48 protein-coding genes, 1 pseudogene and 1 riboswitch (2 of these 50 running past the window's edge) are annotated in these 57078 nt (G+C 67.9%); of the genes and pseudogenes, 37 read left to right on the top strand and 12 right to left on the bottom strand.

Going from position 1 to position 57078, the window contains the following annotated elements; genetic code table 11:
* Window positions 1–1011, top strand: partial view of a DUF445 domain-containing protein gene (locus HWX76_RS03010; RefSeq protein ID WP_069618588.1) — the 3' portion only. The gene continues 276 nt to the left of window position 1, outside the view; only the last 1011 of its 1287 coding nucleotides appear in the window; its start codon lies off the left edge, out of view; its stop codon occupies window positions 1009–1011.
* A gap of 53 nt (window positions 1012–1064) precedes the next feature.
* Here HWX76_RS03010 and HWX76_RS03005 read toward each other — a convergent pair whose 3' ends face one another.
* Together HWX76_RS03005 and HWX76_RS03000 are read right to left on the bottom strand one after the other, a co-directional pair.
* The gene (locus HWX76_RS03005; protein WP_050017389.1) at window positions 1065–1364 is read right to left on the bottom strand and encodes an addiction module antidote protein; all 300 of its coding nucleotides are present in this window, start codon (window positions 1362–1364) and stop codon (window positions 1065–1067) included.
* Between the two features lie 3 nt (window positions 1365–1367).
* Window positions 1368–1706, bottom strand: a complete 339-nt coding sequence (locus HWX76_RS03000; RefSeq protein ID WP_050017388.1) for a type II toxin-antitoxin system RelE/ParE family toxin — start codon at window positions 1704–1706, stop codon at window positions 1368–1370.
* A gap of 383 nt (window positions 1707–2089) precedes the next feature.
* On the opposite strand from HWX76_RS03000, the gene HWX76_RS02995 reads away from it, so the two are divergent.
* From HWX76_RS02995 to HWX76_RS02965, 7 genes are all read left to right on the top strand, one after another.
* Window positions 2090–3730 carry an acetolactate synthase large subunit gene (locus tag HWX76_RS02995; RefSeq protein WP_124631273.1) on the top strand — a complete coding sequence of 547 codons (1641 nt, stop codon included), beginning with the start codon at window positions 2090–2092 and terminating at the stop codon, window positions 3728–3730.
* Between the two features lie 28 nt (window positions 3731–3758).
* Complete coding sequence (locus HWX76_RS02990) at window positions 3759–5192, top strand: aldehyde dehydrogenase family protein (RefSeq protein WP_124681325.1); 1434 nt, start codon at window positions 3759–3761, stop codon at window positions 5190–5192.
* Window positions 5193–5424: 232 nt separating this feature from the next.
* A complete protein-coding gene (locus HWX76_RS02985; RefSeq protein WP_050017385.1) occupies window positions 5425–7008 on the top strand; it encodes a Na+/H+ antiporter in 1584 nt (527 codons plus the stop codon).
* Window positions 7009–7480: 472 nt separating this feature from the next.
* Window positions 7481–8614 (top strand): hybrid sensor histidine kinase/response regulator, encoded by a 1134-nt coding sequence (locus tag HWX76_RS02980; RefSeq protein ID WP_176015450.1) that lies wholly within the window; start codon window positions 7481–7483, stop codon window positions 8612–8614.
* Window positions 8615–8738: 124 nt separating this feature from the next.
* A complete protein-coding gene (locus HWX76_RS02975; protein WP_050017383.1) occupies window positions 8739–10415 on the top strand; it encodes a methyl-accepting chemotaxis protein in 1677 nt (558 codons plus the stop codon).
* Window positions 10412–10924, top strand: coding sequence for a chemotaxis protein CheW (locus HWX76_RS02970; RefSeq protein ID WP_089489112.1), 513 nt, complete (start codon window positions 10412–10414; stop codon window positions 10922–10924). Before HWX76_RS02975 ends, HWX76_RS02970 begins: the two co-directional genes overlap by 4 nt.
* Window positions 10921–12336 (top strand): CheR family methyltransferase, encoded by a 1416-nt coding sequence (locus HWX76_RS02965; protein WP_176015449.1) that lies wholly within the window; start codon window positions 10921–10923, stop codon window positions 12334–12336. Before HWX76_RS02970 ends, HWX76_RS02965 begins: the two co-directional genes overlap by 4 nt.
* 64 nt (window positions 12337–12400) lie before the next feature.
* On the opposite strand, the gene HWX76_RS02960 is transcribed toward HWX76_RS02965, so the two are convergent.
* Entirely contained in the window at window positions 12401–13453 is a 1053-nt protein-coding gene (locus tag HWX76_RS02960) for an RNA-guided endonuclease TnpB family protein (protein WP_089489114.1), read from the bottom strand.
* A 92-nt stretch (window positions 13454–13545) separates the two neighbouring features.
* Between HWX76_RS02960 and HWX76_RS02955 the strand changes: the two genes are divergently transcribed.
* The 5 genes from HWX76_RS02955 to HWX76_RS02935 all read left to right on the top strand — a co-directional run bounded on the left by HWX76_RS02955 (window position 13546) and on the right by HWX76_RS02935 (window position 19749).
* Window positions 13546–14256, top strand: coding sequence for a chemotaxis protein CheW (locus HWX76_RS02955; protein ID WP_176015520.1), 711 nt, complete (start codon window positions 13546–13548; stop codon window positions 14254–14256).
* Entirely contained in the window at window positions 14253–16568 is a 2316-nt protein-coding gene (locus HWX76_RS02950) for a hybrid sensor histidine kinase/response regulator (protein ID WP_176015448.1), read from the top strand. The genes HWX76_RS02955 and HWX76_RS02950 overlap by 4 nt, the downstream gene beginning before the upstream one ends.
* The gene (locus tag HWX76_RS02945; protein ID WP_050017378.1) at window positions 16565–17584 is read left to right on the top strand and encodes a chemotaxis response regulator protein-glutamate methylesterase; all 1020 of its coding nucleotides are present in this window, start codon (window positions 16565–16567) and stop codon (window positions 17582–17584) included. Before HWX76_RS02950 ends, HWX76_RS02945 begins: the two co-directional genes overlap by 4 nt.
* A 78-nt stretch (window positions 17585–17662) precedes the next feature.
* Window positions 17663–17766: riboswitch (Fluoride riboswitch) on the top strand.
* Window positions 17767–17845: 79 nt separating this feature from the next.
* The gene (locus tag HWX76_RS02940) at window positions 17846–19087 is read left to right on the top strand and encodes a voltage-gated chloride channel family protein (protein ID WP_176015447.1); all 1242 of its coding nucleotides are present in this window, start codon (window positions 17846–17848) and stop codon (window positions 19085–19087) included.
* Between the two features lie 77 nt (window positions 19088–19164).
* Complete coding sequence (locus HWX76_RS02935; protein WP_176015446.1) at window positions 19165–19749, top strand: hypothetical protein; 585 nt, start codon at window positions 19165–19167, stop codon at window positions 19747–19749.
* 18 nt (window positions 19750–19767) lie between these two features.
* Here HWX76_RS02935 and HWX76_RS02930 read toward each other — a convergent pair whose 3' ends face one another.
* Both HWX76_RS02930 and HWX76_RS02925 read right to left on the bottom strand, forming a co-directional pair.
* Window positions 19768–20481: a riboflavin synthase subunit alpha gene (locus tag HWX76_RS02930; RefSeq protein WP_124593271.1), complete on the bottom strand. Its 714-nt coding sequence runs from the start codon at window positions 20479–20481 to the stop codon at window positions 19768–19770.
* 211 nt (window positions 20482–20692) lie between these two features.
* Window positions 20693–22555: an ABC transporter ATP-binding protein gene (locus tag HWX76_RS02925; protein WP_050017375.1), complete on the bottom strand. Its 1863-nt coding sequence runs from the start codon at window positions 22553–22555 to the stop codon at window positions 20693–20695.
* Between the two features lie 489 nt (window positions 22556–23044).
* On the opposite strand from HWX76_RS02925, the gene HWX76_RS02920 reads away from it, so the two are divergent.
* Entirely contained in the window at window positions 23045–23926 is an 882-nt protein-coding gene (locus HWX76_RS02920) for a Dyp-type peroxidase (RefSeq protein ID WP_050017374.1), read from the top strand.
* Window positions 23927–24031: 105 nt separating this feature from the next.
* Here the strand turns inward: HWX76_RS02920 and HWX76_RS02915 are convergent, their stop codons facing one another.
* Window positions 24032–24433: an OsmC family protein gene (locus HWX76_RS02915; RefSeq protein ID WP_069618571.1), complete on the bottom strand. Its 402-nt coding sequence runs from the start codon at window positions 24431–24433 to the stop codon at window positions 24032–24034.
* Window positions 24434–24980: 547 nt separating this feature from the next.
* Between HWX76_RS02915 and HWX76_RS02910 the strand changes: the two genes are divergently transcribed.
* The 6 genes and pseudogenes from HWX76_RS02910 to HWX76_RS36620 form a co-directional block, all read left to right on the top strand.
* Window positions 24981–26045, top strand: coding sequence for a helix-turn-helix domain-containing protein (locus tag HWX76_RS02910; protein WP_176015445.1), 1065 nt, complete (start codon window positions 24981–24983; stop codon window positions 26043–26045).
* Window positions 25994–27310: an Nramp family divalent metal transporter gene (locus HWX76_RS02905; protein ID WP_176015444.1), complete on the top strand. Its 1317-nt coding sequence runs from the start codon at window positions 25994–25996 to the stop codon at window positions 27308–27310. The genes HWX76_RS02910 and HWX76_RS02905 overlap by 52 nt, the downstream gene beginning before the upstream one ends.
* Window positions 27311–27390: 80 nt before the next feature.
* Complete coding sequence (locus HWX76_RS02900; protein ID WP_050017370.1) at window positions 27391–27981, top strand: phosphatase PAP2 family protein; 591 nt, start codon at window positions 27391–27393, stop codon at window positions 27979–27981.
* A gap of 512 nt (window positions 27982–28493) precedes the next feature.
* Window positions 28494–29282, top strand: a complete 789-nt coding sequence (locus HWX76_RS02895; RefSeq protein ID WP_050017369.1) for an SDR family oxidoreductase — start codon at window positions 28494–28496, stop codon at window positions 29280–29282.
* Between the two features lie 37 nt (window positions 29283–29319).
* The gene (locus HWX76_RS02890) at window positions 29320–30336 is read left to right on the top strand and encodes an NADP-dependent oxidoreductase (RefSeq protein WP_050017368.1); all 1017 of its coding nucleotides are present in this window, start codon (window positions 29320–29322) and stop codon (window positions 30334–30336) included.
* Between the two features lie 84 nt (window positions 30337–30420).
* Window positions 30421–30534 (top strand): annotated as a pseudogene (locus HWX76_RS36620) (thioesterase); the annotation flags it as partial.
* Window positions 30535–30577: 43 nt separating this feature from the next.
* Here the strand turns inward: HWX76_RS36620 and HWX76_RS02885 are convergent.
* The 4 genes from HWX76_RS02885 to HWX76_RS02870 all read right to left on the bottom strand — a co-directional run bounded on the left by HWX76_RS02885 (window position 30578) and on the right by HWX76_RS02870 (window position 35067).
* Window positions 30578–31630 (bottom strand): AI-2E family transporter, encoded by a 1053-nt coding sequence (locus HWX76_RS02885; RefSeq protein ID WP_050017367.1) that lies wholly within the window; start codon window positions 31628–31630, stop codon window positions 30578–30580.
* Window positions 31631–31862: 232 nt separating this feature from the next.
* On the bottom strand, window positions 31863–32447 hold the full coding sequence (locus tag HWX76_RS02880) for a YSC84-related protein (RefSeq protein ID WP_050017366.1): 585 nt from the start codon (window positions 32445–32447) through the stop codon (window positions 31863–31865).
* 64 nt (window positions 32448–32511) lie between these two features.
* Window positions 32512–32898 carry a DUF883 family protein gene (locus HWX76_RS02875; protein ID WP_050017365.1) on the bottom strand — a complete coding sequence of 129 codons (387 nt, stop codon included), beginning with the start codon at window positions 32896–32898 and terminating at the stop codon, window positions 32512–32514.
* Window positions 32899–33183: 285 nt separating this feature from the next.
* Complete coding sequence (locus HWX76_RS02870) at window positions 33184–35067, bottom strand: ExeM/NucH family extracellular endonuclease (protein WP_176015443.1); 1884 nt, start codon at window positions 35065–35067, stop codon at window positions 33184–33186.
* A gap of 206 nt (window positions 35068–35273) precedes the next feature.
* Between HWX76_RS02870 and HWX76_RS02865 the strand changes: the two genes are divergently transcribed.
* The 6 genes from HWX76_RS02865 (at window position 35274) to HWX76_RS02840 (ending at window position 40027) form a co-directional block, all read left to right on the top strand.
* Complete coding sequence (locus HWX76_RS02865; protein ID WP_124593267.1) at window positions 35274–35627, top strand: YciI family protein; 354 nt, start codon at window positions 35274–35276, stop codon at window positions 35625–35627.
* 125 nt (window positions 35628–35752) lie between these two features.
* Window positions 35753–36172 (top strand): YciI family protein, encoded by a 420-nt coding sequence (locus HWX76_RS02860; RefSeq protein ID WP_011548204.1) that lies wholly within the window; start codon window positions 35753–35755, stop codon window positions 36170–36172.
* 26 nt (window positions 36173–36198) lie between these two features.
* The gene (locus HWX76_RS02855; protein ID WP_176015442.1) at window positions 36199–36615 is read left to right on the top strand and encodes a VOC family protein; all 417 of its coding nucleotides are present in this window, start codon (window positions 36199–36201) and stop codon (window positions 36613–36615) included.
* Window positions 36612–37880, top strand: coding sequence for an RNA polymerase sigma factor (locus HWX76_RS02850; protein WP_176015441.1), 1269 nt, complete (start codon window positions 36612–36614; stop codon window positions 37878–37880). Before HWX76_RS02855 ends, HWX76_RS02850 begins: the two co-directional genes overlap by 4 nt.
* A gap of 264 nt (window positions 37881–38144) precedes the next feature.
* Window positions 38145–38567 (top strand): rubrerythrin family protein, encoded by a 423-nt coding sequence (locus tag HWX76_RS02845; protein WP_006479492.1) that lies wholly within the window; start codon window positions 38145–38147, stop codon window positions 38565–38567.
* A 122-nt stretch (window positions 38568–38689) separates the two neighbouring features.
* Window positions 38690–40027 carry a heterodisulfide reductase-related iron-sulfur binding cluster gene (locus HWX76_RS02840; RefSeq protein ID WP_176015440.1) on the top strand — a complete coding sequence of 446 codons (1338 nt, stop codon included), beginning with the start codon at window positions 38690–38692 and terminating at the stop codon, window positions 40025–40027.
* A 14-nt stretch (window positions 40028–40041) separates the two neighbouring features.
* Here the strand turns inward: HWX76_RS02840 and HWX76_RS02835 are convergent, their stop codons facing one another.
* Window positions 40042–41124, bottom strand: a complete 1083-nt coding sequence (locus tag HWX76_RS02835; RefSeq protein ID WP_176015439.1) for an RNA-guided endonuclease TnpB family protein — start codon at window positions 41122–41124, stop codon at window positions 40042–40044.
* Between the two features lie 89 nt (window positions 41125–41213).
* Here HWX76_RS02835 and HWX76_RS02830 point away from each other — a divergent pair, with 89 nt between their 5' ends.
* Window positions 41214–41795, top strand: a complete 582-nt coding sequence (locus HWX76_RS02830) for a DUF3501 family protein (RefSeq protein ID WP_176015519.1) — start codon at window positions 41214–41216, stop codon at window positions 41793–41795.
* A 725-nt stretch (window positions 41796–42520) separates the two neighbouring features.
* Window positions 42521–43462: a transposase gene (locus HWX76_RS02825; protein WP_050017951.1), complete on the top strand. Its 942-nt coding sequence runs from the start codon at window positions 42521–42523 to the stop codon at window positions 43460–43462.
* 117 nt (window positions 43463–43579) lie between these two features.
* Here HWX76_RS02825 and HWX76_RS02820 read toward each other — a convergent pair whose 3' ends face one another.
* A complete protein-coding gene (locus HWX76_RS02820; RefSeq protein ID WP_124651261.1) occupies window positions 43580–45121 on the bottom strand; it encodes a mannose-1-phosphate guanylyltransferase/mannose-6-phosphate isomerase in 1542 nt (513 codons plus the stop codon).
* Window positions 45122–45552: 431 nt separating this feature from the next.
* Here HWX76_RS02820 and HWX76_RS02815 point away from each other — a divergent pair, with 431 nt between their 5' ends.
* From HWX76_RS02815 to HWX76_RS02775, 9 genes are all read left to right on the top strand, one after another.
* The gene (locus HWX76_RS02815; RefSeq protein ID WP_124553953.1) at window positions 45553–46926 is read left to right on the top strand and encodes an undecaprenyl-phosphate glucose phosphotransferase; all 1374 of its coding nucleotides are present in this window, start codon (window positions 45553–45555) and stop codon (window positions 46924–46926) included.
* A 74-nt stretch (window positions 46927–47000) separates the two neighbouring features.
* The gene (locus tag HWX76_RS02810; RefSeq protein WP_124553954.1) at window positions 47001–48413 is read left to right on the top strand and encodes a UDP-glucose/GDP-mannose dehydrogenase family protein; all 1413 of its coding nucleotides are present in this window, start codon (window positions 47001–47003) and stop codon (window positions 48411–48413) included.
* A 30-nt stretch (window positions 48414–48443) separates the two neighbouring features.
* A complete protein-coding gene (locus tag HWX76_RS02805) occupies window positions 48444–48887 on the top strand; it encodes a low molecular weight protein-tyrosine-phosphatase (RefSeq protein ID WP_006482944.1) in 444 nt (147 codons plus the stop codon).
* A complete protein-coding gene (locus tag HWX76_RS02800; protein WP_050017954.1) occupies window positions 48881–50059 on the top strand; it encodes a polysaccharide biosynthesis/export family protein in 1179 nt (392 codons plus the stop codon). The genes HWX76_RS02805 and HWX76_RS02800 overlap by 7 nt, the downstream gene beginning before the upstream one ends.
* 51 nt (window positions 50060–50110) lie before the next feature.
* Window positions 50111–52336 (top strand): polysaccharide biosynthesis tyrosine autokinase, encoded by a 2226-nt coding sequence (locus tag HWX76_RS02795; protein WP_050017955.1) that lies wholly within the window; start codon window positions 50111–50113, stop codon window positions 52334–52336.
* 62 nt (window positions 52337–52398) lie between these two features.
* The gene (locus HWX76_RS02790; protein WP_089489122.1) at window positions 52399–53358 is read left to right on the top strand and encodes a glycosyltransferase family 2 protein; all 960 of its coding nucleotides are present in this window, start codon (window positions 52399–52401) and stop codon (window positions 53356–53358) included.
* A 43-nt stretch (window positions 53359–53401) separates the two neighbouring features.
* Window positions 53402–54547 carry a glycosyltransferase family 4 protein gene (locus HWX76_RS02785; RefSeq protein WP_050017957.1) on the top strand — a complete coding sequence of 382 codons (1146 nt, stop codon included), beginning with the start codon at window positions 53402–53404 and terminating at the stop codon, window positions 54545–54547.
* A gap of 10 nt (window positions 54548–54557) precedes the next feature.
* The gene (locus tag HWX76_RS02780) at window positions 54558–56024 is read left to right on the top strand and encodes a glucose-6-phosphate isomerase (RefSeq protein ID WP_050017958.1); all 1467 of its coding nucleotides are present in this window, start codon (window positions 54558–54560) and stop codon (window positions 56022–56024) included.
* Window positions 56021–57078, top strand: partial view of a glycosyltransferase family 4 protein gene (locus tag HWX76_RS02775; protein WP_050017959.1) — the 5' portion only. The gene runs 127 nt beyond the window's last position; the window shows 1058 of its 1185 coding nt (coding positions 1–1058); its start codon is at window positions 56021–56023; its stop codon lies off the right edge, out of view. The genes HWX76_RS02780 and HWX76_RS02775 overlap by 4 nt, the downstream gene beginning before the upstream one ends.

The raw sequence follows: 57078 nt of genomic DNA, 5'->3' as shown, positions 1-57078 counted from the left end.
TTCGTGCGCGAGAAATTCCTCGGCCCCGACGCGCTCGCCGCGCAGATCCGCCAGCACGATCCCGCGCAGAAGCTCGGTGCATGGCTCGGCGAGCCGGCGAACACCGACGCGCTCGGCGGCTACGTGACGAAGCTGATGAGCTTCGCGCTCGACATGACCGACGACGCGCGGATCCAGTCGTTCGTCCACGATGCGTTCCGCGCGGTGATCGACCGGGTCGACCTGTCGCAATCGGCCGGCGCGATCCTCGACACGCTGACGAAGGACGGCCGCCACCAGGCGCTGCTCGACGACGCGATCGAACAGGTGGTCGACGTGCTCGACAAGGAAGAAAACCGCGAGGTGATCGCGGGTTTCATCGTCGAATGGCTGAAGACGCAATATCCGAAGGTCGAGAAGATCATGCCGACGCAGTGGTTCGGCGAAAACGGCGCGCGGATGCTCGCGAGCGCGGTGAGCCGCGTGCTCGAGGGCGTCGCGGCCGACCCCGAGCACGAGCTGCGGCAACGCTTCGACCGGACGGTCGTGCGGCTGACCGAGCGGCTGAAGCACGACCCCGCGTTCATCGAGAAGGGCGAGGAGATCAAGCGCTATATTCGCGACGGCGATGCGTTCAACGACTACGTGCGCGATTTGTGGGACCAGTTGCGCGCGTGGCTGAAGGCCGATCTCGCGCGCCCCGATTCGGCGCTGCACCGGCAGGCCGCGACGCTCGGCGGCTGGCTCGGCGCACGGCTCGCCGAGAGCCCGGCGCTGCGCGCGTCGCTGAACGAGCACGTCGAGAAGGCCGTGCACGAGATGGCGCCCGATTTCGCCGATTTCCTGATGCGTCACATTCGCGACACGGTGCGCAACTGGGATGCGCGCGAGATGTCGCGACAGATCGAGCTGAACATCGGCAAGGACTTGCAATACATCCGCATCAACGGCACGCTGGTCGGCGGGCTGATCGGGCTCGGGTTGTATCTGGTGTCGCTCGCGCCGCGCTGGGCGGCCGGGTGGCTGCACTGACGCGGGCACGCGCGTTGCGCCCGCGCCGCGATGCGCTGCGGTGCGTCGCCGGGTTACGCGGCCGCCTTTGCGCCGTGCAATTGCAGGCCGAGCGCCTTGATGACTTTCAGGATCGTGCCGAAGCTCGGATTGCCGTCGTGCGACAGCGCCTTGTACAGCCCTTCGCGCGACAGGCCCGCATCGCGCGCGACTTGCGACATGCCGCGTGCGCGGGCGATCACGCCGAGCGCATGCGCGATGAAGGCCGGATCGTCGCCGCCCTCCTGCAGGCACGCGTCGAAGTACTCGGCCATGTCGTCTTCGGTTTTCAGGTGTTCGGCCGAATCCCACGGCCGCGTGTTGATCTTGTCCATCGTTCACTCCATGTCGAGGTGCGCGAGCATTGCGTGCGCGGCGCGTATGTCGGCCCGTTGCGTCGATTTATCGCCGCCGCAGAGCAGGATCACCCATATCGTTCCGCGCCTCGCGTAATAGATGCGATAGCCGGGGCCGTGGTCGATACGCATTTCGACGACGGGGGAGCCCGCGGATTTCCAGTCGCCCGGATTGCCCATCGACAGGCGGTCGATGCGCGCCTGGATGCGGCGCCGGGCAAGGCGATCGGGCAGGCCGGCAAACCAGGCGTCGAAGACGTCGGTGGTCCGGATGCTGTACGTAGGCGCACTGTAGGGCACGGATTGCAGGATGTCAACCATGGTTCACATGTTCGATGAATGGAATCGGTTGCGCCTACCGTAGCGCCGCGCGCGTCGTTTGAGGTCGAATTGGCCGTCAGGCCGATCCCGTCGCGAGGCCGCAGCCGGCCATCCGGCCGAAGCCGGAATTCCGCGAATCCGTCTACAATCAAAAGCGTCTTTGCCGCCCGTGCGCGCCCGCCGCGTGCGGGCGAGTCCGTTCGTCCTCCGGCATCCGGAGGCGCCGCCGCGCGTCACGCATCGAGCATCGAGCATCGTGTGTTGCGCGGCGAGCAGTGCCGTGGTTTGTGTCCAGTAGGTAAGGCGTCCGCGTGCCGTAGGCCGGCGCGCGTCCTGAACGCCGCGTGTCCGTAGGCCGGGCAGGCGGCATAACCGAGAGTCCCATGAAAGCATCGGATCTGTTCGTGAAGGCGCTGGAAGCCGAAGGCGTCGAGTACGTGTTCGGCATTCCCGGCGAGGAAAACCTCGATCTGCTCGAATCGCTGCGGCGATCGAAGATCAAGCTCGTGCTGACCCGGCACGAGCAGGCGGCCGGGTTCATGGCCGCCACCTACGGCCGCCTCACGGGCCGCACCGGCGTGTGTCTTGCCACACTCGGCCCGGGCGCGACGAACTTCGTGACGGCCGCCGCGTATGCGCAGCTCGGCGGGATGCCGATGCTGATGATCACCGGGCAGAAGCCGATCAAGTCCAGCAAGCAGGGCCACTTCCAGATCGTCGACGTGGTCGACATGATGCAGCCGCTCACGAAGTTCACGCGGCAGATCGTGTCGATCGGCAACATCCCGTCGGCCGTGCGCGAGGCGTTCCGCCGCGCAGAGGAAGAGCGCCCGGGCGCCGCGCACCTCGAACTGCCGGAAGACATCGCGCACGAGGAGGGCGACGGCAAGCCGATCCCGCGCAGCTACAGCCGGCGGCCGGTGGCTGAGGAGAAGGCGGTCGCGCATGCGGTCGACGCGATCCAGGCCGCGCGTCATCCGCTGTTGATGATCGGCGCGGGCGGCAACCGCAAGACCACCTGCAAGATGCTGCTCGAATTCGTCGACAGGACGGGCATCCCGTTCTTCACGACGCAGATGGGCAAGGGCGTGATCGACGAGACGCACCCGCTGTGGCTCGGCAACGCGACGCTGTCCGACGGCGACTTCGTGCACCGCGCGATCGAGCACGCGGATTGCATCATCAACGTCGGCCACGACGTGATCGAGAAGCCGCCGTTCTTCATGCGCACCGACGACAAGACCGTGATCCACGTGAACTTCCTCGGCGCGCAGGTCGATCCCGTCTATTTTCCGCAGATCGAGGTGGTCGGCGACATCGCGAACGCGGTGTGGCAGATGAAGGAAGCGGTGACGCCGCAATCGCACTGGGATTTCGAGCGCTTCAGGATGATCAAGGCGCATTTCGACGCGCATCTGCAGAAAGGGCAGCACGACCCGCGCTTTCCGATGTATCCGGTGCGGATCGTCAACGACCTGTACAACGCGTTGCCGGTGGACGGCATCGTCTGCCTCGACAACGGGATGTACAAGATCTGGTTCGCGCGCTACTGGCGTGCGCACGAGCCTAACTCGCTGCTGCTCGACAACGCGCTCGCGTCGATGGGCGCGGGCCTGCCGTCGGCGATCGCGACGAAGATCGTGCATCCGCAGCGCAAGGTGATCGCCGTGTGCGGCGACGGCGGCTTCATGATGAATTCGCAGGAGCTCGAAACGGCCGTGCGGCTGAAGCTCGACATCGTCGTGATGATCGTGCGCGACGACGCGTTCGGGATGATCCGCTGGAAGCAGGAGAACATGAATTTCCCCGATTTCGCGATGACGCTGCAAAACCCCGATTTCGTGTCGTACGCGCAAAGCTACGGCGCGCACGGGCACCGCGTCGAGTCGGCCGACGATCTCGAGCCGCTGCTGCGCGAGTGCTTCTCGTCGCCGGGCGTGCACGTGATCGACGTGCCGATCGACTATTCGGACAACGAGCGCGTGTTGAACCGCGAGATCAAGCGCCTGTCGGCGCAACTTTGAATTCCCGTTCACAGGAAGGAGTCGTTCCATGTTGAAGGAAACCTATCCGTACTACCTCGCCAACGAAGCCGTCTACGCGAACACCGATCTGGAGGTGACCGACAAGTTCAGCGGCAAGGTCGCCACGCGCGTCGCGCTGGCCGACGCGAAGGCGATCGATGCTGCGATCGCAGCGGCCGTCGACGCGACGAAGCCGATGCGCGAGATGCCGGCCTACAAGCGGCAGGCCGTGCTCGATCATTGCGTCGCGCGCTTTCGCGAACGTTTCGACGAGCTGGCCGAGGCGCTGTGCATCGAGGCCGGCAAGCCGATCAACGATTCGAAGGGCGAAGTCACGCGGCTGATCGATACGTTTCGCGTCGCGTCCGAGGAATCGGTGCGCATCGACGGCGAGATCGTCAACCTCGAGATCTCCGCGCGTGCGCAGGGCTATACGGGCTACACGAAGCGCGTGCCGGTCGGCCCGTGCTCGTTCATCTCGCCGTTCAACTTCCCGCTGAACCTCGCCGCGCACAAGGTCGCGCCCGCGCTCGCGGCCGGCTGCCCGTTCGTGCTGAAGCCCGCGAGCCGCACGCCGATCGGCGCGCTGATCATCGGCGAGGTGCTCGCGGAAACCGACCTGCCGAAGGGCGCGTTCTCGGTGCTGCCCGCGCATCGCGACGGCGCCGACCTGTTTACGACCGACGAGCGCTTCAAGCTGCTGTCGTTCACCGGTTCGCCGGCCGTCGGCTGGGCGCTGAAGGAGAAGGCCGGCAAGAAGAAAGTCGTGCTGGAACTGGGCGGCAACGCGGCGGCGATCGTCGATGCGGACCAGCGCGACCGGCTCGACTACGTGGTCGAGCGGCTCGCGTTCGGCGCGTACTACCAGTCGGGCCAGAGCTGCATCGGCGTGCAGCGGATTCTCGTGCATGCCGACCTGTACGACGCGCTGCGCGAGAAGCTGATCGCGAAGACGCGTTCGCTGAAGATGGGCGATCCGAAGGATCCGTCGACGTTCGTCGGCCCGATGATCTCCGAATCCGAATCGCACCGGCTGTCGGGCTGGATGGACGCGGCCGTCGCGGCGGGCGCGAAGATCGTCGCGGGCGGCAAGGTCGACGGCGCGATGTTCGAGGCGACGCTGCTGGAAAACGTCGGGCGCGAGCAGGACCTGTACCGGAAGGAGGCGTTCGGCCCGGTCGCGATCCTCGAGAAGTTCGACCGCTTCGACGACGCGCTCGCGCGCGTGAACGACAGCGACTTCGGGCTGCAGGCCGGCGTGTTCACCGATTCGCTCACGCATGCGCACCGCGCATGGGACGAGCTGGAGGTCGGCGGTGTCGTGATCAACGACGTGCCGTCGTTCCGCGTCGACAACATGCCGTACGGCGGCGTGAAGGATTCCGGTCTCGGCCGCGAAGGCATTCGCTATGCGATCGAGGACATGACCGAGCCGCGGCTGATGGTCGTGCGGCGCCGGTAACGCGCGGCAGGCAGCGCGGCGCCGCGGCGGCACGCGGGCGGGCGGGCGATCGGGCCGCCCGCGTGCCGTTTTCATGGCGGCGCGCGCAGCGGCACGGCGCCGCGCGTGTCCCGCGCGGCGGCCGCTCGCAACAGGCTCGACTACGGGCCTTCCCTCGTGATGTAATCGCGCGAAACTGCCGACCGGGGTACGACGCCGGAACGCGCAAATTCATTCTTCACGAGGTCGATTCATGTCCCCCGTCTCGGCATTCAAGCTGGTTCTATTGTCATTCCTCGCGATCGTCGCGCTCGAATGCATCGCCAAGCGGTTGAGGCTGCCGCCCGCCGCCGCGCTGCTGATCGGCGGCATCGGCATCGCGTTCATCCCCGGCCTGCCGCCGATCAACCTCGATCCCGAGCTGGTGTTGCTGGTGTTCCTGCCGCCGCTGCTGATGGACGGCGCGTACTTCTCCGTGTGGGAAGAGTTCAAGCGCAACGTCGGCGGCATCCTGATGCTGGCGATCGGCGCGGTCGTGTTCACGACGTTCGCGGTCGGCTTCGCCGTGCACTGGGTGGTGCCGGCGCTGCCGTGGGCCGCGTGCTTCGCGCTCGGCGCGATCGTGTCGCCGCCCGATGCGGTCGCCGCGAAGGCCGTGCTCGAACGGGTCGCGCTGCCGCGCCGGCTGATGGTCCTGCTCGAAGGCGAGAGCCTGCTGAACGACGCTGCCGGCCTCGTGCTGTTCCGCTTCGCGGTCGCGGCCGCGCTCACCGGCGCGTTCAGCCTCGAGCATGCGGTCGTGCGTTTCGCGGAACTCGGGCTCGGCGGCGTGGTGGTCGGCTTCGTGGTCGGCAAGCTTGTGGTTTGGTTCCTGAAGCTGCTCGACGACGACTATCTCGTGATCACTGTCGCGGTGATCGCCGGCTGGATCGCGTACATCGCGGGCGAAATGGTCGAGGTGTCGGGCGTGATCGCGACCGTCACGGCTGGCATGATCGTCGGCTGGCATCAGCACGAGGTGTTCTCGGCGGCCGTGCGTACGCGCGGCACCGCGTTCTGGCAGGTCATCGTGTTCCTGCTCGAGGCGATGGTGTTCGTGCTGATCGGGCTGTCGCTGCGCGGCGCGATCCACCGGCTCGGCGGCTTCGAGCAGGTGCTCGCGACGATGGTGCCGCCCGTGCTCGCGGTGCTGGCGGCGGTGATCCTGTCGCGCTTCGTGTGGATCTACGCGGTCGAGGCGCTGAAGTGGCCGGTGCGTGGCCTCGTGCGGCGCGGCGACGCGCCCGACTGGAAGGCCGCGACGATCATGAGCTGGGCCGGGATGCGCGGCGTGGTGACGCTGGCGATCGCGCTGTCGCTGCCCGAGGCGCTACCCGGCCGCGACGTGATCCTGGTTGCGTCGTTCGCGGTGATCCTCGTGACCGTGCTGCTGCAGGGCACGACGATCGGGCCGCTGATCCGGCTGCTGCGCCTGCCGCAGCGCGACGAGCGCGCCGCGCACCACCTGACCGAGCCGCAGACGTGGGCGTACGTCGAGGCCGCGCAGCTCGCGGCGATCCAGCCGCTCGTGCGCGACGCGCACGGCGTCGTGATCCATCCGCGTCTGCTCGAGCAGTACACGTATCGCGCCGAGCTGACCGAACGGTCGAAGAACGAGCCCGCGTATCCGGCGGAAGTGCGCACCGCGCACTACGACGTGGTGCTGGCCGCGATCCGGGCCGGGCGCGCCGAACTGTTGCGCCTGCATCGGTCGGGGCGCATCCACGACGAGATGCTGCACACGCTCGAACGCGACCTCGACCTGCAGGAAGTGTCCGCGCAGCACGCGCGCGGGTAGGCGGGCGCACGGGCCGGCGTCCTGTCGGCCCTCACACGGCGGGGTCGCGCGCGCGTCGCGCGATTTTTTCTTCTTCCGCCTGCCGTTTGTGACTGTTTTAATCCGGCCCCAATACACACCCTGATACGGCCCGCCACCAGCCTTGCAGCGCATGCAAACCTCATGGCGCCGGTCTCGCAAACGTTATCGTCTTTCGAATCCGGAAATGATCTGATTTATCTGATTCCGTCTCTTTCTGCATATTTGGCAAAACTAAACCGGAAGGAGATAGATGCTGTGTTCTAATTTCATTTAGAATCAGCCGGTTATGTTTATTGAGAGAAAGAATGCGGAGGTAATGCGGGCCGTCGACGGGGAAACAGGCGGCGTCCAAAGCCCCGCAAGGAAGTGCCGACAGGCCAAATCGGCGGAATCAGGCGGGTTTTTCCAACTGCCAATATAAGATAGCGTCCAAGTCGGATAAACAACTCCTATGAAAGAATCGATTGGAGATTCGGCGTTTGAAACTGTATTTATGAAAGAATCGAGCAGTGATAATGCCTTGGATTGCCTCGAATCGGGCTTATCGGTCCTCCTGGTCGACGACCAGCCGTTCGTCGGCGAGGTGATCCGCCGCGCGCTGCGCAGCGAGCACGACATCGACCTGCACGTGTGCACCGACGCGCACCGGGCGATGGCGGTCGCGCGCGACGTGAAGCCGACGGTCATCCTGCAGGATCTCGTGATGCCGGAGATCGACGGCCTCGATCTCGTGCGCGCGTGGCGCGCGGACCCCCGCACCGCGCGCGTGCCGATCATCGTGCTGTCCGCGAAGGAGGAGCCGATCGTCAAGCGCGAGGCGTTCATCGCCGGCGCGAACGACTATCTGGTGAAGCTCCCCGACGCGATGGAGCTGACCGCGCGCATCCGCTATCACTCGAATTCGTACCTGATGTCGCGGCAGCGCGACGAGGCGCTCGATTTCCTGTCGCACGACATGCGTTCGCCGCAGACGTCGATCCTTGCGCTGCTCGACGTCTACCGGGCCGAGCACGGCGACATGCCGGCGATCATGGAGCGCATCGCCGGCCATGCACGGCGCGCGCTCGCGCTCGCCGACGGCTTCATCCACCTGACCCGCGCGCAGTCCGAGCGCCGCGCGCACGAGGTCGTGAGTCTCAACGAGATCGTGCTCGACGCCGTCGACCAGCTGTGGGAGAAGGCGGCCGGGCTCGGCTGCCGGGTGAGCGCGTGCGTGCCCGATACCGAATGCGTGACGATGGGCGACCGCATGATGCTGACGCGCGCGGTCGCGAACCTGATCGACAACGGGCTGAAGTATGGGCCGGCCGGGATGGACGTACATTGCACGCTGAGCGGCGAGGACGGCGTCTGGCTGATCGGCGTCGAGGATGCCGGCGCCGGCATCGCGCCGGAGCAGCGCACGGCCGCGACCGAGTCGTTCGTGCAGCTCGAATCCGCGCACGGCGCGGCGCGCAGCGGTTTCGGCCTCGGTCTCGCATTCGTCCGCGCGACGGCGGCGCGGCATCGTGGCCAGATCCTGATGCGCAATACGGCGCGCGGCTTCATGGTCGCGCTTCGGCTGCCGGCGCAAGCGGAGCGATGATGTCGCGGCGCGGCCTGCCGGCGCCGCGCCGCCCGCGGGACCCCGATGCGCTCGTGGCGCGCCGACCGGCGCGCCAGGCGGGCGCGGATTTTTCAACGCTGAATTTAGAAAGCCCATAACGAACATGGCCACCTTGACGCCCCGCGCGACCAATGAAAGCCTGCATCCGACGATCGGCGCCGCCCGGCTGACGCTCGGCAATCGCATCCTGCTCAGCTTCGGCGTGCTGTTCGTGCTGATGCTGGTGACCGCCGGCGTGTCGTACGAGCGACTGCGCGCGATCAACGCCGAAGCCGTCAGCATCGAGCGCGACTCGCTGCCCGGCGTCTACCTTGCATCGTCGCTGCGCGGCGCGGTCAACGAGTCGTTCACGCTGCTGCAGCGCGGCATCTTCGTCGACACCGAGCCCGACGCCGCGCAGCGCGATCTCGCGAAGATCGCCGACGCGCTGAAGGAAATCGAGTCGATGTCGGTGGACTACCAGAACACGACGTTCCGCGACGACGACCGGCAGCGCTTCATGGCGTTCCGCGGCGCCTACGATCACTACGTGCCGTTGCTGAACGAAGCAGTGCAGAACAGCCGCGCATCGCACGCCGAGGCGGTCGCCGCGTACGCGAAAGCGTTGCCTGCATGGACCGAGGTCGTGCGCAACGCGAACGTGCTGGTGCAGGAGAACCGCAAGTTCGCGGAGCAGTCCGCGAAGCTGATCCGCGAATCCGTGCAGGACACCGAGATCGTGCTCGCGACCGCGCTGGCGTTCATGCTGCTGTCCGCGCTCGGGCTCGGCTACATGCTGTACCGCTCGGTGACGGTGCCGATGGCGCGGCTCGTCGAGGTGCACGACGTGATGCGCACCGGCAACCTGACCCATCGCCTCGATTTGCGCCGCCGCGACGAATTCGGCACGCTCGAGACCGGCTTCAACCGGATGGCCGACGAGCTGACCGAGCTGGTGTCGCGCGCGCAGCAGTCGTCGCTGCAGGTGACGACGTCGGTGGCCGAGATCGCCGCGACGTCGCGCGAGCAGCAGGCGACCGCGAACGAGACCGCGGCGACGACGACCGAGATCGGCGCGACCTCGCGCGAGATCTTCGCGACGTCGCGCGACCTGCTGCGCACGATGAACGAGGTGGCCGGCGTGGCCGAGCAGTCGGCGACGCTCGCGGGCGTGAGCCAGAGCGGGCTCACGCGGATGGGCGAGACGATGCGCAGCGTGATGGACGCGGCCGGCTCGGTGAACGCGAAGCTCGCGATCCTCAACGAAAAGGCGCTGAACATCAACCAGGTGGTCGCGACCATCACCAAGGTGGCCGACCAGACCAACCTGCTGTCGCTGAACGCGGCGATCGAGGCCGAGAAGGCCGGCGAGTACGGTCGCGGCTTCGCGGTCGTCGCGACCGAGATCCGCCGCCTGGCCGACCAGACGGCGGTGGCGACCTACGACATCGAGCAGACGGTGAAGGAAATCCAGTCGGCCGTGTCGGCGGGTGTGATGGGGATGGACAAGTTCTCCGAGGAAGTGCGCCGCGGGATGCTCGACGTGCAGCAGGTGGGCGGCCAGCTGTCGCAGATCATCGCCGAGGTGCAGACGCTCGCGCCGCGCTTCCAGATGGTCAACGAAGGGATGCAGACGCAGGCGAACGGCGCCGAGCAGATCACGCAGGCGCTGTCGCAACTGTCGGAAGCCGCGCAGCAGACGGCCGAGTCGCTGCGCCAGTCGTCGCAGGCGATCGACGACCTGACGCTCGTCGCGAACCAGTTGCGCACCAGCGTGTCGCGCTTCAAGGTCGACGCGTGACGCGCGCCGATCCGCAGAACGGCGCGCACGCGCTGTTCCTGATGTTCGAGCTCGACGGCGAGCGTTATGCGCTCGACGCGGCCGGCATCGACGAGGTGCTGCCGCTCGCCATCATGAAGGCGGTGCCCGGTGCGCCCGACTGGATCGCCGGGCTGCTGATGCGCGGCGGCCAGCCGGTGCCGGTGATCGACGTGCCGATGCTGGCGCTTGGGCGGCGCGCGCAGGCGCTGCGCTCGACGCGGCTCGTGATGGTCCGTCATCGCTCCGGTCACGCCGATGGCGAGCGCACGATCGGCCTGATCGTCGAGCGTGCGACGCAGACGATGCGGATCGACCGCGCGGCATTCCGCGCCAGCGGCGTCTCGACCGCGCGCACGCGCTGGCTCGGGCGGGTCGCGAACACGCCCGACGGCGTCGTGCAGCAGCTGTCGGTGTCCGACCTGATCGACGACGTGGCGCGCCTGTATCTGTTCGACGGCCCGTCGGGCCACGGAGAGGAATTCGCATGAACGCGTCCGAATCGCGCTTTCGCGGCTGGTTGCTGCGCGAGACCGGCATCGACGCCGATTCGCTCGGCAACGATTTCCTGATGCGGGCGCTGACGGATCGCGTGCATGCATTGCAGGCGGACGGCGAGCGCGTGCCGTCGGCCGCGCGCCCGCCCGTCACGCCGGAAGCGCTCGACGCGTACTGGCAGCAGCTCAACGCGTCGGCCGACGAACGGCGCGCGCTGATCGAGCTGTTCGTCGTCCCGGAAACGTGGTTCTTCCGCGACCGCGAAGCGTTCGCGACGCTCGCGCGGCAGGCCGCCGAACGGGTCGCCGCGATGCCCGGCCGCGTGATCCGCGTGCTGAGCGCGCCGTGCTCGACGGGCGAGGAGCCGTATTCGGCGGCGATGGCGTTGCTGGATGCGGGGCTCGAGCCGGCGAACTTCGCGATCGACGCGATCGACCTCAGCGCACGCGCGATCGAACAGGCGCGGCTCGGCTGTTACGGGCGCAATGCGTTCCGCGGGACGGCGACGGAGTTCCGTACGCGGTATTTCACGCCGACCCGCGACGGCTGGCTGCTCGACGAGCGCGTGCGCGCGTGCGTGCAGTTCAGTCACGCGAACCTCGTCGAACCGGTGGCCGACAACGGCATTCGCTACGACTTCGTGTTCTGCCGCAACGTGCTGATCTATTTCGACCGCGATGCGCAGGATCGCGCGATCCGCTCGCTCGACGCGCGTCTTGCCGACGACGGCATGCTGTTCGTCGGGCCGGCGGAGACGGGCGTCGCGATGCGGCACGGGATGCGCTCGGCGCGCGTGCCGCTCGCGTTCGCGTTTCATCGCGAGCCGGCCGGTGCGGCGGCCGATGCAGGCGCGGCCCGGTCGGTTGCGCCGCTGTCCGCGGCGGCGCCGGACCGGCGCGCGGAGCGCTTCACGGTCGCACCGCTCGCCGCGCCGCGCCCGGTGGTGGCCGTCGCGCCGCCGGGCTGGCTCGGCGACGTGCGCCAGCCGTTCGCGGCGGCGCCGGCCTTACAGGCCGCCGCAGTCGACGCGCGGGCCTCTCTGGCGGCGGCGACCGCCGTGGCGGCCGCCCCGGCCTACGACGGGATCGCGCCGACGATCGACGATGCGCCGACGCTGGAGGATGCGCAGGCCCTGGCGAACGCGGGCGCGTTGGACGAGGCCGAGCGCGTGCTCGCGCAGTTCTCGGCGCGCGTCGGCCCGCATGCCGATGCGTTCTACCTGAACGGACTGATCGCGGATGCGCGCGGCCGCGCCGCGGAAGCGAGCGACTTCTACCGGAAGGCGCTGTACCTGCGCCCCACGCATCACGAGGCGCTGACGCATCTCGCGACGCTGCTCGACGTCGGCGGCGATCGCGCGGGCGCGCAATGGCTGCTCGAACGCGCCCGGCGTTCGGCCGGCTGACACGACGACGGGAAATGGGACCGACACCGCGATGACCAGAGGAACCCTTGACGTCCTCCTCCGCCTAAAGGCGGAAGATTCCCACACCTGGCGATGCACGTCCGCATCGGAGAATGTTCAGCGCAGCGTTGGTATCTCGATCATGCTCGACACCACAGTCACTGCAGGTCCACTCTCTTATTCTCAGTCCCGCGATACCTTTCGGCCGCGTCGTGCTGGCTTGCGACCCGCACGCCGAACAGGACTGGGTCGAACCGCTTTCGTCGACTTCCTCGAACGTGACTCCGTGCGCGATCGCTTTGTAGCGGAGCTTGTTTCGGAAGGACGACCAGGACGCGTCGTAGACGCTCTTCGCCATCCTGGTTCTGGCAAGTTTGACGGCAGATACGTTGCCGACCGCGATGTAATCGAAGCGCCACACCAGCTCGAGCGCGAGCTTGTGCTGGAAATCGGCTCGGGCGTTCGCGACCTTGGCGTGCAGCTTCGCGATATGTCGCTTGTGCTTTCGTGCTCGCTGCGCTTTCGCCAGCTTTTCCGCCGCTCGTCGACCGAACTGGTCATTGGGCAGCTTCTCGCCCGTCGAAAGTGTGGCGAAGTCTTTCAAGCCGAGATCGATGCCGACGCCGGAACGGATCGGGCGGGCCTGAACATCGGGTATCTCGATCACGATGTTGAGAAACCAGTTGCCACGCGCATCCTGCGCAAAGTTGGTTCCATCCCTGATCTTGCCTTCGGGAAGCGTTCGGCTGTTGAACACGCGAAACGTGTTGCCAGCGAAACGGAACGCGTCACCCTCGCGCTTCAGGTCACGGCCCTTCAGCGGCACCCAGCCCAGCGATTTCCTGCCGCGATAGCGCAGGTAGGGCCGACGGTGCTGGCTGCGCGACTTCGCGTATTGCTCGCACGTCGCGTTGACCGTGCCGGAATGGATGCCAAGCGCCTTGCTGCTCCCCGTCGTCAGCACGTTCAGATCGAATCCCGTCGGCCACTTCTTGCCCCACTTGAGCGCGTGCTTCTGCGTGTCGTTGCAGAAGTTCCAGACGTAGTTCACCGCACGGCTCTGCTTGTTGAGCAGTCCGTTGAGCGACTTCACCCGGTAGCGGTAGACAAGGATCATGCCGGTGATCCTAACTCGTGGAAGAAGCTGCCTGTCAACAGCACGCCTTTCCTTCCCGCCATCAATGGCGGGGTCTCTCGGAGAAAATTCTGATGAACCGCGCCGCTGCCACTGACGACGCGACGCTCGACGTCGACGATTGCTGGAACCGGATCGGCACGCGCGGCGACCGCTCGTGCGAGCGGCTGAACGACTGCCTGCGCTGCCTGAACTGCCCGGTCTACGCGTCGCACGCGGCGAAGCTGCTCGAGCGTCCGCTCGACGTGGCCGAGATGGCGGACGTCACGCGCCGTATGAGTGCGCTCGGCACGGCGCGCGCGGGCGACGACGACGGCGATACGCGCCATGCGGCGCTCGCGTTCCGGGTGGCCGACGAATGGCTCGCGCTGCCGATCGGCGTGCTGCGCGAGATCGCCGGCACGCGCCCGATCCACTCGCTGCCGTATCGCCGCCATTCGGCCGTGCGCGGCGTGGTCAACATCCGCGGCACGCTGCGCATCGCGATCTCGATCGGCGCGCTGCTCGGCCTCGATGCCGGCAAGGCCGGCAACGGCGGGGACGGAGGCGACGGCCGTTTCACGCGGCTGCTGGTGGCCGCGCATCAGGGCGAACCGGTCGTGTTTCCGGTCGACGAAGTCGAGGGCGTGCTGCGCTTCGGCGCGTCCGACTGGGTGCCGGTGCCTGCGACGGTCGGGCGCGCGAGCGCCGGCCTGTCGCGCGGCGTGCTGTCGTGGCGCGGCAAGTCGGTGGGGCTGCTCGACGACGATCGTCTGTTCGATGCCGTGACACGGAGCATGCGATGAGCGGCGATGACGACCTGAGCCACCTGTCGCTGCTCGAGCTGTATCGCGAGGAGACGCGCACGCAGACCCAGGCGCTGTCGGAGCGGCTGCTCGCGCTCGAATCGGGCGAGCCCGATTCCGTCGCGCTCGAGGCGTGCATGCGCGCCGCGCATTCGCTGAAGGGCGCCGCGCGCATCGTCGGCGTGCCGCTCGGCGTCGAGATCGCCGGGCGGATGGAGGAATGCTTCGTCGCCGCGCAGGCCGGCACGATCGCGCTGACGGCCACGCACGTCGACGTACTGCTGGCCGGCGTCGATTTGCTGGTGCGCGTCGGCGATCCGCAGGGGCAACCCGTGTCGCAGGCCGAGATCGACGTGTTCGCGGCGGCGCTGACGGGCGCCGACGGCGCGCAGACGATGCAGGCGCCGGCCGCTGTGCCGCCGCCGGTGCCGATGCCGCCGTCGTTCGTGCCGTATCGCGATCACGACGGCGCCGCGAACGAGCCGGTCGGCGCGAGCGCCGCGGTGCCGCCGCTCGCCGTGTCCAGCCCGGTGCCCGATCCGGTCCAGGCGGGCCGCGTGGCGGGCGCCGGCGCGATGCGCCGCGTGCGCGCCGATACGCTGAACCGGCTGCTGAGCCTGTCCGGCGAATCGCTGGTCGAATCGCGCTGGCTCAAGCCGTTCGCCGAATCGATGCTGCGCGTGAAGCGCGCGCAGCGCGACGCGGCCCGTTCGCTCGACCTGATGGTCGAGCAGTTCGCCGACGAGCTCGACGCCGGCATGCTCGCGTCGATGAACGAAGTGCGGCACATGCTCAACGACCTGCAGCGCTCGCTCGCCGAGCGCATGGACGAATTCGACCGCTTCGAGCGGCGCAGCACGCATATCGCCGAGCAGCTGTACGACGAGGCGCTGCAGTGCCGGATGCGGCCGTTCGGCGACGCGACGCGCGCGTATCCGCGCATCGTCCGCGATCTCGCGCGCTCGCTCGGCAAGCAGGTGCGTTTCTCGATCGTCGGCGAAGGCACGCAGGTCGATCGCGACATCCTCGACCTGCTCGACGCGCCGCTCGGCCACCTGCTGCGCAACGCGATCGACCATGGCGTCGATTCGCCCGACGCGCGGCGCGCGCGCGGCAAGCCGGCCGAGGCGAGCGTCACGCTCGAGGCGCGCCACAGCGCCGGCTCGCTGCTCGTCAGCGTGATCGACGACGGGCCGGGCGTCGACATGGACGCGCTGCGCGCGGCCGTCGTGCGCCAGCGCCTGACCGACGACGAGACGGCCGCGCGGCTGTCCGACCCCGAACTGCTCGAATTCCTGCTGCTGCCGGGCTTCTCGATGCGCGATGCGGTGACCGACGTATCGGGGCGCGGCGTCGGCCTCGACGCGGTGCAGGAGATGGTGCGCGGCGTGCGCGGCGCGGTGCGGATCTTCAACGAGCCGGGCGCCGGCATGCGCTTCGTGCTGCAGTTGCCGCTCACGCTGTCGGTGATCCGCAGCCTGCTCGTCGAGGTCGGCGGCGAGCCGTATGCGTTCCCGCTCGCCCACGTGCGCCGCACGCTCGAGCTTTCGCACGACGACATCGACGTGCTCGAAGGGCAGCCGCATTTTCCGTTCGACGGCCGGCGTGCGGGCCTCGTCGCCGCGCACCAGCTGCTCGACGCGGGCGAACCCGACGTGACCCGTGCCAGCACGGCGGTCGTGGTCGTCGGCGCCGAACCCGAGCTGTACGGCGTCGCGGTCGACCGCTTCCTCGGCGAACGGATGCTCGTCGTGCAGCCGCTCGACAGCCGCCTGCACAAGATCCAGAACATCGCGGCCGGCGCGTTGCTCGAGAACGGCGACCCGGTGCTGATCGTCGACGTCGAGGACCTGATCCGCTCGGTCGACAAGCTCGTGCGCGGCGGCCAGCTCGCGCGGGTCACGCGCGATCCGCAGCTCGCGCTGGCCGACCGGCGCCGCCGCGTGCTCGTCGTCGACGATTCGCTGACGGTGCGCGAGCTCGAACGCAAGCTGCTGGAAAAGCGCGGCTACGACGTGACGGTCGCGGTCGACGGGATGGAAGGGTGGAACGCGGTGCGCAGCGATGCGTTCGATCTCGTCGTGACCGACGTCGACATGCCGCGCATGGACGGGATCGAACTCGTCACGCTGATCAAGAGCGACCCGATGCTCAAGCGCGTGCCGGTGATGATCGTGTCGTACAAGGATCGCGACGAGGATCGCCGCCGCGGGCTCGATGCCGGCGCCGACTACTACCTCGCGAAGAGCAGCTTTCACGACGAAGCGCTGCTCGACGCCGTGCACGACCTGATCGGGGACGCGCGCGGATGAACATCGGCATCGTCAACGACCTGCCGCTGGCCGTCGAGGCGCTGCGCCGCGTGATCGCGCTGCGCGCGGACCATCGCGTGCTGTGGGTCGCGACCGACGGCGACGAGGCGGTGGATTTCTGCGTCGCGCATCCGCCCGACGTCGTGCTGATGGATCTCGTGATGCCGAAGGTCGACGGCGTCGCCGCGACGCGCCGGATCATGGCGCGCGCGCCGTGCGCGATCCTGATCGTGACGGCGAGCGTCAGCGCGAACACGTCGTCGGTGTACGAGGCGATGGGCGCCGGCGCGCTCGACGCGGTCGATACGCCGACGCTCGCGCTCGGGCTGTCGACCGACGCGTCGCCGCAGGCGCTGCTCGCGAAGATCGACCAGATCGGCCGGCTGCTCGAAAGCCGCAGCGCCGCGCTCGTGCCGCCGGGGCCGACGCCCGCGCGCGGACAGCCGACGCTCGTCGCGATCGGCGCGTCGGCGGGCGGGCCGACCGCGCTCACCGCGCTGCTGCGCGCGCTGCCGGCGGATTTTCCGGCCGCGATCGTGATCGTCCAGCACGTCGACCAGGCCTTCGCGTACGGGATGGCCGAATGGCTCGACGGCTATACGCGGCTGCCGGTGCGCGTCGCGCGGCAGGGCAGCATGCCGGAAGCCGGCACGGTGCTGCTCGCGGCGACCAACGACCATCTGATGCTGTCGCCGCGCGGCGTGCTCGGCTATACGCGGCATCCGGTCGAAACGCCGTACCGGCCGTCGATCGACGTGTTCTTCAACAGCGTCGCGGACGGCTGGCAGGGTGACGCGCTCGGCGTGCTGCTGACGGGCATGGGACGCGACGGCGCGCTCGGCCTGAAGGCGATGCGGGCGAAGGGCTGCTACACGATCGCGCAGGACGAGGCGACCAGCGCCGTGTACGGGATGCCGAAGGCGGCCGCGGCGGTCGGCGCGGCGTCGGCGATCCTGCCGCTCGAACAGATCGCGCCGCAGTTGATCGCGCGGATCGCGCTCGCGCCGCGCGACTGACCGCGCATCGGGCAGGCGCCGTCGTTGCGTGGCGCGCCGGCGCTGCATTGCATGCGTGGCGCGGCGTCGCGTACAATTGCGGCCTGCGGAGATGGCATGCCTCCCTGCGGTCGTTCCCGGCGCGTGGCGCGCGGTGCGGCCCTCAACCGCCGGTTTGCCCGGCTGATGATGCCTGCGTGTTCCTGGGTCGTCAGGAGGTCGCAGGCCGTCCATCCGGTATTCTGCCGCCCAGGTTTTGATGTTCTGTCGAATCTGGAAATCATGTTCTTCACCACTTCTGCCGATCTTTTCGCGACCGTGCGCTACGTGTGCCGCTGGCTCGCGCTTTCCGCGCTGCTCGGCGCGCTCGCCGGCACGGCTTCCGCGCTGTTCCTGATCGCGCTCGACTGGGCGACCGGTACGCGCGTTGCGCATCCGTGGCTGCTGTGGGGCCTGCCGGCCGCCGGTTTCGCGACCGGCTGGGTCTACCATCGCTTCGGCCAGTCGGTCGCGCGCGGCAACAACCTGCTGATCGACGAGATTCACGACCCGAAGGCGCTCGTGCCGAAGCGGATGGCGCCGCTCGTGCTCGTCGCGACCGTCGTCACGCACCTGTTCGGCGGGTCGGCCGGCCGCGAGGGCACGGCCGTGCAGATGGGCGGCGCGCTCGCCGATCGCGTCACGCACCTGTTTCGGCTTGATCGCGAGCATCGCCGCGTGCTGCTGATGGGCGGCATCGCGGCCGGCTTCGCGTCGGTATTCGGCACGCCGCTCGCGGGCGCCGTGTTCGGGATCGAGGTGCTCGCGATCGGGCGCGTGCGGTACGACGCGCTGCTGACCTGCGTCGCGTCGGCGATCGTCGCGGACGTCGTGTGCCGCGCGTGGGGCGTCCATCACACGGCCTATGCGATTCCGTTCGTGCCGGCCGTATCGGCGACCGGGCTGGCCGTGACGGTCGTTGCGGGCATCGCGTTCGGCGTGGTCGGGCGGCTGTTCGCGTTCGCGACGCATGCGCTGACCGCGTGGTTTCGCCGCGTGATCCGCTATGCGCCGCTGCAGCCGGTGCTCGGCGGCCTGCTGGTTGCGGTGGCCGCGACCGTGCTGAACGTGCCGCAGTATCTCGGCCTCGGCATCCCGACGATCGAGGCCGCGTTTCACGGCCCGCTGCCGCTTTACGATTTCGCGGGGAAGTTCGCGTTCACCGTCGTCACGCTCGCGTCGGGGTTCAAGGGCGGCGAGGTGACGCCGCTGTTCTACATCGGCGCGACGCTCGGCAATGCGCTCGGCCAGGTCCTGGCGCTGCCGGTGCCCGTGCTCGCGGGGCTCGGCTTCGTCGCGGTGTTCGCGGGCGCGGCGAACACGCCGATCGCGTCGACGATCATGGCGATCGAACTGTTCGGCGCGGATATCGGCGTGTATGCGATCGTCGCCTGTGTCGTCGCGTATCTGTTTTCCGGGCACGCGGGGATTTATCGCGCGCAGCGCGTGGCGGTGGGGAAGGGGGCGCGGGTGGAGGCGGAGTGAGGTGGGGGGCGCGGTCGATGTCGTTCGATCGCGGCGGCGCGATGCGATACCCGGGACGCTAAAAAGAGAGGCATCCAATGACGTCGGACGATTTCCTGACCGAAGCCAGGCGGCTTGCGAGGCCGTGCCGTCAGTACCGCTTCGCGGCTGACGGCGAACCCGTCACCGGCTACTGGCATGGGGTCGATGCCGGCGAGTTGTGCATTTCCACCGAACGCGACGGTGTCTGGCTGAACGTCCATCTCGACGATAGCGGCACGTCAGGCCGCGTGGAGACTTCCACGCAACCTGTCCGTTCCGGCCGCCCGCTGTGCCGATCCGACACGCTGTCGCTTCCGCCGGTCGACGCGGTGTTTCGCTTCGGCTCCGCCGCGATCGGCGCGTACCTCGACACACACGGATGGCAGCGCGACTGGGGATTCAACGGCAACTTCAAGGGCGCGGCCGCGCACGACTACGAGCGCGAGTGGATGGCGCAATGCCCGCTCTACACGGGTGGCGTGGTGGCCGTCGCGGGCGGATGGCACATGCCATGGCCCGACGACGACTGGAATGAACTGATCGACCTCGAACTCGTCCTCTGGACGTTCGAGGAATCGGAACCGTGGGTCGAGGTGTTTTCGGACGGCGGCCGTTACTCGGTGATCCAGCGGATCACCTAGCACGCGCTTAATCAGCCTTTACTGCTTCGGCAGCCGCGCGACATGACGCGCCAGCAGTTCCTCGATATCGATGCCTTTTTCCGCCAGCAACGCGGTGACGACGCCGTTCAGTTCGCCGAGCGTTTCCTTGACCGACTCGCGGATCGTATCCACGACGACCTGCGTGCTGCGCTCGATCTCGATGTTGACCTTGTCGTTGACGCCCTTCGCGTCGAACGTGGTCGCGCGGCGCGTTTCGGGAATCAGCCAGACATCGAACCAGCCTTCGTCGCGGTTGACGTCGGACACGGTGAGGCTGCAGCCGTTGATCGCGATGTAGCCCTTCGCGAACACATAGCGCTTGAACGCGGCCGGCACGCCGATGCGGATCATCCGGTTGTGCTCGGACGACGCGATGTGCGCGATGGTCCCCGTGAAATCGACATGACCGGACAGCGGATGACCGCCGATCTCCGCGCCGTCCTTCGCGGCCCGCTCGACGTTGACGCGCGCGCCGGTCGCGAGGTCGGCGAGTGTCGTGATCCGCAGGCTCGGCAGCATCACGTCGAAGTCGATCAGCGCCGGCGAATGGATGGTCGTCACCGTCAGGCACACGCCGTCGACCGACACGCTCGCACCGATCTCAATCTCGTCGGTGAACCGTTCGGGGAACTCGATGCTGAACGTCCTCAGTTCGCCGTGATCCTTGATGGCGTTGATGACGGCAACACCCTGAACAATGCCTGTAAACATGATCGATCCCTCGTCGCAAATTTCCTGGCCGACATGATAAGTGATCCCGCTGCCGGACATGCCGCGGCGCGCGGGCCGGCGCCGGCGAGCCCGTGCCGCAGATACAGAAAAGGCCGTGCACGTGGCACGGCCTCGATCCGGATCCGCTGGCTCGCCGACACGGCCCGGCGGCGATGACCGCGCCGCCAGGCTGCATCGCGCCGTGCTTGCATCAAACCTCAGCCGGCTCCCCCAGCGCCCCGGCATCGCGATCCGCCACGCGCCGCGGCGAATCGGCGAGCCCCTTCGCGAGCTCCAGCGCTTGCCGTTCGAACAGCCGGCGATAGATGCCGCCGTCGATGCGGATCAGCGCGTCGTGGTTGCCTTCCTCGATCACCTTGCCGCGATCGAGCACCAGCAGCCGGTCGAGCGCGCGCACGGTCGACAGCCGGTGCGCGACGACGAGCGTCGTGCGGCCGACCATCAGCCGCTCCATCGCCTGCTGGATCAGCAGCTCGCTTTCGCTGTCGAGGCTCGACGTCGCTTCGTCGAGGATCAGGATCGGCGCATCGGCGAGGAACGCGCGCGCGATCGCGACGCGCTGGCGCTCGCCGCCCGACAGCTTGATCCCGCGTTCGCCGACGAGCGTGTCATAGCCGTCCGGCAGCGCGGCGATGAAGTCGTGCGCACTCGCCAGACGCGCGGCGCGCTCGATGTCGGCGCGGCTCGCATCGGGGCGCGCATACGCGATGTTCTCCGCGAGCGTGCGGTGGAACAGCACGGGCTCCTGCTGGACGATCGCGATCTGGCTGCGCAGCGAATCCTGCCGCACCTGCGCGATGTCCTGGCCGTCGATCGTGATGCGGCCGCCCGACACGTCGTACAGGCGCTGGATCAGCTTGATGAACGTCGTCTTGCCCGACCCCGAATGGCCGACGAGGCCCACGCGTTCGCCGGGCGCGATCCGCATCGAGAAATCGTCGTACAGCGGCACCGGATGGTTGCCGTAGCGGAACGTCACGTGCTCGAAGCGGATCTCGCCTTGCCCGATCCGGATCGCCGGCGCGCCGGGGCGATCGTCGATGCCAAGCGGCTGCCGTTCGAGCGCGACGAGCTCTTCCATGTCGTTCACCGAGCGCTGCAGGTTGCGGATGTGCATGCCGACGTCGCGCAGGTAACCCTGCAGCATGAAGAACATCGTCAGCGCGAACGCGATGTCGCCGACGCTCGCCTCGTCGTTCATCCACAGCCGCAACGCGACGCCGATCATCGCGGCCTGCATCGCGACGAGCATCGCGCCTTGCAGCCCGCCGTTGAACGTGCCGCGCACCCACGTGCGGCGCGTGCGCTGCCGCCATTTGCCGATCACGCGCGCGAGCCGCGCTTCCTCGCGCGTTTCCGCGCCGAACGCCTTGACGACCGCGTTGCAACTCACGGCGTCGGCCAGCGCGCCGCCCATGCGCGTGTCCCACAGGTTGCCGAGCCGGGCGGCCGGCGCGACGATGCCGAGCGACACCGTGACCGTCACCGCGATGTACAGCAGCGAACCCGCGCCGACGACGAGCCCCATCACCGGCCAGTGCGTGCCGAGCAGCACGGTCGCGCCGACCAGCATCGCGACCGACGGCAGCAGCGCGATCAGCACGGTGTCGTTGAGCAGGTCGAGCGCCCAGATCCCGCGCGTGATCTTGCGCACGGTCGAGCCCGCGAAGCTGTTCGCGTGCCAGTCGGTCGAGAAGCGCTGCACGCGGTGGAACGACGCGGCGGCGATCTCGCTCATCATCTTCAGCGTGAGCGTGATGATGTTCAGGTAGACGCCCTGGCGCAGCACCGTCGCGCCGATGCCGAGCGCGGCGAGCGTGCCGAACGCGACGAGGGCCGAATGCCACGCCGCGGCGCGGTCGGTGAGGCCGGTCGACAGCGCGTCGACGAGGCGGCCGGCGAACAGCGGCGTGAGGACGTCGGCGAGCGCGGCGAGCAGCGCGAGGCTCGCGACCGTGGCGATGCGCGCCGGCTGCTTGCGCCAGTAACGGATGGTGAAGCCGAAGACGGCCTGGAATGCGTGGCCGCCCAGATGGGAGCTTTTTCTGGTCATGTATTGTTGCCCGGCGCATCGCGCGACGGGACTTTCCGGTTCGGAGAACGTCGAAAACGCAACAGCCGGGCCGCGCGACACACGCGGGGCGGAACGAAACGGGCTGTCGGGAAAAGCGCGGCTGACGGGTTAGCGGAAAACTCGGGAGCCGGCGCGGACGGCGGGCTGGATCAGCTGCGCCGCGAGACCACGTTCGGGAAGGTTGCTGGCATTCGGAACATCTGCACCTCCCTGAAGTGAACGGTTGAATGAAAGGACGCCGAAAAGACGTGCAGCGATTTTATCAGGACAGTCGCGCGCGCCGCAACGTCTGACGAATGCGGCGTTGCTGCGTCGATACGGTGAGTATTCCGGGTTTTGGCCCCTTTTCGCGTACGTTGCGCGATGGCGGGTGCGGAGCCGGCGCGCGCATCGATTACACTTCCGCGTCCGCGGCGCGCGACGACGCGCGGCCGCCCGGATTCACTCCGAACCATTCCCGAGGAAACGATGAGCGACGTTCAGCAAGGCATCCTGGCTCCGATCGATACGGTAGCCCGATACCTCACTTTCACGATGTCGAACGACGGCAATATCGCCGCGGCGCTGGCCGCGCTGCGCGAGATCGTCGACGGACGCGACACGGTGGTCGGTTTCGGACACGCGCTGGCCGCCTGGCTCGGGCACCCGGTGCCGGGCCTGACCGACTATCCGGCGTTCTCGGTGAACGACCGTACGCTGCCGATGACGCCGGCCGACGTGTGGGTCTGGCTGCGCTCGGACGACCGCGGCGAGATCGTGCTGCGCGCGCGGGCGATCGAACGCGCGCTCGCGCCGGCGTTCGCGCTGCAGGAGGCCGTCGACGGCTTCCGCTATTCGAACGATCGCGACCTGTCCGGCTACGAGGACGGCACCGAGAACCCGGAAGGCGACGACGCGGTGGCCGCGGCGATCGTCACGGGGCAGGGCGCGGGGCTCGACGGCTCGAGTTTCGTCGCGGTGCAGCAGTGGGTGCACGACTTCGACCAGATGGAGCGCATTCCGTCGGGCGACATGGACCACATCATCGGGCGTCGCCGTTCGGACAACGAGGAACTCGACGACGCGCCCGAATTCGCGCACGTGAAGCGCACCGCGCAGGAAAGCTTCGCGCCCGAGGCGTTCATGCTGCGCCGTTCGTCGCCGTGGTCGGACACGCGCCGGGCGGGCCTGTACTTCGTCGCGTTCGGCTGCTCGTTCCGCGCATTCGACGTGCAGATGCGCCGGATGAGCGGCGAGGAAGACGGGATCGTCGACGGCCTGTTCCGCTTCACGCGGCCGCTGACGGGCGCGTATTTCTGGTGCCCGCCGATGAAGGACGGCAAGCTGGACCTCGCCGCGCTCGGACTGTAAGCGCCGGGCGGGATCGACGAACGGGCGGGTCGCGCCGGAATGCGCGGCCCGCCCGTTTCGTTTTTCAAGCTTTCAAGCGGCAGTGCGTGCGGACTGCCGCGTGCGTCAGTTCAGCGTCGTGTCGATCCGCGTGCCGCGCTTGATGAACTGCGTCACCGGGGTTTTCTCGCAGATTTCCGCGAGACGCTGGCGTTGCGCGTCGTCGAGCGGGCCGTCGAGCGTCACGACGCGGCGCACGTACTGCACGCCTTCGCGATCGGCATGCAACTCGGTGCGCACCGCGATGCGCGCGGCCGGCCACGTCTTGCGCTGCATGTACATACGCAGCGTCGCGGCCGTGCATTGCGCGAGCCCGGCCAGCACGAACTCGTACGGCGCCGGCCCGCGATCCTGGCCGCCTTCGCGCGGCGCTTCGTCGCCGGTCAGCGCATGCGTGCCGGCCTGCAACTGGACGACGTAGTCGGGCGCGTCGGCATCGAGGACGGCGGCGGCGTGGATCAGGGACATGGCAGGGCTCCGGGAAGCAAATAAAGGAAAGCGGGCGCCGCGTGGCGGCGTGCAGCCGTCAGCATACCGTTCCGGCCGCGCGGGCGCGCGCGACGCGCTACGCGTCGGCGATGCCGGCGCTGCTGCGCACGCGCGCGGCGATGCGTTCGCACGCGTTCGATGCACGTCGATGCCGTTCGCGCCGATACGCGAGCGTTCGCTTTGTCGATGTAACGCAATCAAACACGCACGTCATTAAGCATGACGGCTGCAATAATCGGCCGCATCGCATACGCGATTCTGTATCGGCATACCAGCGGTATGCGGCAGCCTGTAGTAATCCGCCATCATGCTGTCCCCGTCGGCCATTTCGCGCCAAAGGCACGACCCGTTCGGCTAAGATGCCGTCGCTTCATATTTCGGGATAGCCGTCCTGTCGCACGCATTCAAACCAAATATAAGCCTGACAGTTCGACGGTATTAGAAGAAGTCGAACAAGTCGGGGGCTTGGCCAGTGAATGCAGCAGATCAGCGGTGGGTCATTATCTATTTGAGTACGGGGTTTTCGTTGGCCCAGGCCGCGCGTCTCGGCGAGGCCTTCAACCTGGCGAATCGCCTGCATGGGTACGGCGTGGATTACCAGCTCAAGTACGTATCCGAAAGCGGAGGACTGTTGCAGTCGTCGTCCGGCGTGAGAATCGCGGCCGATCCGCTCGGCGACGAACACAGCCGCCGCGCGCTCGCGTTCTTTCATCTTCATGGCGACCGCGCGGCCGTCAACTGGGACGACGCATTGCAACGGCGCCTGGCCGACATTCGCCAGCATGCGCGCTGGATCGTCGACGCGATGGACCTGCCCGCGCTCGCCGCCACGCAGCGGCCGTCGTCGTCGATCGACGTGCGGCCGGGCAGCGCCCGGCGCCGCGCCGCCACGACCATCGAATCGCGGGCCGGCGAGACCGACGTGTTTGCCGCCGCGCTCGACATGTTCCGCGCGGACCTCGGCGATGGCGCCGCGCGGGAGATCGCCAGCAACATGGCGCGGCCGGTCGAGCAGCGCTATGTTCAGTCGATGTGGGCGTTCCGCGAACTGAGCGCGAGCCCGTCGATCCGGATGTCCGCGCAGCGGCTGCGCGCGCAGAGCGTGAACCGCATCTCGATCGCGAACGCCGCGCAGGCGGCCGCGATGAGCGAGCGCAATTTCCTGCGGCGCTTCAAGAAGGAAATCGGCGTGACGCCGACCGAGTTCGTCCAGCACGTGCGGCTCGAACGGGCGTGCCACATGCTGATCCATACGACGCTGCCGGCCGACAAGGTCGCGCGGCGCACCGGGTTCGGCAGCGGCGAGCGGCTCGCGAAGCTGTTTCGCCAGCGCCTGCTGATGTCGCCGACCGAATTTCGCGTCGCCGAGCGGGAAAAAATCCTCGCGCACGACGCGGCGTCGCCCGACCCGGATGACGGGCAGGCCGCCGCGTGCTGCGACGGCGAGGGGGCGGAATGCGACGCGTGCGCGACCGCGCGCGGGAAAACGGGACGGATACCCGTAGAATCGTCGTGTCGCGACCTCGATTCCCGGTTTCCATGCCCTTCCTCCCCTCTACCGCCACCGCCCCTTTCTGCCCGTCGGAAGTAAAGGGCAGCATCACGATCGACGCGGCCGCGCCGCGCTGGCAGAAGCTCAAGCGTTTCTTCGGCCCCGGCCTGCTGGTCGCGATCGGCTACATGGATCCCGGCAACTGGGCGACCGATATCCAGGCGGGCTCGCAGTTCGGCTATTCGCTGCTGTGGGTCGTCGCGTTCTCGAGCCTCGCGGCGATCTTCCTGCAGATGCTCGCGGCGCGGCTCGGCCTCGTCGCGGGCAAGGATCTCGCGCAGGCCAGCTACGAGCGCTACGGCCGGGTCGGCCGCGTCGTGCAGTGGATCACCGCCGAAGTGTCGATCATCGCGTGCGACATCGCGGAAGTGCTCGGTTGCGCGCTCGCGTTCAAGCTGCTGCTCGGCGTGCCGCTCGCGTGGGGCGTCGTGCTCACCGCGCTCGACACGGTGATCGTGCTCGGCCTGCAGGGCAAGGGGTTCCGGCAGATCGAGGCGATCGTGCTCGGGCTGATCGCGACGATGGCGTTCTGCTTCGTCGCGCAGGTGGCGATCACGCCGCCCGACTGGCACGCGGTGATCGGCGGGCTCGTGCCGGGCGACCCGGGCCACGATCGCAAGGACGCGATCGTGCTCGCGCTCGGCATCGTCGGCGCGACGATCATGCCGCACAACCTGTATCTGCATTCGTCGGTCGTGCAGACGCGGCATGTGGTCGGCGGCGCGCGCGGCTTGATCCGCGACACGCTGGGGCTCGTGCGCATCGATACCTGCGTGTCGCTGTTCGTCGCGATGCTCGTCAACGCGGCGATCCTCGTCGTCGCGGGCGCCGCGTTTCATGCGACGGGCCAGCACAACGTGACCGACATCGAACAGGCGTACCGGCTGATCACGCCGATCGCCGGCGGCGCGGCCGCGCTGTTGTTCGGCATCGCGCTGCTCGCATCGGGGCAGAGCTCGACGCTGACCGGCACGATCGCCGGCCAGGTCATCATGGACGGTTTCCTGCATACGAAGATCCCGTGCTACCAGCGCCGGCTGATCACGCGCGGGCTCGCGCTCGTGCCGGCGCTGATCGGCGTGCTGTGGCTCGGCGACGGCTCGGTCGGGCAACTGCTCGTCTGGAGCCAGGTGCTGCTGAGCCTGCAGTTGCCGTTCGCGATGTGGCCGCTGATCCGCTCGGTCAGCGACCGCAACACGATGGGCGACCACGCGATCGGTCGCGGGATGCAGGCGGCCGCATGGGCGCTGTTCGCCGTGATCACCGGCACGAACCTGCTGCTGATTACCGGTGTCGCGGGCTGATACAGCCTGTCACAGGCTGACACAGGCGTGCGGCGCGCATGCGGTAAACTGCGGCCTTTCGATCGACCCCGAAGTCCGTTATGTGGAGTGAAATCAGCAATATCGGCGATGCCGCGCTGACCTTGCCGATCGCGCTGACCTGCGCGGCATGGCTCGTGCTGACCGACTGGCGCCTCGCCGTTCGCTGGGGCGTGCTGCTGGCCGCCGGCATGGGCGTCGTCGGCGCGACGAAGATTCTCTATGCCGGATGCGGGATCGAGCTTCCGCAATTCGATTTCCGCGTGATCAGCGGCCATACGATGCTGTCGACGTCCGTGTGGACGGTCGCGCTGTCGATGCTGTGGCAGGCGTTCCGGCCGGGCAGGGCGCCCGGCATCGCGGCCGGGCTGGCCGTCGGCGCGATCACGGCCGTCGCGCGCGTGTTCGATCATTCGCACACCGTGCCGGAAGTCGTCGCCGGCTGGATGCTCGGCGCGCTGGTCGCGCTGGTGTTCCTGCGCGGCTACGACGGCGCGCGGCAGCGCGCATTCTCGCCGCGCGTCGCGGCGGCCTGCCTGCTGCTGGTGTCGGGCATCGCGTACGGGCACCGCGCGCCGTTCCAGCAGATGATCGACACGCATTCGCCGCAGCTCTGCGCGTTCGTGCGCGCGCCGTCGGGCGACCGGTTCTGACCGGTGCCGATGGCGGGTGCGCCGGCGCCGCCTTTCTGCCGCTGGGGTTCGTCCGGCGTTTTCCGGTTTTTCCGGCGGGTCGCACGATGCCACGCCGGTTCATTTCCCCGATTGCCTTCCCCGGTTGTGCGGACGCAACGCCCGGCATCCCGAAAATCGACCCGCTCGCCAGTCCGCTCGACCGGCGCGCGTGGACTCGCACATCGGTGCCGGTATGCGCGAGTCATCAACGCTGTCTATGACCGGGCATAACGAATATTCATTTCATCGATCGGGTGCATTCGCGTACGCTGGCCGTCGTTCAACCGCGGACAGCCTGCCCGGCCGGGCACGCGTGCGTCGCGTTCGTCGCGTTCGTCTCGATATACTCGCGGAAACCGTGTGGCGCGTCGTCATGTCGGCGCACCGGCCATCGGCGCACGTCGGCCGGCAGCGGCACTGAAGGCGCGGAAAGCACGCACACCCCGTCGCAGCAGCGTTCCGCGATGACGATTCAAGACAGGAGCAGACACATGACAATCGTTTCTCCGCGCCTCGCCGGCAAGTGCGCATACATCACGGGCGCCGCGGGCGGCCTCGGCCGGGCGATCGCGCGCCGGATGGTCGAGCAGGGCGCGCGCGTGTTCGTGACCGATATCGCGGAAGCGGCGGTGCTCGACGCGTTCGCGCAGGAGCTCAACGCGGGCCACGCGACGCCGGTCGCGTTCGCCGCGACCCAGGACGTGCGCGACGAAGCGCGCTGGCAGGCGCTGCTCGTGCAGGCGACCGATGCGATGGGCGGCCTGTCGGTGCTCGTCAACAATGCGGGCGTCGGCTCGATCGGCTCGCCCGCGCAAATCGAGCTGGACGAATGGCGCCGCGTGATGGCGATCAACGTCGAGAGCATCGTGCTCGGCTGCAAGCATGCGCTGTCGTATCTGGCCGAGAGCCATCCCGCATCGATCATCAACATTTCGTCGGTCGCCGCGTTCAAGGTCGAACCGGATTTCACCGCGTACAACGCATCGAAGGCGGCGGTCGCGTCGCTGACGAAGTCGGTCGCGATCGATTGCGCGCGCCGCGAGATCGACGTGCGCTGCAATTCGATTCATCCGGCGTTCATCCGCACGGGGATCGTCGAGCCGCTGTTCCAGTCGCTCGGCGAACGCGACGCGACGCGCAAGCTCGCGCGCGGTATTCCGCTGCGCCGGCTCGGCGAGCCGGACGACGTCGCGCATGCGGCCGTGTATCTCGCGTCCGACGAGAGCCGCTTCGTGACGGCCGCCGAACTCGTGATCGACGGCGGCATGTGCGCGGTCTGACGCGCATCCCGAACCACAACGATTGGAGGAGAACAGCATGTCGACACCCGTGAACCGCCAGCTGCTATTGAAGACGCGCCCGGAAGGGCGGGTCGGCCGCGAACATTTTTCGCTCGTCGAGACGCCGGTGCCGGCGCTCGCCGACGGCGAGGTGCTCGTGCGCGTGCTGTATCTGTCGATGGACCCGACCAACCGCGTATGGATGAGCGACGTGCCGCAGTACCTGCCGCCCGTCGCGATCGGCGAGGTGATGCGCGCGCTCGGGATCGGCCGCGTGATCGCGTCGCGTAACGCGGGGTTCGCGGAGGGTGACCTCGTGCAGGGGCTCGTCGGCTGGCAGGACTACGCGGTGGTGCCGGCCGAGCAGGCCGCGCAGCTCGTGAAGCTGCCCGCGCACTCGGGCCTGCCGCTGCCGACGCTGCTCGGCGCGTGCGGGATGAGCGGGTTGACCGCGTACTACGGGCTGACCGACATCGCGCCGGTGCAGCCGGGCGAAACGCTGGTCGTGTCGGCGGCGGCCGGCTCGGTCGGCTCGATCGCCGGGCAGATCGGCAAGATCCACGGCGCACGGGTGGTCGGCATCGCGGGCGGCGCGGACAAGTGCCGCTACCTGACCGAGACGCTCGGCTTCGACGCGGCCGTCGACTACAAGGCCGACGACTTCCGCCAGCAACTGAAGGCGGCGACGCCGGACGGCGTGCACGTGAACTTCGAGAACGTCGGCGGCGAGGTGATGCGCGCGGTGTTGTCGCGGATGGTGATCGGCGGGCGCGTCGCGCTGTGCGGCGTGATCTCGAACTACAACAGCGGCCGCGCGGCCGACGACGTCGGCGTGCTGATCTCGAAGCGGCTGACGATGCGCGGCTTCCTGATCCTCGACTACCGCAAGAGCCGCGAAGCCGTGCAGACGCTCGCGGGCTGGCTGCGCGACGGCCGGCTCAAGGCCGAGGAAACCGTGGCCGACGGTCTCGAAAACGCGCCCGACGTGCTGAATCGCCTGTTCGACGGCGACCATCGCGGCAAGCTGGTGCTGCGCGTCGATCCGGACGCGTGACGGGCGTGTCTCGCCTGTCGGATCGGGCCGCGGGCGCGTATCGAGCGAGCCGAGTTCGATCAATCCGGCCGCAGTTGCACATGGCTGACGCCGGGCCGCGCGCATCGCGTCGGCCCGTATGGCGGCGTGATGACGGATGCGGCGGATGAAGCAACGGGCGCCGTGGCGCCCGTCGTGATCCATATCCGTCATCCTTGACCGGCGAGGTCCGCACGCATGCGGATCGCCGGCCGGCCGCGCGTCATTCGCCCTGTTCGGCGCGCGCGTAGATGTCCCAGCTCGCCATGAACAGCGCGGCGACGAGCGGCCCGATCACGAAGCCGTTGATGCCGAACAGCGCCATCCCGCCGAGCGTCGAGATCAGCACGACCCAGTCGGGCATCTTCGTGTCCTTGCCGACGAGGATCGGGCGCAGCAGGTTGTCGACGAGGCCGATCACGCCGACGCAGAACGCGACGAGGATCACGCACTTCCATACCGCGCCGATCATCAGGAAGTAGAGCGCGGCCGGCACCCACACGAGGCTCGCGCCGATCGCGGGCAACAGCGACAGGAACGCCATCAGCGCGCCCCACAGCACGACGCCCTCGATCCCGAGGATCCAGAAGATCAGCCCGCCGAGCGCGCCCTGGACGAGCGCGACCGCGATGTTGCCCTTCACGGTCGCGCGCACGACCGTCGTGAATTTCGCGAGCAGCAGGTTCTTGTGCTCTTCGTCGAGCGGCAGCGCGCGGCGCACGCGGCGGCCGATCTCGCCGCCGTCGCGCAGCAGGAAGAACACCATGTACAGCATCACGCCGAAGCTCACGACGAACTGGAACGTGTTCTGGCCGATGCTGAGCGCCTGGGTGGCCGCGAACTGGCTGATCTGCGCGGCGCCGTCGGTCAGCTTCTTCTGGATGCCCGGGATGTTGGTCAGCCCGTATTTCTGCAGCAGGTTCTGGATCGACGTCGGCAGCGCGTGGATGATGTCATGGAAGTACTGCGAATAATTCGGCTGCGCATCCTTGAGCTCCTGGTACACGTACGCGATTTCCTGTACGAGCGTCGCCGTGACGAACACGAGCGGCAGGATCACGATCAGGATGATCAGCGACATCGTGACGAGCGCGGCCAGATTGCGCCGCTTGCCGAAGCGTGCGGCCAGCCAGCGCTGCACGGGCTGGAACAGGATCGCGAGAATGGTGCCCCAGAAGACGGCGCCGGAGAATGGCGCGAGGATCCAGCAGAGTCCGACGGTGACCGCGAACAGCAGGAAGTAGAAGAATTTTTGGTGATCGTGTCCGCTATCCATGGGTACATTCGCGCAGATTGATGCGTGGTTTGATTGAATCTCGTTGCCCCGCGCGCGATCGGTTCGCGAACGTCAGGTTCGCGGCGCAATGCGCGGCCGGGCGGCCCATGCGGAGTATGCCCGCAAAGGTGCCGCCATCATAGCCGCTGCGTGAGACACATGCGAAAACGCCGCGGCCGGGGCCGCGGCGCTGCCGGGAAGCGAACGCGGCGCGAGGCCGCGTGCCGGATCGTCAGATGTTGAGCTTGGTGACCTTCGTGCCGTTCACCGACAGGTCGCCCATCAGGCCCGCGTTGGTCAGGACCAGCACTTCCACCGGTGCGGTAGCCGTGTTGGAGTCGACCGCGCCGTTCGCGCCGACCTTCACGACCGCGACCGACGCGTCGGCGCCGGCCGACCAGCCGTCCGACTTGCGGAACGAGTCGAGCGCATCCTGCGTCATGAACAGGAACACGACCGCCTTCGATTGCGCGCCGGCCTGCAGGCCGACCGACAGCGACGACGTGTTGTAGTAGCCGACGGTGCTGCCGCCGACGCGCAGCGCGCCGTTGCCGGACTGGGCGCCGACGATGAAGCCGGCTTGCAGCACATTCGGGAACACGAGGACGCCGCGTGCTTTCGAGACCAGGTCGCGCGAGCCGGGCACCGTCGAATACAGGCGCGACAGCGTCGCATTCACGCTGGCGTCGATCGACTCGCGCTTCGACGCGCTGGCCGCGGCGCTATCGGGTTTGCCGGACGTGGTCGTGCAACCGGCGAGGGCGAGGCTGCCGAGCATCACGGCGGCGGCGGCTTTCATGGCGAGGGATTTCTGCATGGCGTTTCTCCTTCGTTGTCTGATGGGTGACGGGCGAGGCGGGCGGCGGTACACGCCGCCCCGTTCAACGGCGGGAAAGGAGCAGGCCCGCAACGAACGCAAGGCCCGCGACGACGCCGGCGGTTTGCCACGGGTTCTCGTGCACGACCTGCGACACGCGTTCGGCCGAATCGCGCAGCCGGGCGGCCGCGCTGCCCGACGCATAGTCGAGCGCGCCGCGTGCTTCATCGAGGCGGGATTGCACGCGCTTGCGCAGCGTGGCGATATCGCCATCGCCATCGTTTTTCAGCAGATCTTCCAGTTCGTCGACTAGCCCGCGCAGATCGTCGGTCACGTCGGCATGCAGATCGCGGGCAGCCGCGCGCGTCGTGCGGCCCACGCGTCGGCCGGTGCGACGGATATCGGACAGCCCGCGGTCCAGCTTGTGTTCGATCGAGTCGGTAAGCGCCATGGTGTTTATCCTCCTTTGATTCCAGGCAATTTGAAGATAAGACGAATCGCTGCAACTGATGTGATTCACTTGATCCGATTGAGTTTCGAGACAAATTTTCAATTCGTCGGCAGGATCGCCGGGAAACCCCGTCGCGCGGGGCGGCGCTGCGGTTGAAAAAATTTCGCGCGTCGGGGCGATACAGCGTGTCGAGCAGCGGATCGCAGTGAAGGTGCGGTAAATATGGCGCCGCCACCGGCATCAGGTAAATAGTGCCGTTGCAGGTTGAGCGCTGATGCAAATGCACTACTCGACGCCCGGTCGAGGCGCACGATTCGTGCCTGATGCCGGCTGCGGGCCGGTATCGTTCAGTGCGACGTCGATGACGACGGGATCGTGGTCCGACGAGCGGTAGGCGTCCGGTGCGTAATAAGCCGACCGTCGCGTGCGCGTTTTGTAATCGGGCACGGATTGCAGCGCGACCGGTTCGTCCGCATTGATGTGCCAGAACCGCACGGCCTTCACGCGCGCGGCGAGCGGCGGCGTGGCGAGCGCGTGGTCGAGATTGCCGGCTTCGCCGCGAAATACGTAGCTGTACGCAGCATCGCCGACGAAGTGCGCAACCAGGTTCGCGTAGCCGCGCGCTTCGAGCGTGCGGACCGGGTCTTCCTTTGCATAACTGTTCAGATCGCCGATCAGCAGCACGCCGTCGGCCGCGACGCCCGTCGGCGACGTGGCGAGCCAGTCGGCGACGCGTGCGGCCGCCCGCGTGCGCGCCGCGTTCCAGCAGCCCTGGCCGTCCGACTGGTCGAGATCGGCGCCGCTCGCGTGCGGGCAGTTCTTCGACTTCAGGTGATTGACCGCGACCGTGAACGCACGCGTGCCGCCGATGCGCCGGAACGTCTGCGCGAGCGGCGGGCGGTGTCGGCCGCCGAGCGAGACGGTGGCGGCGCGCCCGACCGGCTCGATCGTGCGGCTGTCGTACAGCAGCGCGACCGCGATCGCGTCGCGGCCCAGGCGCGCGGTGCCGGGATCGACCGCGCGCCAGCCGTCGCCGAGTTGCGCGGCGAGCCGACGGATGGCGCTCGCGTCGCCGTGGCCGTTGTTCGCGATTTCCATCAGCCCGATCACGTCGGCGCGCAGCGCGCGCAACGCCGCGACGATCTTCGCTTCCTGCCGCGCGAACGCGGCGGGCGTTTTCGCGCCACGGTTGGCCGGCGTGTCGAATCCGCCGCCACGGCCGTCGCCGTTGAAATAGTTGAAGACGTTGAACGACACGATGCGCACGTCGGCATCGGGATGCCGGGCCGGCGCCGCGGTGCGCGGGTTCGCGGCGGCATTGAATACGGGCGCCGCGCCGGCCACCGGTTGCAGCCGCCATGTACCGTAGCGCAACTCGAGCACGCCTTCGACGCCGCGTACCGTGTAGCCCGCGCGCAGCGTGTTGGCGGCGTTCAGCGCGGGCGGCGGATAGCGGACGGTCGCCGGGTCGCGGCGGTTCGAACCGTCGTCGAGCACGAGGCGATTCAATGCGTTGGCCGCTGCCTGCGCGGCAGCGTCGGCCGGCGGCGCGACCTGGGTCGGCACGCGCAGCCGGCCGTTGCTCAGCACGATGCTGCCGTAGCGGCCGAGTTCGTAGGCATCGCTGACCGTCAGCGTTTGCGGCAGGCGTACGCGCATGGCTTCGTGCGCGGCGAGGACGGCGGGCGACGCAACCGGCAGCGCGAGCGCGGCCGGCGTGACCGTCTGCCCGCGTGCGCAGACGGCCACGCGGCCCGACAGCGTGAGCTGCGTCCGGCCGTATTTCTCGTCGACCTTGCCGGTCAGACGCACGAGATCGCCGGGTTCTGCGCGCGCATTCGGTGCGTAGACGAACAGGCCTTCCGGAACGCCCGGCCGGTGTTGCCGTTGCGCGTCGGCCTGCTGGACGAAGAAGCCGCCGAGGCCGTCTGCGCCGCCGAACGCCGCGGTGACGACCGCTTCGATCGACGTCGTTTGCCCGGCGAGCCGCGACGGACCGCCGGTGCGGCGGATCTCGGCGATCGCCGTGGCGGGGCCGCCGCAACCGCTGCCGACCGGCAGCGCGGCGGGGGTCGGCCGCGCGCAGAAGGCCACGGACAGCACGGCGGACAACACGACGAACAGCGCGACGAACAGCGCGACGGCAAGCAGGGGGAGCGGGCGTGACATGGGACGGTCCACAGGATGAAAATCCGACAGTTCGGGACCGCATCTTGAAGGCAAAATGTCAGGCTGCGGCCGAAATGGCCGTTCGGCCATTGCCGGTTGGCCAACGATGCGGCAAGCCGCCCCGCGGCTGTTACGCTTTCGCACCGGGCGTCGCGTGCCGCTCGGCCGCTGCACGCCGCCGCACCCCGTTCCCACAGGAGAAATCCATGTCTTACATGCTGTTGATTGTCGAACCGACCGAGCAGCGCGCCGAGCGCACGCTCGACGAAGGCCAGGCGCTCTATGCGCGGATGGTCGATTTCGCCGAGTCGCTGAAGGCGCGCGGCGTGCTGCGCGGCGTCGAGTCGCTGGAACGGTCCGAGCGCGGCACGCGCGTGCAGGTGCGCGACGGCGAGACGCGTCTGCTCGACGGGCCGTTCGCGGAGGCGAAGGAGATGGTCGGCGGCTTCTTCCTCGTCGACGTCGACACGCGCGAGGAAGCGATCGACATCGCGCGCCAGTGCCCGGCCGCGCAATGGTGCACGGTCGAGGTGCGCGCGGTCGGCCCGTGCTTTCTGTGAGCGTCGCGACTCGGTATTTACCCTGATTTGTCGTGGCGCGTGTCGATCCGGCCGTCTTCCGCCCGTCGTCCGGGTAAGGCGCCACGGAACGGGCGCCGCTTTCCACCGACGACAAGGAGTGAACGATGCGATTCATGATCATGATCCGGGCGAATGCCGTCAGCGAATCCGACGCGTTGCCGGACAACCGGCTGGTCGAGGCGATGACGGTCTATCACGAGGAACTGGCGAAGGCCGGCGTGCTGCTCGACGCCAACGGCCTGAGGCCGAGCGCCCACGGCTGGCGCGTGCGCTACACGGGCGGCAAGGGCACGGTGATCGACGGCCCGTTCGCCGAAACGAAGGAACTGATCGCCGGCTACACGCTGATCCAGGTGCGCTCGCGCGACGAGGCGCTCGAATGGACGCGCCGGTTCCCCGCGCCGTTCGGCGCCGAGCTCGATTGCGAGATCGAGGTGCGGCCGCTGTTCGAGCTCGACGACCTGACGCCGAGCGACGCGGTTGAGCGGTTCCGCGATCTCCACGTCGGCCGCAGCCACGCCTGAATCCAATCTCACCGGGAGCACCCGTCATGCACAAGATGGTTTTCATCAACCTGCCGGTAGCCGATCTGCCGCGCGCGAAGACGTTCTACCAGGCGCTCGGCTTCGAGGTCGTGCCGGCCTATACCAACGAGCAGGCCGCCTGCATCAAGATCAGCGACACGATCTTCGCGATGCTGCTCGTGCGGCCGTTTTTCCAGACCTTCACCGACAAGACCATCATCGATCCGGCGACGCACATCCAGGTGCTGTCGTGCCTGTCGTGCGACAGCCGCGCCGAAGTCGGCACGCTCGTCGCGAAGGCGCTGGCGGCCGGCGGGGCCGCGCCGCAGGCGCCGCGCGAGTACCCTAACATGTACGGCCACGGGTTCACCGATCCGGACGGCCACACGTGGGAACTGATGGCCATGCCGCTGGAGGCGTCCGCCCAGGGGCAGGCGTCGTGACGCATGAGGCGACGCATCGTGCGATCGAAGCGGTCTGGCGAATCGAGGCGCCGAAGATCATCGCGCGCGCCGCGCGCGTGGTGCGCGACGTCGGCGTGGCCGAGGAACTGGCGCAGGACACGCTCGTCGCGGCGCTCGAGCACTGGCCCGTCGACGGCGTGCCCGACAACCCGGCCGCCTGGCTGATGACGGCCGTGAAGCGTCGCGCGCTCGACCGGGTCCGGCAGGAGTCGCTTCATTCGGCCAAGCGCGACCAGCTTGGCCACGAGATGGACGCGCTCGAAGCGCACGTCGTCCCCGACATCGCCGATGCGCTCGCCGACGCGCGCGACGACGACATCGGCGACGATCTGCTGCGGCTGATCTTCACGTCGTGCCACCCGGTGCTGTCGACCGACGCGCGCGTCGCGCTAACGCTGCGGCTGCTCGGCGGGCTGACGACGGGCGAGATCGCGCGCGCATTCCTGACGCCGGAGCCGACGATCGCGCAGCGGATCGTGCGCGCGAAGCGCACGCTCGCGGCCGCGCACGTGCCGTTCGAGGTGCCGGCCGCCGATGCGCGGCCCGCGCGGCTCGCGTCGGTGCTCGAAGTGATCTATCTCGTGTTCAACGAAGGCCATGCGGCGACGGCGGGCGACGACTGGATGCGCCCGGCGCTGTGCGACGAGGCGTTGCGGCTCGGCCGCGTGCTGGCCGGCCTCGCGCCGGACGAAAGCGAAGTGCTCGGGCTCGTCGCGCTGATGGAGTTGCAGGCGTCGCGCATGCATGCGCGAGTCGACGCGCAGGGCCGGCCCGTGCTGCTGCTCGACCAGGACCGCAGCCGCTGGGATCCGTTGCTGATCCGGCGCGGCCTCGCGGCGCTGGAGCGGGCGACGAAGCTCGGCGGCGTGCGCGGGCCGTATGCGCTGCAGGCCGCGCTCGCCGCGTGTCACGCGCGGGCGCGGCAGGCGGCGGACACGGATTGGGCGCAGATCGTCGCGCTGTATGACGCGCTCGCCGAAGTCGCGCCGTCGCCGGTCGTCGAGCTGAATCGCGCGGTCGCGGTGGGGATGGCGTTCGGGCCGGCCGCGGCGCTCGAACTCGTCGACGTGCTGCGCGACGATCCGGCGCTCGCGCGCTATCACTGGCTGCCGAGCGTGCGCGGCGATCTGCTCGCGAAGCTCGGCCGCGCCGACGAGGCGAAGCTGGAATTCCGCCGCGCGGCGGAGCTGACGCGCAACGAGCGTGAGCGCGAATTGCTGCTGAAGCGCGCGATGGATGCGTGACGCATGACGAGCCCGGCGCCGCCGCGCGCCGCACACTACCCGCCGTCCCGTCCGCTCCCGCGCACCGCATGGCGCCCGTCTTCCCGCCATCCGCCGCACGCCGCCCCCCGACACTATCGCCCGCATTGAAAAAGCCTATTGGGGGATGCGAACGCGAGCGCCTAGATTGAAGAGCACGACGCGCGCCCGGCGCACGCATCGTTCCCCACATATCTGATCGGCCCGGCGTCGCACGCGGCCGCGCCGACTCGAACGGAGGCGCAAATGGCTCAACTCAAGGGCAGCAAGACCGAAGAGAACCTGAAGGCCGCATTCGCGGGCGAATCGCAGGCGAATCGGCGCTATCTGTATTTCGCGTCGAAGGCCGACGTCGAGGGGCAGAACGACGTCGCCGCGCTGTTCCGCTCGACCGCCGAAGGCGAAACCGGCCATGCGCACGGCCATCTCGAATACCTGGAAACCGTCGGCGATCCGGCCACGGGCCTGCCGTTCGGTTCGTCGCGGCTGAATCTCGAATCGGCGATCGCCGGCGAAACGCACGAATACACCGACATGTATCCGGGCATGGCGAAAACCGCGCGCGACGAGGGTTTCGACGAAATCGCGAACTGGTTCGAAACGCTCGCGAAGGCCGAACGCAGCCACGCGAACCGCTACACGAAGGCGCTGGACAGTCTCGTCGACTGACGGGCCGCCGCGGGCCGCCCGGCATCGCCGTGCGACCGGCACGCGGCCGGCTGTTCGTTCATCGCCGCCCGCATCGTGCGGGCGGTGCGCTTGCGCACATGCGCGCCATGCGGGAGCGCCCCATGCCCCACAAGGAAGGCAGTCTCGAAGCGCCGACCCGGCATCCGCTCGACTGGCAGTCCGAAGCGTTCTACGACCAGGCCGAGATCGATGCGGAAATGACCCGCGTATTCGACATCTGCGCCGGCTGCCGGCGCTGCGTGTCGCTGTGCGGCGCGTTTCCGGCGCTGTTCGACCTGGTCGACGACACGCCGATGGGCGACGTCGAGGACGTGCCGAAGGAAGCATTCGGCAAGGTCGTCGACCAGTGCTATCTGTGCGACCTCTGCTACATGACGAAATGCCCGTACGTGCCGCCGCATGCATGGAACGTCGACTTCCCGCACCTGATGTTGCGCGGCAAGGCCGCGCGTTACAAGCGCGGCGAAGCGACGCTGCGCGACAAGGTGCTGTCGAATACCGATGCGCTCGGCCATTTCGCCGGCATTCCGGTCGTCACGCAGACGATCAACGCGGTGAACCGCACGCCGCCCGCGCGCCACGCGCTCGAAGCGGCGCTCGGCGTCGATCGCCATGCGTGGCTGCCGGAGTTCGCGCCGCGCACGTTCCGGCGCGCAGCCGAGCGCTCGGCGAACCCGCCCGTGCGCGACGGCGAACGCACGCCCGGCAAGGTCGCGATCTACGCGACGTGCTACGTGAATTTCAACGAGCCGGGGATCGGCCACGACCTGCTCGCGATCCTCGCGCACAACGAGATCCCGTACGAACTCGTCGCGCGCGAAGCGTGCTGCGGGATGCCGCTGCTGGAGCAAGGCAACCTCGCCGGCGTCGCCGCGAAGCAGGCGGTGAACATCCCGGTGCTCGAACGCTACGCACGTGAAGGCTATGCGCTGATCGGCGCGATCCCGAGCTGCGTGCTGATGTACAAGAGCGAGCTGCCGCTGATGTTTCCCGCCGACCCAGCCGTGCGCGCGGTGGCCGACGCGTTCTGGGACCCGTTCGAATACGTGATCGCGCGCCATCGCGACGGGCTGCTGAAGACCGATTTCAAGACCGGCCTCGGCAGCGTGTCGTATCACGTGCCGTGCCATGCGCGCGTGCAGAACATCGGCCGCAAGACGGCCGATGCGCTGTCGCTCGTGCCCGATACGCGCGTGACCGTCGTCGAGCGTTGCTCGGGCCACGCGGGCACGTTCGGCGTGAAGAAGGAGTTTCATGCGGACGCGATGCGGATCGGCGTGCCCGTGTTCAAGGCGATGGCCGAGCCGCGGCCGGATGTCGTGTCGTCCGACTGCGCGCTCGCCGGCCATCACATCGTGCAGGGCATCGACGAGAACGGACTGCCGCCGGCGCCGCTCGCGCATCCGCTGACGCTGCTGCGCCGCGCGTACGGCATCTGAGCCGCGGCCGGCCATCACGAGGACACCCTTGACGTCCTCCTCTCCCTAAAGGGAAGGATTCCCACACCTGGCGATGCACGTCCGCATCGGAGAATGTTCAACGCAGCGTTGGTATCTCGATCATGCTCGACACCACAGTCACTGCAGGCCCACTCTCTTATTCGCAGTCCCGCGATACCTTTCGGCCGCGTCGTGCTGTCTTTCGACCCGCACGCCGAACAGGACTGGGTGGAACCGCTTTCGTCGACTTCCTCGAACGTGGCTCCGTGCGCGATCGCTTTGTAGCGGAGCTTGTTTCGGAAGGACGACCAGGATGCGTCGTAGACGCTTTTCGCCATTCTGGTTCTGGCGAGTTTTGCGGCCGACACGTTGCCGACCGCGATGTAATCGAAGCGCCGCACCAGATCGAGCGCGAGCTTGTGCTGGAAGTCGGCACGGGCGTTCGCGACCTTGGCGTGCAGCTTCGCGATATGTCGCTTGTGCTTTCGTGCTCGCTGCGCTTTCGCCAGCTTTTCCGCCGCTCGTCGACCGAACTGGTCATTGGGCAGCTTCTCGCCCGTCGAAAGTGTGGCGAAGTCTTTCAGGCCGAGATCGATGCCGACGCCCGAACGAATCGGGCGGGCCTGCACATCGGGCATCTCGATCACAATGTTGAGAAACCAGTTGCCGCGTGCATCCTGCGCAAAGTTGGTCCCACCCTTGATCTTGCCTTCGGGAAGCGGCCGGCTGTTGAACACGCGAAACATGTTGCCGGCGAAACCGAACGCGTCACCCTCGCGCTTCAGGTCACGGCCCTTCAGCGGCACCCAGCCGAGCGATTTCCTGCCGCGATAGCGCAGGTACGGGCGACGGTGCTGACTGCGCGACTTCGCATATTGCTCGCATGTTGCGTTGACTGTGCCGGAATGGATCCCGAGTTCCTTGCTGCTGCCGGTCGTCAGCACGTTCAGGTCGAATCCTGTCGGCCACTTCTTGCTCCACTTGAGCGCGTGCTTCTGCGTGTCGTTGCAGAAGTTCCAGACGTAGTTCACCGCACGGCTCTGCTTGTTGAGCAGTCCGTTGAGCGATTTCACCCGGTAGCGGTAGACAAGGATCATGCCGGTGATCCTAACCCGTGGAAGAAGCTGCCTGTCAACAGCACGCCTTTCCTCCCCGTCCTGAAGGACGGGGTTTCTCGGAGCAACTGATGACGCTGACCCGCGACTCCCTGCTGACGCTCGAAGCGTACGCGAAGATCCGCAAGGCCGAACACGCGCGACTCGTCGCGTACAAGCGCCGCCGCGCGGTGGCGCTCGGCAACCACCTGCGTTTTCTGTTCGAGGACGAGACGACGATCCGTTATCAGATCCACGAGATGCTGCATATCGAGAAGATCTTCGACGAAGCCGGCATCGAAGGGGAACTGGAAGCGTATCTGCCGCTGGTGCCCGACGGCACCAACCTGAAGGCGACGATGCAGATCGAGTACGAGCACGAGATCGAACGGCGCGCGGCGCTCGCGCGGCTGATCGGTGTCGAGGATCGCGTGTACCTGCGGGTCGACGGGCACGCGAGCGTCTACGCGATCGCCGACGAGGATCTCGAGCGCGACAACGCGGAGAAGACGTCGGCCGTGCACTTCGTCCGCTTCGAGTTCGATGCGCCGATGCGCGCGGCGCTCAAGGGCGGGGCGGCGCTGTCGATCGGCTGCGATCATCCGGCCTACACGATGCCCGCGCGGCGCATCGACGCGGACGTGACCGCGTCGCTGGCAGGCGATCTGCGCTAGCGCCGCCGTCGTCGCGAGCCGCGCAAGCCGGCTTCCCCCTTTCCGTTCGGACCCGAAACAGCCGCGTCGCAGCCCTGCGGCGCGGCCGCTTGCCGGTTGCGGCGAAAATGTAACAAGCGTGACGGATTTGCATGCGGGGACAGAGTGGGCGCGCCGCGTCAGCGTATTTTCATTCCTCGCAGCGAAACAATAAAAAGATTGTGCATCGAGATAATTTGATTCAGGTCAAATTGAATGATTTACCGATTCGTGAATAACTTGTTACGAATTTTTCCCTGATTTACCGATTCCCCGTAACCCTTCCGGAAGAGCTTGCCGGCTAGGGTCGGAGCAGGCGGAAACCGCCGTTTCAGCGCATTCTTCAGACGCTGCGGAGCCCCGCTAGACGGGCCTTTGCAGCCATCGGCATAAAGATCCCGCAAAAAAATTCAAGCGTAAATCGATTGCTCTCCGATGGCAGGTTGTTTCAGTGCGTAACATTAAGTCATTGTCATATTGAGATAAACCCTGAGGATGGTATGCTTCGTGCACAAAAATTCCCACATTGGAGTGAGACCGCGATTTGTGCGCCATTGCCGGGAATCGCGGCACCGTGAAAGTGCGGTGTCGCCCGGTATGCACAACGCCGGATAACCATAATGTGCAACCTGGCCGCCCCGCGACGCGATGTGTCGTGACGGCGCCGCCAATCGCAGCCCCGGCCTGGCTGCGTGGAGAGATTGACTATGTTCTTCGATGAGCTTAACGATGAAGAGTGGTTTCGCCTTTCAGCGCTGATCGCCGATGAACCCATCAGGCTGAACCGTCGTGGGCGTCCACGTGCCGAACCGCGCGTCGTCGCGAACGCGGTGCTCTGGATCCTGACGACCGGCGAAGCCTGGTCCAAGCTGCCCGGCCGCTATCCGTCCGGGCCGACGTGCCGCCGTCGCTACGAGGAGTGGCTCGCGAACGGCACGCTGCTGAAGATGATCGACGTGCTGACCCAGTTCAGCGGGCGCACGTTCGCGTATATTCCGCCGCCGCCGGAGGCCGTCGTGCCGGCCCGCCGCGCGGAGCCCGCGCCCGACAACGACCGTCTGCGCGGCGTGTTCTGGCAGAACCCCGAGTCGTGGCAATTGCCAGGCGCGCAGGCAAACGTTTGGCAGGGCGAGGGTGCGTCGCTGAGCGCGATGGCGGACGACCCGATGGACGGCCGCGCCGACGTGTCGTTTACCGTGCCCGGTGCGCCGGCCGCGGAGTTGCGGCATGCGCGGGCGTCGGCCGCGAGCTTCGCCGCGGCCGAGCCGCAGGTCGACGAGTATCGCGGCTATACGATCAGCGGCATCGCGCAGCCCGTGCAGAACCTGATGTATCGCGCGTGGGCCGAGATCTCGCAGGACGACCGTCGGGTCGAACGCTCGGGCCTGATCGGCCCGCGCTTTACCGACGCCGAGGCGGCCGAGCAGTACGCGCTCGACTGGGCGCGCCAGTGGATCGATCGCCACGGTGCGAGCGACGCACCGGCGCGCGAGCCGCAGGGCGAAGTGCTGGCCGGCTTGTCGGCGCTGGCGCGCGCGGAATCGGACATCAAGCGCTTCATCGCCGAGCGTCGCGCGGGCGCGTTGTCGGAAAGCCGCAACGATCCCGTGCAGGCGGAGCGTCGCGAGTACGCGTACCGCGTGGGCTGATCGCCGTTGCCGTGTCACGCGCGGGCCGTCGTGTGCCACGACGCCCGCGCGGAAGTCCCGTGTCTCCATGTCTGCTTAGGGCGCCGCGCGAAGCGGCGCCCTGTGTTGCATGACGCGTTACTGCCGGCCGTAGGTATCGTCGAAGCGGACGATGTCGTCCTCGCCGAGATACGCACCTGATTGCACTTCGATCAGCTCGAGCGGCATCTTGCCCGGGTTTTCCAGGCGGTGCGACACGCCGAGCGGAATGTACGTCGATTCGTTTTCGGACAGCAGGAACGTTTCGTCGCCGCGCGTGATGCGCGCGGTGCCGCGCACGACGATCCAGTGTTCGGCGCGGTGGTGGTGCATCTGCAGCGACAGTTGCGCGCCCGGCTTCACGACGATGCGTTTCACCTGGAAGCGCTCGCCCGTGTCGACCGAGTCGTAGTGGCCCCACGGACGATGCACCTTGCGGTGATCGGTCGCTTCGGCGCCTTGTCGCGCCTTGATGTGCCCGACGATCTTCTTCACGTCCTGCACACGCGATTTATCCGCGACGAGCACGGCGTCGGGCGTTTCGACGACGACCAGGTTTTGCGTGCCGACGCACGCGACGAGCCGGCTTTCCGAATGCGCGAACGTCGAGTCGGCGCCTTCGAACAACACGTGCCCGCGGCCGACGTTCCCGGCGTCGTCCTTCGGCGAGATCTGCCAGATCGCGTCCCACGAGCCGACGTCCGACCAGCCCGCGTCGAGCGGCACGACGACGCTTTCGCACAGTTGCGGCAGGCTCGCGAGCGGTTCCATCACCGCGTAGTCGATCGAGTTCGACGGCGACGCGGCGAACGCATCGCGATCGACGCGGAAGAAATCGCCGTCTTCCTTGCCCTGTGCGACCGCCTGTTCGCAGGCCGCGTAGATCTCGGGTTCGAGCTGCCGGATCGCCTTGAGCCAGACCGACGCGCGCACGATGAAGATCCCGCTGTTCCACCAGTATTCGCCCGACGCGACGTACTGCTGCGCGAGTTCGAGATGCGGCTTCTCGACGAAACGGTCGAGGCGGCGTACGTCGAGGCCGCCCGTGCCGGCGTCGCCGAGCGGCGCGCCGACGCGGATATAGCCGTAGCCGGTTTCCGCGTGCTTCGGCACGATGCCCATCGTCGCGATCTTGCCTTGCGCCGCGCAGTGCACGCCGGCCGCGACGGCCGCGTGAAAGCGCGGCACGTCCGCGACCGCATGGTCGGCGGGCATCACGGTCATCACCGCGTCGTTGCCGCCGGCGACGAGCCGCAACGCGGCGAGCGTCAGCGCGGGCGCGGTGTCGCGGCCGAGCGGCTCGAGCATGATGGTCGCGTGCTTGGCCGTCAGGCGCAGTTGTTCGGCGGTCGTGAAGCGGTGATCCTCGCCGCACACGATCAGCACGTCGTCGTTCAGCGGGTGATCGGCGATCAGGCCGTCGAGGCGCAGTGCGGTGGACTGCAGCAGCGAATGATCGCCGAGCAGGCCGATCAGCTGTTTCGGAAAGCGCTCGCGCGACATCGGCCACAGGCGCGTGCCGGAACCGCCGGCGAGAATCACGGGCTGCACGGCGAGGCGGGTACCGACGGCGGGCGTGCCGACGGCGGGTGCGGCGGAAGAAGAATGGCGCGTTTCGGCGACCACTGCCGGAGCATTCATGATGACACTCTCCACGGTTGAAGTCAGTGCCTGTCGTTGTAGCATGAAGTAAATCGACAATAAAACCGGACCCAATGCCGGATATCCGCCGCGCCGTCATCTGGAAGAACTTTCCGCGGTAGCACCGGCCGCAAATAAAAAAATAAAAAATAATTCCCGGCGCCAGCCTGCCGCGCCCGCCCGCAAAGGGCGAGCGGAAAGCGTAAAGATTCAGAAAAAATCCCCGATCGAGCCCGATTCGGGAAATCCTGCCGATTTAATTAAAAAAGATCGCGGCAAGAATTTCCGATTATTTTTCGAAATACTTGTGCGCTTGAGGATGAATTTTCTTGTCGCTTCAATAGCGTCATGCAACGTTTGAATCGAATGTGCGGCACGGGTCGCGCAAGGCGCTGTTCGGCAAACGCCTGTTCAAAGAAGAGGAAACAGACATGTTGAGCGTGCTGGCGAGAGTCATCGATATCGCGATGGTCGTGACGGGCGCGCTGATCGCGGCTGCGTTGCACGACGGCAGCATCGGGCTCAGCGACCTGCAGCGCACGACGGTGCTGTTCGACTGCCTGCTGGTCGTCGTGTTCTTTCCGGCCATCGGCATCTACCAGTCGTGGCGCGGCAAGCGTCTCGTCGGGCTGGTGGTGCGCGTGGCGTTCGCGTGGCTCGCGGTCGAGCTCGCGGGCATCCTGATGAGTTTCAGTTTTCACCAGTCGGGCGACCTGTCGCGGCTGTGGCTCGGCTACTGGGCGCTCGTGACGATGGCGCTGCTCGCCGGCTCGAAGACCTGCGTGCACGTCGTGCTGCGGCAGTTGCGCCGCGGCGGCTACAACCTGAAGGCGGTCGCGATCGTCGGCGGCACGCCGGCGGCGCGGCGGCTGATCGCGCAGATGCGGGCGCGGCCGGAAGCCGGCTTCAACCCTGTGTGCGTGTACGACGAAAGCGAGGCGCCGGGCGAAGTCGCGCTCGACGACGTGCGCATCGAGCGGCAGTTCGAATCGCTGGTGTGGCTGGTGCGCAGCCGCGCGATCAGCGAGCTGTGGCTCACGCTGCCGATCACGGAGGAGCGCCGGATTCACCAGATCGTGACGGTGTTCCGCCACGACTTCGTGAACATCCGCTTCATCCCGGACGTGCGCACGCTGTCGTTCTTCAACCAGGAAGTGGTCGAGGTGCTCGGCGTGCCGGCGATCAACCTCGCGGCGTCGCCGATCACCGACGTGCGGATCCTGCCGAAGTTCGTGTTCGACCGGCTGTTCGCGCTGGCGGCGCTCACCGCGCTCGCGCCGGTGATGGTGCTGATCGCGGCGCTGATCAAGCTGACCTCGCGCGGGCCGGTGTTCTTTCGGCAGAAGCGCAAGGGCATCGACGGGCACGAGTTCGAGATCTACAAGTTTCGCTCGATGAAGGTGCACCAGGAAGTGGCCGGGCAGGTCACGCAGGCGACCAAGAACGACTCGCGCGTGACGCCGGTCGGCCGGTTCCTGCGGCGCACGAGCCTCGACGAGCTGCCGCAGTTCATCAACGTGCTGAAGGGCGAGATGTCGGTGGTCGGCCCGCGCCCGCATGCGCTCGCGCACGACGACATCTACAAGGATCTGGTCAAGGGCTACATGTTCCGCTACCGGATCAAGCCCGGCATCACCGGGTGGGCGCAGATCAACGGCTATCGCGGCGAGACCGACCAGATCGAGAAGATGATGGGCCGCGTGAAGCTCGACCTGTACTACATGCAGAACTGGTCGTTCTGGCTCGACATCAAGATCGTCGTGCTGACGCTGTGGAAAGGCTTCACCGGCAGCAACGCGTACTGACACCGACGCGCTGCGTCGCACAGGCATTCCGGTTTTCCGAATTTCGAATCATTGGTCAAGGGGTCCGACACATCATGAATCTGACTATCATCGGCAGCGGTTACGTAGGGCTTGTCACCGGCGCCTGTCTCGCCGACATCGGGCACGACGTGTTCTGTCTCGACGTCGACCAGGCAAAGATCGACATCCTGAACAACGGCGGCGTGCCGATCCACGAGCCGGGCCTGAAGGAAGTGATCGCGCGCAACCGCTCGGCCGGCCGCCTGCGCTTCTCGACCGACATCGAGGCCGCGGTCGCGCACGGCGACGTGCAGTTCATCGCGGTCGGCACGCCGCCCGACGAGGACGGCTCGGCCGACCTGCAATACGTGCTCGCGGCGGCGCGCAACATCGGCCGCTACATGACCGGCTTCAAGGTGATCGTCGACAAGTCGACGGTGCCGGTCGGCACGGCCGAGCGCGTGCGCGCGGCGGTTGCCGAGGAGCTCGCGAAGCGCGGCGGCGACCAGATGTTCTCGGTCGTGTCGAATCCGGAATTCCTGAAGGAAGGCGCGGCTGTCGACGATTTCACGCGGCCGGACCGCATCGTGATCGGCTGCGACGACGACGTGCCGGGCGAGCGCGCCCGCGAGCTGATGAAGAAGCTCTACGCGCCGTTCAACCGCAATCACGAGCGCACGCTGTACATGGACGTGCGCTCGGCCGAGTTCACGAAATACGCGGCGAACGCGATGCTCGCGACGCGCATCTCGTTCATGAACGAGCTGGCGAACCTCGCCGACCGCTTCGGCGCGGACATCGAGGCCGTGCGCCGCGGGATCGGCTCCGATCCGCGCATCGGCTACCACTTCCTGTACGCCGGCTGCGGCTACGGCGGCTCGTGCTTCCCGAAGGACGTCGAGGCGCTGATCCGCACGGCGGACGAGCACGGCCAGTCGCTGCAGATCCTGAAGGCCGTGTCGTCGGTCAACGCGACGCAAAAGCGCGTGCTCGCCGACAAGATCGTCGCGCGTTTCGGCGAGGACCTGAGCGGCCGCACGTTCGCGCTGTGGGGCCTGGCCTTCAAGCCGAACACCGACGACATGCGCGAGGCGCCGAGCCGCGAGCTGATCGCCGAGCTGCTGTCGCGCGGCGCGCGCGTCGCCGCGTACGACCCGGTCGCGCAGCAGGAAGCGCGCCGCGTGCTCGCGCTCGATCTCGCCGATCACCCGAGCTGGCTCGAGCGCCTGTCGTTCGTCGACGACGAGGCGCAGGCTGCGCGCGACGCCGACGCGCTCGTGATCGTCACCGAATGGAAGGCGTTCAAGAGCCCCGACTTCGTCGCGCTCGGCCGCCTGTGGAAGGCGCCCGTGATCTTCGACGGCCGCAACCTGTACGAGCCGGAGACGATGAGCGAGCAGGGCATCGAGTACCACCCGATCGGCCGGCCGGGCTCGCGCCAGGCCGTCGCCGCACGCGTGCCGGGCGCCGCGCGCGCGAGCGCGTAACCCGTTTTTCGTCACTCGTTACGAGACGCCATGTTCCGGAACATCCTGATCGTCTGCCACGCGAACGTCTGCCGCAGCCCGGCGGCGGAAATGCTGTTCAAGTCGCACGCCGCGTCGCGCGGCGGCCCGCGTCCGACGTTTCATTCGGCCGGCGTCCACGCGAACGACGGCGACGGCATCGATCCGGTGATGCGGCAACTGCTGGCCGAGCGGGGCGTCGATGCGACGACCCATCGCTCGCGGCGGCTGTCGCGCCGGATCGTGCGCGACGCCGACCTGATTCTCGTCAGCGAGCGCCGACAGATCGCGGCCGTCGAAGCGGTCGATCCGTTCGCACGCGGCAAGGTCCACCTGCTCGGCAAGTGGGAAGGGGCCGAGATCGCGGACCCGCACGGCGGCCCCGAGGCCGACTACCGCGAGAGCTACTCACTGATCGAACGTCTGGTTCAAGGATGGCTACAGAAACTATGCTGAAACGCCCGATGCGCCCGGTGGCGCTTGCCGTCGCGCTGACGACTTTCCTGTCAGCCTGTGCAACCGCGCCCGGCAACTACCTCGACTCGTCGAACCTGAAGGACGAAGGCCGGCAGGAAGCGGCCGAAACCTATCCGGTTCATTACATCGACGCCAAAGTGGTGATGGACCAGCTGCAGAAAGCACAGGTCGATCATCCGCTGCCGCCCGGGCGCTATACCGATCCGTCGCAGTACACGTATCGCGTCGGCCCGCAGGACATCCTCGGCGTCACCGTGTGGGACCACCCGGAGCTGACGACGCCGCAGGGCCAGTCGTTCTCGAGCGGCGGCAACACGACGCAATCGGTCGCGGGCGCGTTGCAGCAGCCGTATACGACCGCGCTGCCGGGCCAGGCCGATCCGTACGGCCAGACGGTTGCTGCCGACGGCACGATCTTCTTCCCGTTCGTCGGCCGCATTCGCGTGGCGGGCAAGACGGTCGCGCAGATCCGCGACGAGATGGCGTCCAGCCTGTCGCGCTACGTGAAGAATCCGCAGCTCGACGTGCGCGTGCTGTCGTTCCGCAGCCAGAAGGTGCAGGTGACGGGCGAGGTGAAGCAGCCGGGCCCGCTCGCGGTGAGCGACGTGCCGCTCACGCTCGTCGACGCGATCTCGCGCTCCGGCGGCTCGACCGCCGAAGCCGACCTGCAGCGCGTGCGCCTGACGCGCGACGGCAAGCTGTACACGCTCGACGCGAACGGCGTGCTCGATCGCGGCGAGGTGAAGCAGAACGTGATGCTGCAGCCGGGCGACATCGTCAACGTGCCGGATCGCAGCGACAGCCGCGTGTTCATCATGGGCGAGGTCAAGACGCCGGTCACGGTGCCGATGCTCAAGGGCAGGCTGACCATCGCCGACGCGCTGACCGCGGGCGGCGGGATCCTCGACACCGATGCGAACCCGCGCAAGATCTACGTGATGCGCGGCATGCGCGACAACCCGACGAAGCCCGAAGTGTTCCGCCTCGACATGACGCAGCCCGATGCGCTGATGCTGTCGAGCCGCTTCCCGCTTCAGCCGCTCGACGTCGTCTACGTCAGCACGGCCGGCTCGGTGCAGTTCAACCGTGTGCTGCAGCAGGTGCTGCCGACGATCCAGACGATCTTCTACATGCGGCAAATCACGCGCTGATAGCCCGCCGGGGCGGCGTCCGCCCCCCCGGCACCACTCAAGCGGGAACGAATGGTGAACACGCAAGCGAAACACTCCTACGCGGACCTGACCGCGAAGACCGAGGAAGAGGACTTCGTTCTCGGCCAGTTGCTCCAGGTGATCATGGACGACATCTGGCTGCTGATCGGCATCGCGGTGACGGTCATCGCGCTCGCCGGCCTCTACTGCTTCATCGCGAAGCCGGTCTACCAGGCGGACGTGCACGTGCGGGTCGAGGGCAACGACAACACGTCGCAGGCGCTCACGCAGACGCAGACGGGCGCGTCGATCAACAGCGGCCCGCAGCAGGCGCCGACCGACGCGGAAATCGAGATCATCAAGAGCCGCGGCGTGGTCACGCCGGTCGTCGAGCAGTTCAAGCTGAACTTTTCGATCGCGCCGAAGACGCTGCCGGTGCTCGGCAGCCTCGCCGCGCGCCTCGCGACGCCGGGCGAGCCGTCGCGGCCGTGGCTCGGCCTGAAATCGTACGCGTGGGGCGGCGAGCTCGCCGACGTCGACTCGATCAGCGTCGTGCCGGCGCTCGAAGGCAAGAAGCTGACGCTGACGGCCGGCCCGAACGGCACCTATTCGCTGGTCGACGAGAACGGCACGCGGCTGCTGGCCGGCCGCGTCGGCGAAGCGGCGCAGGGCGGCGGCGTGACGCTGCTCGTGCAGAAGCTCGTCGCGCGCCCCGGCACGCAATTCACGGTGGTGCGCTACAACGATCTCGACGCGATCAGCGGCTTCCAGGCCGGCATCCAGGTGAGCGAGCAGGGCAAGCAGACGGGCGTCGTGCAGATTTCGCTGGAAGGCAAGGACCCGGACCAGACCGCCGCGATCGCGAACGCGCTCGCGCAGTCGTACCTGAACCAGCACGTGGTCGCGAAGCAGGCGGAAGCGACCAAGATGCTCGACTTCCTGAAGGGCGAGGAGCCGCGCCTGAAGGCCGACCTCGAACGCGCGGAAGCCGCGCTCACGCAATACCAGCGCACGTCGGGTTCGATCAACGCGAGCGACGAGGCGAAGGTCTACCTCCAGGGCAGCGTGCAATACGAACAGCAGATCGCCGCGCAGCGCCTGCAGCTCGCATCGCTCGCGCAGCGCTTCACCGATTCGCACCCGATGGTGATCGCCGCGAAGCAGCAGCTCGCGGAGCTGCAGGGCGAGAAGGACAAGTTCAGCAACCGCTTCCGCAGCCTGCCGGCGACCGAGGTGAAGGCCGTCCAGCTGCAGCGCGACGCGAAGGTCGCCGAGGACATCTACGTGCTGCTGCTGAACCGCGTGCAGGAGCTGTCGGTGCAGAAGGCCGGCACGGGCGGCAACATCCACCTGATCGACTCGGCGCTGCGTCCGGGCGCGCCGGTCAAGCCGAAGAAGGTGCTGATCCTGTCGGCCGCCGTGTTCCTCGGGCTGATCCTCGGCACGGGCGTCGTGTTCCTGCGTCGCAACCTGTTCCAGGGCATCGAGGATCCCGACCGCATCGAGCGCACGTTCAACCTGCCGCTGTACGGGCTGGTGCCGCAAAGCGCCGAGCAGGTGAAGCTCGACGCGGCCGCGGAGAAGGGCGGCAGCCGTGCGCGGCCGATCCTCGCGAGCCTGCGTCCGAAGGACCTGAGCGTCGAAAGCATGCGCAGCCTGCGCACCGCGATGCAGTTCGCGATGATGGACGCGAAGAACCGCGTGATCGTGCTGACCGGCCCGACGCCGGGTATCGGCAAGAGCTTTCTGACGGTCAACCTCGCGGTGCTGCTCGCGCATTCGGGCAAGCGCGTGCTGCTGATCGACGCCGACATGCGCCGCGGGATGCTCGACCGCTACTTCGGCCTGACCGTGCAGCCGGGCCTGTCCGAGCTGCTGAGCGATCAGTCGCCGCTCGAGGAAGCGATCCGCGAGACGCCGGTGCAGGGCCTGTCGTTCATCGCGGCCGGCACGCGCCCGCCGAATCCGTCGGAGCTGCTGATGTCGACGCGCCTGCCGCAATACCTCGAAGGGCTCGGCAAGCGCTACGACGTCGTGCTGATCGATTCGCCGCCGGTGCTGGCGGTGACCGACGCAACCATCATCGGCCGCATGGCCGGCTCGACGTTCCTCGTGCTGCGCTCGGGCATGCATACCGAAGGCGAGATCGCCGATGCGATCAAGCGCCTGCGCACCGCGGGGGTCGACCTGGAAGGCGGGATCTTCAACGGCGTGCCGCCGAAGGCGCGCGGCTACGGCCGCGGCTATGCGGCCGTGCACGAATACCTGAGCGCTTGATCGCATTTCACGACACCGGGCCGGCGCGAGCGGCGCCTGCCCGGCCGACTGGAGAATCCTTGATGAAAATTTCCGTGCTCGTTCCGACCTATCGGCGTCCCGCCGACCTCGCGCGCTGCCTGCTGGCGCTGCAGCGGCAGCAGCGGCTGCCCGACGAGGTGATCGTCGTCGCGCGCCCGGAGGACGACGCCACGCACGAACGGCTCGCCGATCCGGCGGTCGGCGGCGCGCTGCCGCTACGCATCGTGCCGGTCGAGGTGGCCGGCCAGGTCGCCGCGCTGAACAAGGGGCTCGACTCGGTGAACGGCGACATCGTCGCGATCACCGACGACGATGCGGCGCCGCACGCGGACTGGCTCGCGCGCATCGAAGCCGCGTTCCTGTCCGATCCGCGCGTGGGCGCGGTCGGCGGGCGCGACTGGGTGCACGAGAAGGGCCGCTTGCTCGACGAATCGCGCGAGCTCGTTGGCCAGCTCACGCTGTCGGGCAAGATCATCGGCAATCATCACCTTGGCGTCGGCGGTGCGCGCGCCGTCGACATGCTCAAAGGCGCGAACATGAGCTACCGCCGCGCGGCGATCGAACGGCTGCGCTTCGACACGCGGCTGCGCGGCGCCGGCGCGCAGGTGCACAACGACATGGCGTTCAGCATGGAGGTGCAGCGCGCGGGCTGGACGCTGCTGTACGACCCGGCGATCGCGGTCGACCATTTCCCGGCCGAGCGCTTCGACGACGACCGGCGCGATGCGGCGTCGCTGAACGCGATCAGCAACGGCGCGTACAACCTGCAACTGACGCTGCGGGAGCATCTGCCGCCGGTACGGCGCGAGATCGCGTGGTGGTGGTGGACGCTGGTCGGCACACGCGTCTATCCGGGCTTTGCGCACGTGCTGCTGGCGCTGCCGACCGCGCGGCGTGCCCGCGTGCTCGCGCACTGGCGCGCGGTGCGCCGCGGCGCGCGCGATGCGCGTCGCACCGATCTTGCCCCCCATCGTGCGGCGATGCCGCCGGTGACGTCTTGAACGGCCTGCGCGCCTCGCGCGCGGCCATGCCCGGAGGGCTCGCATGACCACGAAGGCTGCAACGAACGTTCACGTCCATCTGTTCTACGGCGCCGATCCGCGTACCTACCGGAAAGGCGACGACATCGGCTGCCTGTACGGCTATCACCACGCCGAATCCGACGAATTCCGGCTGACCTATTCGCAGGACGGCCGCGAGAACCGCGTCGTGAGCCTCGCGCGCCGCGCGCTGAAGGCGGCGCTCGGCTTCGATATCGTGCATGCGTGGCGCAACCGCGCGACGCTGCTCGCGACCGACGTGATCTGGACGCATACCGAGCAGGAGCATCTGGCCGCCGCGCTGATCCTCAAGCTCGCCGGCGCGCAGGGCAAGCGCCCGCTGCTGCTCGCGCAGAGCGTGTGGCTGTTCGACAAGTGGGGCAGCTTCGGCGGCCCGCGCCGCTGGCTGTACCGCAAGCTGCTCGCGCGCGCCGACGCGCTGACCACGCTCGCCCGCGACAACGCCGACCTGTGCCGCCGCATCCTCGGGCGCGAAGCCGAGTTCGTTTATTACGGGCTGAACACGCAGGATTTCCCGCCGGTCGAGCCGCGGCAGTGGCAGCCGAACCGGCCGCTGCGGATCGCCGCGATCGGCAACGACCGCGATCGCGACTGGCGCACGTTCCTCGCCGCGTTCGGCGGCGACGAACGCTACGACGTGCGGCTCGCGACGCGCCGCCGCGTGCCGCGCGAATGGCATGCGCCGAACGTGAAGATCGGCCCGGCGTCGGGGCTCGCGAAGCAGCACGAACTGTACGCGTGGGCCGACGTGATCGTCGTGCCGCTGCGGCCGAATTTCCATGCGTCGGGCATCACCGTGATGCTCGAGGCGGCGGCCGTCGGCAAGCCGATGATCGTGTCCGACGTGGGCGGCCTGAGCGACTACTTCCCGCACGATACGGCCGCCTATGTGCCGGCGTTCGACGCGCAGGCGATGCGCCAGGCCGCCGATCGCTTCGTCGCCGATCCGGCGGCGGCGCTCGACTGCGCGCGGGCCGCCGCCGCCTGCCTGCGCGAGCGCGACCTGACCACGCAGGCGTTCGCCGAGCAGCACGTGCGGATCACGCGCGACATGCTGCGCCGGCGCCGCACGCCCGCGGCGGCCGGCGTCGCGATGCCGCTCGCCGATTCGCACCCTTCGTCGCAGTGAGCGCGGATCGATGAGTACGATTGCCGCCGAACGCGCGCCGTCGCGCACCCGCAGCTGGTTCGCCGAACCGAAGCACTGGGCCGGGCAGGCCGGGCTGTGGACGTTGACCGCCGCGCTGATCGCGATCCACCAGGGCAAGGTGCTGACGCTCGCGTTCCCGGTGCTGGCCATCGGGGTCGGCATCTGGCTGTATTTCAAGAGCCCGGCGCGCTATGTCGGCTTCATGTGGTGGGTGTGGTTCCTGAGCCCGGAAGTGCGGCGTCTGGCCGACTGGTCCAAGGGCGCGTTCACGCCGACGAGCCTGATCCAGGTCGCGCCGCTCGCGGTGACGATGATCGCCGGCCTGGGGCTCATCCGGCATTACCGCGTGCTCGCGCAGCGACGCGGGATTCCGGTGCTGCTGATCCTGTTCGGGCTCGTGTATGCGTACCTGGTCGGGATCGTGTCGAGCGGCGTGATGGCCGCAACCTACGACCTCGCGAACTGGCTGTACCCGATCCTGATCGGCTTTCACATCATGGTGAACGCGCGCAACTATCCGGAGTATCGCGACGTGCTGCTGTCCACCTTCATGTGGGGCATGCTCGTGATGGGCGTGTACGGCGTCGTGCAGTACTTCGTGATGCCGCAGTGGGACGTGCTGTGGATGGTCGGCTCGCAGATGGGCTCGCAGGGTGAGCCGGTGCCGTACGGCGTGCGCGTGTTCAGCACGATGAATTCGTCCGGGCCGTTCGCGTTCGCGATGATGGGTGCGCTGGTGTTCGTGCTGGTCGCGCCGCAGAAGATCCGCTGGTTCGCGGGCGCGGCCGGTTTCGTGTCGTTCGCGCTGTGTCTCGTGCGCTCGACCTGGGGCGGCTGGGTGATCGCGCTCGCGATCCAGCTCGTGCAATCGAGCAACCGCGTGCGGATGCGGATCCTGATCAGCGGCGTCGTGCTGGTCGGGCTGTGCGTGCCGCTCTTGACCGTCGGGCCGGTGGCCGACCGGCTCGGCGCGCGCCTGCAGTCGATCACGAACCTGAAGGACGACCGCAGCTACGACGACCGCAACAAGTTCTACGCGACCTTCGCGCAGACGGCGTTCACCGACGTCGCCGGCGAAGGGATGGGCGCGACCGGCGCGTCCACGAAGCTGTCGAGCGACAGCGGCGAGCTCGGCAAGTACGGCAGCTTCGACAGCGGCGTGATGAACGTGCCGTTCGTGCTCGGCTGGCCCGGCACGCTGCTGTATCTCGCCGGCGTCGTGATGCTGTTCGGCCGCACGCTGCGCGCGGCGTTCAAGCTGCGCCAGGACAAGTTCGTCGGCGCGTGCCTGAGCCTGTGCCTGTCGACCTTCGCGATGCTCGTATTCACGAACTCGCTGATCGGCACCGGCGGCCTGCTGATGTTCACAGCCATTTTTTCGATACTTGCCGCGGCGCACTGGCAGAAGGCGCAACGCCTGCTGGCCGCCGCGCGTTCACGGGGAGGCGACCATTGAGAATCGCGATCGTCACGCACGTCGTGCGACATAACGACGGGCAGGGCCGCGTCAATTACGAAATCGCGCGCGCGGCGCTGGCCGAACACTACGAGGTCACGCTGGTCGCGTCGCATGTCGCGCCCGAGTTGCTGGCCGATCCGCGCGTGCGCTGGGTGCCGGTGAAGGTCGGCGGCTTCTGGCCGTCGAATCTCGTCAAGCAGCAGGTGTTCGCGCTGAAAAGCGCGGCGTGGCTGCGCGCGCACCGTGGCGAATACGACGTGCTGCACGTGAACGGCTTCATCTCGTGGATCAAGGCCGACGTGAATACCGCGCACTTCGTGCACGGCGGCTGGTTCAAGAGTCCGTACTATCCGTTCGGACCCACCAAGGGGCTGTGGTCGGCCTACCAGTACGTCTATACGCGTGTGAATACCGTGCTCGAGCGCTGGGCGTACAAGCGTTCGCGCGCGATCACGGCGGTGTCGCAGAAGGTGGCCGACGAGATCGCCGGGCTCGGCATCGACAGCGGCAAGATCAGCGTGATCTACAACGGCGTCGACGGCAGCGCGTTCGCGGGCGCGCAGGCCGATCGCGCGGCGTTCAAGCTGCCGGCCGACGCGTTCCTGCTGCTGTTCGTCGGCGACCTGCGCACGCCGCGCAAGAACCTCGGCACCGTGCTGAAGGCGCTGACGAAGCTGCCGGCGAACGTGCATCTGGCGGTGGCAGGCTATCTGCCCGGCAGCCCGTATCCGGAAGAAGCGCGCGCGCTCGGCATCGATTCGCGCGTGCATTTCCTCGGGCTCGTGAAGAACATGCCGACGCTGATGCGCTCGGTCGACGCGTACGTTTTCCCGTCGCGCTACGAAGCGATGAGCCTGTCGCTGCTGGAGGCGATGGCGGCCGGTCTGCCGGTCGTCACCGCGCGCACGGCGGGCGGCGCGGAAATCATCACGCGCGAATGCGGGATCGTGCTGGAGGATCCGGACGATCCGGCCGCGCTCGCGCAGGCGATCGGCGCGCTCGCGGCATCGCGCGACACCTGTCGCGCGATGGGCGACGCGGCCCGCGAACT

It is taken from the genome of Burkholderia sp. BCC0398 (assembly GCF_902833245.1).
GTDB lineage: Bacteria > Pseudomonadota > Gammaproteobacteria > Burkholderiales > Burkholderiaceae > Burkholderia > Burkholderia sola.
Note: the sequence above shows the minus strand (reverse complement) of the source record. Positions and strands in the feature narration are given on the sequence as shown.

Bases quoted from the DNA above. Each gene is read 5' to 3' on its own strand.
- HWX76_RS02800 (WP_050017954.1), top strand. From the start codon at position 48,881: ATGCTGAAACGCCCGATGCGCCCGGTGGCGCTTGCCGTCGCGCTGACG.
- HWX76_RS03005 (WP_050017389.1), bottom strand. From the start codon at position 1,364: ATGGACAAGATCAACACGCGGCCGTGGGATTCGGCCGAACACCTGAAA.
- HWX76_RS02895 (WP_050017369.1), top strand. From the start codon at position 28,494: ATGACAATCGTTTCTCCGCGCCTCGCCGGCAAGTGCGCATACATCACG.
- HWX76_RS02945 (WP_050017378.1), top strand. From the start codon at position 16,565: ATGAACATCGGCATCGTCAACGACCTGCCGCTGGCCGTCGAGGCGCTG.
- HWX76_RS02880 (WP_050017366.1), bottom strand. From the start codon at position 32,447: ATGCAGAAATCCCTCGCCATGAAAGCCGCCGCCGCCGTGATGCTCGGC.
- HWX76_RS02925 (WP_050017375.1), bottom strand. From the start codon at position 22,555: ATGACCAGAAAAAGCTCCCATCTGGGCGGCCACGCATTCCAGGCCGTC.
- HWX76_RS02890 (WP_050017368.1), top strand. From the start codon at position 29,320: ATGTCGACACCCGTGAACCGCCAGCTGCTATTGAAGACGCGCCCGGAA.
- HWX76_RS02845 (WP_006479492.1), top strand. From the start codon at position 38,145: ATGGCTCAACTCAAGGGCAGCAAGACCGAAGAGAACCTGAAGGCCGCA.
- HWX76_RS02955 (WP_176015520.1), top strand. From the start codon at position 13,546: ATGAACCGCGCCGCTGCCACTGACGACGCGACGCTCGACGTCGACGAT.
- HWX76_RS02790 (WP_089489122.1), top strand. From the start codon at position 52,399: ATGAAAATTTCCGTGCTCGTTCCGACCTATCGGCGTCCCGCCGACCTC.
- HWX76_RS02950 (WP_176015448.1), top strand. From the start codon at position 14,253: ATGAGCGGCGATGACGACCTGAGCCACCTGTCGCTGCTCGAGCTGTAT.
- HWX76_RS02875 (WP_050017365.1), bottom strand. From the start codon at position 32,898: ATGGCGCTTACCGACTCGATCGAACACAAGCTGGACCGCGGGCTGTCC.
- HWX76_RS02860 (WP_011548204.1), top strand. From the start codon at position 35,753: ATGCGATTCATGATCATGATCCGGGCGAATGCCGTCAGCGAATCCGAC.
- HWX76_RS02920 (WP_050017374.1), top strand. From the start codon at position 23,045: ATGAGCGACGTTCAGCAAGGCATCCTGGCTCCGATCGATACGGTAGCC.
- HWX76_RS03000 (WP_050017388.1), bottom strand. From the start codon at position 1,706: ATGGTTGACATCCTGCAATCCGTGCCCTACAGTGCGCCTACGTACAGC.
- HWX76_RS02835 (WP_176015439.1), bottom strand. From the start codon at position 41,124: ATGATCCTTGTCTACCGCTACCGGGTGAAATCGCTCAACGGACTGCTC.
- HWX76_RS02975 (WP_050017383.1), top strand. From the start codon at position 8,739: ATGGCCACCTTGACGCCCCGCGCGACCAATGAAAGCCTGCATCCGACG.
- HWX76_RS02865 (WP_124593267.1), top strand. From the start codon at position 35,274: ATGTCTTACATGCTGTTGATTGTCGAACCGACCGAGCAGCGCGCCGAG.
- HWX76_RS02905 (WP_176015444.1), top strand. From the start codon at position 25,994: ATGCCCTTCCTCCCCTCTACCGCCACCGCCCCTTTCTGCCCGTCGGAA.
- HWX76_RS02785 (WP_050017957.1), top strand. From the start codon at position 53,402: ATGACCACGAAGGCTGCAACGAACGTTCACGTCCATCTGTTCTACGGC.
- HWX76_RS02995 (WP_124631273.1), top strand. From the start codon at position 2,090: ATGAAAGCATCGGATCTGTTCGTGAAGGCGCTGGAAGCCGAAGGCGTC.
- HWX76_RS02885 (WP_050017367.1), bottom strand. From the start codon at position 31,630: ATGGATAGCGGACACGATCACCAAAAATTCTTCTACTTCCTGCTGTTC.
- HWX76_RS02810 (WP_124553954.1), top strand. From the start codon at position 47,001: ATGAATCTGACTATCATCGGCAGCGGTTACGTAGGGCTTGTCACCGGC.
- HWX76_RS02855 (WP_176015442.1), top strand. From the start codon at position 36,199: ATGCACAAGATGGTTTTCATCAACCTGCCGGTAGCCGATCTGCCGCGC.
- HWX76_RS02900 (WP_050017370.1), top strand. From the start codon at position 27,391: ATGTGGAGTGAAATCAGCAATATCGGCGATGCCGCGCTGACCTTGCCG.
- HWX76_RS02960 (WP_089489114.1), bottom strand. From the start codon at position 13,453: ATGATCCTTGTCTACCGCTACCGGGTGAAGTCGCTCAACGGACTGCTC.
- HWX76_RS02815 (WP_124553953.1), top strand. From the start codon at position 45,553: ATGTTGAGCGTGCTGGCGAGAGTCATCGATATCGCGATGGTCGTGACG.
- HWX76_RS02830 (WP_176015519.1), top strand. From the start codon at position 41,214: ATGACGCTGACCCGCGACTCCCTGCTGACGCTCGAAGCGTACGCGAAG.
- HWX76_RS02825 (WP_050017951.1), top strand. From the start codon at position 42,521: ATGTTCTTCGATGAGCTTAACGATGAAGAGTGGTTTCGCCTTTCAGCG.
- HWX76_RS02965 (WP_176015449.1), top strand. From the start codon at position 10,921: ATGAACGCGTCCGAATCGCGCTTTCGCGGCTGGTTGCTGCGCGAGACC.
- HWX76_RS02840 (WP_176015440.1), top strand. From the start codon at position 38,690: ATGCCCCACAAGGAAGGCAGTCTCGAAGCGCCGACCCGGCATCCGCTC.
- HWX76_RS02985 (WP_050017385.1), top strand. From the start codon at position 5,425: ATGTCCCCCGTCTCGGCATTCAAGCTGGTTCTATTGTCATTCCTCGCG.
- HWX76_RS02940 (WP_176015447.1), top strand. From the start codon at position 17,846: ATGTTCTTCACCACTTCTGCCGATCTTTTCGCGACCGTGCGCTACGTG.
- HWX76_RS02935 (WP_176015446.1), top strand. From the start codon at position 19,165: ATGACGTCGGACGATTTCCTGACCGAAGCCAGGCGGCTTGCGAGGCCG.
- HWX76_RS02820 (WP_124651261.1), bottom strand. From the start codon at position 45,121: ATGAATGCTCCGGCAGTGGTCGCCGAAACGCGCCATTCTTCTTCCGCC.
- HWX76_RS02990 (WP_124681325.1), top strand. From the start codon at position 3,759: ATGTTGAAGGAAACCTATCCGTACTACCTCGCCAACGAAGCCGTCTAC.
- HWX76_RS02870 (WP_176015443.1), bottom strand. From the start codon at position 35,067: ATGTCACGCCCGCTCCCCCTGCTTGCCGTCGCGCTGTTCGTCGCGCTG.
- HWX76_RS02805 (WP_006482944.1), top strand. From the start codon at position 48,444: ATGTTCCGGAACATCCTGATCGTCTGCCACGCGAACGTCTGCCGCAGC.
- HWX76_RS02915 (WP_069618571.1), bottom strand. From the start codon at position 24,433: ATGTCCCTGATCCACGCCGCCGCCGTCCTCGATGCCGACGCGCCCGAC.
- HWX76_RS02780 (WP_050017958.1), top strand. From the start codon at position 54,558: ATGAGTACGATTGCCGCCGAACGCGCGCCGTCGCGCACCCGCAGCTGG.
- HWX76_RS02795 (WP_050017955.1), top strand. From the start codon at position 50,111: ATGGTGAACACGCAAGCGAAACACTCCTACGCGGACCTGACCGCGAAG.
- HWX76_RS02980 (WP_176015450.1), top strand. From the start codon at position 7,481: ATGAAAGAATCGATTGGAGATTCGGCGTTTGAAACTGTATTTATGAAA.
- HWX76_RS02930 (WP_124593271.1), bottom strand. From the start codon at position 20,481: ATGTTTACAGGCATTGTTCAGGGTGTTGCCGTCATCAACGCCATCAAG.